The following is a 53,874-nucleotide window of genomic DNA, read 5'->3' as shown; positions in this document are numbered from 1 at the left end:
TGTTTCACCAGGTCGTGGATGCGGGCCATGAAGGCGTGGAAGTGGGCGCGCACCTTCTTCTGTTCGGGCGTGGCCGAGTAAAACAGGTCCATCAGCATGGACTTGCCGCGTCCCGGCGGTCCCCAGATGTAGATGCCCTTGACCTCGGGCGGGCGGCCGAACAGGCCCTTTTTCGACAGGTCCGCCTCCAGCCGCTCCAGCGCGGTCAGCAGGTCCAGCTGCTGCGGATCGGGGGCGATGACGCCCTCTTCGACGCGGATGTCGTAGGCGTTGCGGATGCGAGAAGTCATGGTCAGCGGCATAGCCCCAAGGGGCCGATCAGGGAAGGCGGAGCGGATTCATGCCTTCTGACGCAGGAATTTGGTAAAAACCGGTTGCTTCGCGCCTGCGAAAGACCCAAATGCAGAACCGCTTTTCTCCCCAGCGCCCCTTCTAAGGATATTCTGATCATGGGCTATCGCGTCGCCGTCGTTGGCGCCACCGGCAATGTCGGTCGTGAAATGATGAACATCATCGAGGAACTGAACTTCCCCGTTGAGAAGATGCACGCGATCGCCTCACGAAAATCCAAGGGTGTCGAGGTGGCCTTCGGCGACAAGACGCTGAAGTGCGAGGACCTGGAGCAGTTCGACTTCTCCACCGTCGATGTCGTTCTGATGAGCGCCGGCGGATCGGTGTCGAAGGAATGGTCGGAAAAGATCGGCAAGGCCGGTCCCATCGTCATCGACAACTCCTCGGCCTTCCGCATGGACCCCGACGTGCCGCTGATCGTGCCGGAAGTGAACCCGGATGCGGTCAAGCTGGCGCGCAAGAAGAACATCGTGGCCAACCCCAACTGCTCGACCGCGCAACTGGTCGTGGCGCTGAAGCCCCTGCATGACGCGGCCAAGGCCAAGCGCGTCGTGGTCTCGACCTATCAATCCGTGTCGGGCGCCGGCAAGGAAGGCATGGACGAACTGTGGAACCAGACCAAGGCCATCTACGGCCTGGGCGACGCCACGCCGAAGAAGTTCCCCAAGCAGATCGCCTTCAACGTCATTCCCTACATCGGGTCGTTCAACGACGACGGCTACACCGATGAAGAAGCCAAGATGTGGAACGAGACGCACAAGATGATCGACCCGTCGATCAAGCTGACCGTGACCTGCGTCCGCGTGCCGGTCTTCGTCGGCCACTCTGAGGCCGTGACGGTCGAGTTCGATCGCCCGATCGAGCCGGACGAGGCCCGCGAGATCCTGCGCGAGGCGCCGGGCGTCCTGGTCATCGATAAGCTGGAGCACGACGGCTACATCACCCCGGTCGACGCCGCCGGCGAGCACGCCGTCTATGTCAGCCGCATCCGCAAGGACCCGACCGTCGAGAACGGCCTGTCCTTCTGGGTCGTCTCCGACAACCTGCGCAAGGGCGCGGCCCTGAACGCCGTCCAGATCGCCCAGCTGCTGGACGAAACCGGCGTCATCACCCCGTCGAGCGGCTATCGCAGCCTGACGGTTTAAGTAAGGGGCCCCTAACGTCCCACGCGCGGCGTGGGCGGCTTGAGGGCCTTTGTGTTCCTTCTGAAACCTCCGTCGTGCCTTGGCGCGGCGGAGGTCGAAAGGTCCGCCGTGACCGCGTCCCCCTCAGCCAACTCGTCCGAAGCCCGCGCCGCCCTGATGGCGGGGGTGGGCTGCTATCTGCTGTGGGGCTTCATCCCCCTGGTCTTCCAGCAGATGGCGCACCAAGGCGCCGACGCCTGGGAGATCATGGGCCACCGCGCCGTCTGGGGCGTGATCTGGGCTCTGCTGCTGGTGCTGATCGCGCGCCAGTGGACGCAGGTTGTCGCCGTCTTCCGCCAGCCCAGGGTGCTGGGCTGGCTGGCCCTGTCGGCGGTGCTGATCGCCACCAACTGGACCACCTATGTCGTGGCGGTGAACAACGGGCGGACGCTGGACGCCTCGCTCGGCTACTACCTCAACCCTCTGCTCAACATGGCCGCCGGCGCCTGGTTGTTCCGTGAACGGATCGACCGTTTCGGCGCCGCCGCCATCGGTTTGGCCGCCGTCGGCGTGGTGCTGCAGACCCTGGCCCTGGGCCACGCCCCCTGGGTGTCCCTGTTGCTGGCCTTCAGTTTCGCCGGTTACGGCATCATCAGGAAGCGCGTCTCGGTCGAGGCCCAGACCGGCCTCTTCATGGAGTGCCTGCTGCTGGCCGCCCCTGGCCTGGCCTGGGTGATCTTCATCGAGGTGACGGGGCAGGGCCACTTCACCGCCTCGCCGGCCGCCACCTTCTGGCTGCTGTTCGCTGGACCCGCGACCGTCATCCCGCTCGCCCTCTTCGCCTGGGCCGCGCGGCGGATGCCCCTGTCCAGCATGGGCTTCCTGCAGTTTCTGGCCCCGACCATCGTCTTCTTCATCGGCATGGTTCAGGGCGAAGCCCTAGGCGCTTTGCGCATCGCCTCCTTCGCCTTCATCTGGCTGGGCGCCGCCGTCTTCGCCGTGGGGGCGGTGGTGAAGGTGCGCCGGGCCAGCCGCACCGCCGAGACCATCGTCGCCCCGGAACCGGGTCTGTTGGACGACCCGGCCGAGGACCGCATGGCGGCCCTGGATCAGGAAGCGCGCGCCCCGCGTTGAGATTGGCGGCCGTTCCAGCCTAGAAGGATTGATGATCCGCGCTCACTCACTCGCCGCCTTCATCTTGTCCATCGCCCTGGCGACCGGAACGTCCGCCTGCGCCCAGAGCATCGGGATGCCGGGAGGGGGCGACGAAGTCATCCGCACGGCGCGCAGCGAGGCGCCCGCGCCGCTCGCCCCGCCGGTCGTCGTGCCGACCACGGCCGAGACCTTCGACGCCGTCAGCAACACCCTGGACGCCGCGGCCGAGGCCTGGTCGTCGGGCGACGTCGAGGCGGTGATGGCCACCTATGTTCAGGACGAGCCCCTGCTGGTCTTCCTCGGCGATACGCCGTTGAAGGGGCCGGACAGCGTACGCGCCGCGCTCGAAGCCCGCGCCGCCCAGCCCGGCGGCCTGGGTCAGATGACCTATGAATGGTTCGAAACCCTCCAGTTCGACGTCAACACCACCGTGGTCTCGGGCCGCGTGGTGATGCGCCGCGAAGGCCAGACCCATCGCGGCCTGTTCACCCGCGTCCTGCGCCGCACCGAGGACGGCTGGCGCATCGTCCACGACCAGCTGGCCTGGGGCGCGGACGCCTGATCGACGCTTAAAGCGCGGCGTACAGCGCCTCGACCAGCCGCAGGGCGCGCGGATCGCCGATCAGGTGCGGCGACTGGCGGGTCATGACATAGGCCGCTGAAACCCCCGTCGCCGGATCGGCGAAGGCCATCGACCCGCCCCAGCCGCAATGGCCCACGGCCTCCGGGTTGGGTCCAAAGACGTTCAGACCCGTGTTTCGGGTGAAGCCCGCCGCCCAACTCATGACGTAGGGCAGGACCTTGTCCTGGCCGTGGATGCGCTCGCGCGTGGCCGCGGCCAGGGTCCGTTCCGACAGGACGAGCAGGTTGTCCAGCGCCCCGCTGGTGGCGACGATCGACATCATCCGCGCCAGGTCTTTCGCCGTACCGTGCAGGTTGGCCGAGGGGATTTCCGCCATCCGCCACTCGGTCGAGCCGCGCCCGCCCGGCGCCGAGCCCCGATCGAGGAAGGCGGCCTTCTTGATCGGGTCGATGGGGCCGAGGTCCGGGGCGGCGGCGGGCTTGCGCAACTGGGCCACGCGGCCGTGCTCGCTCTCGGGCAGGCCGATCCACAGGTCCAGGTCGAAGGGTTGGGCGAAATCTTCGCGCAGGGCCGTGCCCATGCTGCGCCCGTCAACGAGGCGGAACAACTCGCCCGCCAGATAGCCGATGGTGATCGGATGATAGCCTGACGCGGTGCCGGGCTCCCACAGGGGCGTCTGGGCGGCCAGGCGGTCCAGCACGGCCTGACGGTCGAACCAGATCTCGGGCTCGACCCCGCCGTCGAAGCCGGGCAGGCCGGACTGGTGGCTCATCAACTGACCGACAGTCAGATGGTCCTTGCCCGCCGAGCCAAAGGCCGGCCAGTGGTCGGCCACCCGGTCCTCGTAGGACAGCAGGCCCTTGTCGACGCAGCGCGCGATCATCAGGGCCATGACCGCCTTGCCGGTCGAGAAGACCGGAACCAGCGTCTTCTCGGTGAAGGGCGTGCGCCCCGCCACATCCGCCGACCCGGCCCAGAGGTCCACGGCCACCTCGCCGTCGATGGTGACGGAAAAGCGCGCGGCCAGTTCGTTCAGCCCCTCGGGGGCGTCCACGAAGTTGGCGGCGAAGGCGTCCTTCACCGCGCCGAAGCGCGCGGGGCAGAGGCCGTGAATCTCGGGCAGGTCGGTCATGCGGACGGTCTAGCGCGTCAGGCCGTCGGGGTCACGGCTTGCGCGCCGACGCCGAGGCCTGACGCGCCGCCTCGAACTCGTCGCCCGGCTTCCATGCCGGCCAGTCGCGCGAGTTGGCCAGGGCCGAGCCGACTTCGTACAGCAGTTGAACATCGGCCGCGGCGGCGTCCATCTTCCACTCGGGCGTCCATTCGTCCGTAGGCTGATGATAGCGGTTGGCCACATAGTCCCGACTGGCGGCGTTGTGGCCGGTGAAGCCGGCGGCGGCGAACAGGGCCGGCACGCCCTTGCGCGCCAGGGGGAAGTGGTCGGAGCGATAGAAGGCCCCGGCCTGGGGCGCCGGATCGGGGATCAGGCGGCGCCCTTCGCGCCCGGCGAAGACGGCCAGCCGGTCGTCCAGATCGTTCTTGCCCGCGCCGATGACGACGATGTTCGGGTCGATCTCCGTGCCCGGCAGCAGGCTGTCCATATTGATGTTGGCGACCGTCGTCTCCAGCGGCCAGACCGGGTTGGCGGCGTAGTATTCGGCCCCCAGCAGGCCCGTTTCCTCGGCAGCCCAGCTCACGAAGACGGTCGAACGCTCGGGGCGCGGCCCCCCGGCGAACAGGCGGGCCAACTCCAGCACGGCGGCGACGCCCGTCGCATTGTCCACGGCGCCGTTATAGATGTCGTCGCCGTTCTTCGGCGTGGCGCGGCCATAGGCGTCCCAGTGGGCCCCGAACATGACCGTCTCGTCCGGATGGGTCGTGCCCGGCAGGCGGGCCAGGACGTTTCGGGTCTGGACGCGGTCGGCCACCTGACCGAAGTCGATGGACATGGTCACGCCGTCCAGCGCCACCGGCTGGAAGTCGGGCGTCCGCGCCTGGGCCTTCAGCGCGGCGAAGTCGAGCCCGGCGTCCTGGAACAGCTGTTCGGCCACGGCGCCCTGGATCCAGCCTTGGGCGGCGACGCGTTCCTTGTCCGGGTCGGCGCGGACGATGTCGAACTTGGGCGCGGTCGAGGAGTTCTGCAGCGTCGACCAGGGATAGCCTGCGCCCGGCGTGTCATGGATGACCAGGACCCCCGCCGCCCCGTGCGCCGCCGCCACCTGGAACTTGTAGGTCCAGCGGCCATAGAAGGTCATGGCCTGATTATCGAACTTGCCGGCCACCGGATGGCCTTCCGGCGCGCCGAAGTCGGGGTCGTTGACCAGGACCAGCATGATCTTGCCGCGCAGATCGACGCCCTTGTAGTCGTCCCAGCCGCGCTCGGGCGCATCGACGCCATAGCCAACGAAGACCAGGGGCGCGTCGGTGAGGGTGATATGGCTGACCGGCCGGTCAGACGAGACGATGACGTCGGTGGCGCGTTGCAGGGCCGTGGTCTGGCCGTTTGCGCTCACGCTGATGGCCGCCGGGCCATCCTGCTTGGTGCGGCTGACCTGGGCCACCTGGACCCAGGACCCGCCAGGGCCGCCGGGCTCCAGGCCCAAGGCCTGAAACTGAGCCGACAGCCATGCGATGGTCTTGTCCTCGCCGGGCGTGACCGGGGCGCGGCCTTCGAATTCGTCCGAGGCCAGAACCCGCGTCGCCTCGCTGAGCCGCACGGGATCGACGCGGCCGAGCGGCGAGGCGGGCGCTGTCTGAGCGAAGGCCGAGGTCGAGGTCATCAGGACGGCGATCAGGCCGAAGGCGGCGGAACGGGACATCGGCATCAGGCGCACTCGTACGACAGCAAAGGGAGGGCCACAGGCTGCGCCCTCGCCGTCTCGCTGTCGACCCCCGCCCTTGGTCGATCAGCGTGACTTCAGCCAGTCCGTCACGCCCTTGGCCGCCACGACGCCGGAGGCGAAGGAGGCTTGCAGCAGATAGCCGCCGGTCGGCGCCTCCCAGTCCAGCATCTCGCCGGCGACGAAGACGCCTGGACGGGCTTTCAGCATCAGGCGGTCGTCCACGCCCTCCAGCATCACGCCGCCGGCCGAGGAGATGGCGCGGCTCAGGCCCTGCGTCCCGGTCAGGGTCAGGCTGACGCCCTTGATGCGCGCAGCCAGCGGACCGGGCTCGCTCGGCAGGGGGCCGGCCTCGCGCAGCAGGGCGATGGCGACGGGATCGAGGTGGACGATCTTCCTCAGCCAGTTGGACAGGCTGTCCTTGCCGCGCGGCCTCAGCAGCTTCTGGGTCAGGGCCTGTCGGCTGATGTCGGGACGCAGGTCCAGCGTCAGCTCGGTCTTGCCGTCGCGCTCAATGGCTTCGCGCAGGCCCGCCGAAAGGGCGTAGACGCCGCCGCCTTCTATGCCATAGGCGGCGATCATGGCCTCGCCGCGCACCGTGCGCCCGGCATGGCTTAGGGCCACGCCCTTTACCGGCTGGCCGGCGAAACGCTCGCGCAGCAGCGGCGACCAGGCCACGTCAAAGCCGACGTTGGAGGGCTGGAAGGGTGCGACGGTCACGCCCGCCTCCTCCAGTCCGGGAACCCAGGCGGCGTCGGAACCCAGCCGGGCCCAACTGGCCCCGCCCAGCGCCAGCACCACGGCGTCGGGGCGCTCCAACCGCTCGCCTTCGGGAGTGTCGAAGCTCAGGACCCCATTCTCAGAATTGGCCTCCCAGCCGGTCCAGTGCGAGCGGACGCGAACCTCCACGCCCAACCCCTCCAGCCGCGCCAGCCAGGCGCGCAACAGGGGCGAGGCCTTCATCGCCCTGGGGAAGACCCGGCCCGAGGAGCCCACGAAGGTCTCCTGCCCCAGCCCTTCGGCCCAGGCGGTCAGGTCGGCGGGGGAAAAGGCGGCCAGCCAGCCGCCTATCCGCGCCCGCGCCGGGGCGTCGTAGCGGTCGAGGAAGGACGCCGACGGCTCTGAATGGGTCAGGTTCAGCCCGCCGCGTCCGGCCATCAGGAACTTGCGCGCCACCGAGGGCATCCGTTCGTGCACGACGACGCGAAGGCCGGCCTGGGCCAGGCGTTCAGCGGCCATCAGCCCGGCGGGGCCGGCGCCGATCACGGCGACGATCGGAGGTGTGAAGGAAGGCGCATCGGTCATCACACCTTCCTAGACCGGAACGTCCGCGAACGGCATACGCTCTGTCCTCATGAGCGTCGCCTTCACCCGAGAAGAAGATCTGGAAGCCACGGCCGCCGACCTGGTGGACCGCCCGATCTCGCCCCATCCCAACCATGTCACGCCCGAGGGTCTGGCCATGATCGAGGCTGAGCTGGCCTCGGCGCGGGCGGCCTACTCAGGGGCGCAGGTCAAGGGGGCGATCGAGGCCGACCGCACCGCCATGGCGCGGGCCACGCGCGACCTGCGCTACTGGTCGGCGCGGCGGGCCTCGGCCCAGTTGCTGGAGACGACGCCGGACGGGCGGGTGCGCTTTGGCGGCGCCGTCACCATCGAGCGCGAGGACGGCCGCACCCAGACCTGGCGCATCGTCGGCGAGGACGAGGCCGATCCCGCCAAGGGCTCGGTCAGCCACGTCTCCCCCCTGGCCCGCGCCCTGATGGGCAAGCGCGAGGGGGATGAGGCGACGGTCGCGGGCCAGTCGGTCGAAATCGTCGCCGTCGACTAGGGCGGCGGCGGCCTAGAAGCCGCCGGTCCCCTTCTCTTTCGCCACCGGCTGGAAGTCGCGCACGAAGCGTTCCAGCAGGCGCACGCTGAAGCCGGCGGAGCCCGCCGGCTTGACGTCGTTGGCGCCGCCATAGGCCATGTTGGCGATGTCCAGATGGGCCCAGGGCGTCTCGGGGCGGGCGAAATAGCCGATGAAGTGAGCGCCCGTGCCCGCGCCCGCGCCGCCTTCGCCGGAGTTCTTGATGTCGGCGATGGTCGAGCTGGTGGCCCCGACGTAGGAAGGGTGCAACGGCAGGCGCCACAGGCGCTCGCCGGTCGCGTCGCCTGCGACCCGAAGTTGGTCAGCCAGGGCGTCGTGACGGCTGAACAGACCCGCATAGTCGTTGCCCAGCGCCCCGCCGACCGAGCCGGTCAGGGTGGCCACGTCGACGATGGCGGCCGGGTTGAGCCGGGTGTCGGCCCAGACCACGGCATCAGCCAGCACCAGACGGCCCTCGGCGTCGGTGGAGATGACCTCGATGGTCTTGCCGTTCATGGCGGTCAGGACGTCGCCGGGCCGGATGGCGTTCCCGTCGGGCATGTTCTCGGCCAAAGCCGCGACGGCGGCCACATCGACCGGCGCGCCCGCCTTTGCCAGGGCCAGGACGGCGCCGACGACGCTGGCGGCGCCCGACATGTCCATCTTCATATTGCCCATGTTGGCGCCGGGCTTGATCGATATGCCGCCGGAATCGAAGGTTATGCCCTTGCCCAGCAGGGCGACGGGACCGGCGTCAGGCGCGCCCTGGCCCTTGTAGCGCACGACCAGCAGGCGCGGCGGGCGCGTCGAGCCCTGACCGACGCCGAGCAGCGAGCCCATGCCGAGACGCTGCATGGCGGGCACGTCCAGCACCTCGATCTCGACGCCGGGGACACCGGCGAAGGCGGTGCGGGCGCGTTCGACGAAGCTCTCGGGATAGATGACGTTGGCGGGTTCGTTGGAGATGTCGCGGGTCCAGGCCATGGCTTCGACCAGGGCCGCGCCGCGATGCCAGGCGGTCTGGGCGCCCGAGGCGTCGTCCGCGACCAGGGTGATCCCGCCGGGCGCGGCGGCGTCGCGGCCGGTGGTGCGGTGCAGGTCGGAGCGGTACTGGCCGAGGCCGAGGCCGGTCGCCAGTTCGGCGGCGCTGTCGGCGGTCAGGCCGGCGGTCATGACGGTCATCGCGCCCGGCTGGGCGATCAGGGCGCGGCCGACAACGGTTCCGGCGGTCTGGACCTCGGCGGTCTTGGCGTCGGCGGGCAGGGCCACGACCAGGATGCGGTCCCAGCCGCCGACGCCGTGCAGGCTGAGGGTCTGGCGGGCCTTGTAGTCGAAGCGGGCGGCGGTCAGGGCGGCCGAGACGGCGTCGCGCACAGCGGGCGTCAGGGCGGCGCCGCGCGTGGCCAGATCGCCCTCGGCGCTGAGCGGCAAAACCAGGGCGCCCGAGGGTTGGCCGGGCGCGGCGGCGAAGGTCACGGCGCGCTGCACGGCGGGGGCGGCGCGCGGCGTCAGGGCTGCGGGCGCTTCAACAGCGGCGGCGCGGCGCGATTGCGCCTCGGCGGGCACGGCGACGGTCAGGCTGACGGCCGCCAAAGCGGCGGCAGCGGCGAAGGTCGAAAAATTGGCGGTGCGGCGCATCGGTCGGAGCCCCCTCGGTGTCGATGAAGGGGCTCTTATGGCCAGGGTCGCCGGAGCGGCGCAAACCGTTCCGGCGACGGAGCGGCTGTCCGCGACGCCGTGTCGCGGCGCGGACAAGGGCTCAGCAGGCTGCGCGGCGAGGACGCAGCGTCGGCGCGGGCTTGGCGGCGAGCTGGGTCGCTGCAGACTTGCGGGCCTCCAGCAGGGCGCCGATCCATCCCCACGCGGGTTCCTTATGAATGCGGTACATTTCTTCCATCGGTCGTCCTCCTTTCATGTGTCCAGAATATGCGGTTGACGGACGAGGTTTACAAACGAGACAAAGGCCTCATGCATAAGGCTTGCTTATGACTGACGTCCTTTCCCGCATTCCCGTCGACGCCCTGAGGGTGTTCGAGACCGCTGCGCGCCTGCTCAGCTTCACCCGCGCCGCCGAGGCCCTGGGCATGAGCCAGGCGGCGGTCAGCTGGCGCATCCGCGACCTGGAACAAAGACTGGACCGGCCCCTGTTCGTGCGCGGCACGCGGCAGGTGTCGCTGACGCCGGAGGGGGAACGACTGGCCACGGCGGCGATCGAGGCCATGACCCTGTTGCGGCGCGCCGTCGCCGACGTCGTAGAGGCCGATCAGGGCGTGCTGGCCATCACGACGCTGCAGACCCTGGCGACCCAGTGGCTGGCGACGCGGCTGGGCTCGTTCCAGCTGGACAATCCCGATCTGGCGGTGCGGGTGGACACCAGCCCGGCCCTGTCCATGCTGGGCGCCGATGGGCTGGATGTGGCCTTGCGCTTCGGTTCGGGCCAGTGGGCCGGGCTGGAGAGCCGCTTCCTGATGCCCGCCGTCTTCACCCCCCTGTGCACCCCGGCCATGCGCGACCGGCTGGACCTGAAGACCCCCGCCGACCTGAAGCGGGCCCATCTGGTCGGCGAGCCCGGCGAATGGGCCGCCTGGTTCGCCGCCGCCGCGGTTTCGCCCGCCGATACGGCCCCGCCGCCGCGCCTGACCGCTGACAATCAGGCGATGGAGGTGGCGGCGGCGCTTGGCGATCAGGGCGTGGCCCTGGGCTCGCCCATCCTCTACGCGCGCGAGATCGAGCGCGGCTTGCTGGTTCGCCCCTTCGACCAGACCGTCGCCTTGGCCGAGGGCTACTGGATCTGCTACCCGCCCGCCCGTCGCCTGACCCCCAAGATCGCCCGCTTCCGCGACTGGCTGCTGGACACGGCGCGGTCCGACCCGGCGGTGGTCGAGGGCGCAAGGCTGGCGGGACGGGAAGTGGGGGAAGTGGGTGCGTAGCCCTCAGAACTGAATGGAAAAGCGCACGCCGTTCGCTACACGAGTGATCCTTCGTGTTTGAGAAGGTAGAATTCGTCACTGCCTACGGGTCGCTCTGGGTTCACGAGCCACAGGTTTTGGTTCCGCAAGAGCACGCCGTCCTGGCCCAGTCTGCTGAGTTGCGGAGACATACTTGTCCGCTCAATGCGCTGCCCAAATTTTTCAAAAATAGCCTGTAAAATCTGCTGGGCGGTGAGGGCTTCTCCCGCCTCATACAGGACAGTGAACGCCATCTGCTTCAGCGTGCCTGGCGCGCGACGTTGCCGAGAGTATGAGGCCTGAATCTCGTCGAACAGATCGCCAGCGGTCAACGCCTCTATCGCTGCAACGACGCGACTGAGTTTGCTTTGAAGCGTAGCGATCTCGGACTCCAAGCTAGCCTTTTGTGCCTTCAGAGCCTTGAGAGGCTGATCCATCTTCACCTCCATTTGAGCCTCGAGAGTTGCTCAATTTGGTTAAGGAATCCATAAGAATCGGATTCTGGACTCGAAAAGACTTGCTTTGAGACTTCAGTGGGCCCAATATGCAAAAGACCCGCCCCCATTGGGGACGGGTCTCACCCATGGCTGGGTGGCAGAGCGGTTTATTGCAGCGGCCTAAGAAGCCGTCCAACCCTGTTGCAGCAGGGTTGCGTGGGTTCGAACCCCACCCCAGCCGCCACTTTCGCAGCGCCAACCGGGGGTTTCCTTGGTTGGCGCTAGTGAATCATTATCCGGACTCTGTGTCCAGCAGGAACAGACGAACCCGGTTCGTCACGAAAAAGGGCGGGACCTTTCGATCCCGCCCTTCTGTCTTCTTGGGGTTGGTCAGCCTGGACTTAGAAGTCCATGCCGCCCATGCCGCCCATGCCGCCCATGTCGGGGGCGCCGCCGACGCCGCCCTTCTTGGGCGCGTCAGCGATGGCGGCTTCCGTCGTGATCATGATGCCGGCGACCGAGGCGGCCGACTTCAGAGCCGAACGGACGACCTTGGCCGGGTCGATCACGCCCATCTGGACGAGGTCGCCGTACTCTTCGGTCTGGGCGTTGAAGCCGAACGAAGCGTCGGTCGAATCCATGACCTTGCCGACCACGATCGAGCCTTCGACGCCCGAGTTTTCCGAGATCTGACGGATCGGAGCCTGCAGGGCGCGACGGACGATGGCGATGCCGGCGTTCTGATCGGCGTTGGAGCCCTTCAGGTCGGCCAGCTTCTTGGAGGCTTGCAGCAGGGCCACGCCGCCGCCCGGGACGATGCCTTCATCGGCAGCGGCGCGGGTTGCGTTCAGGGCGTCGTCGACGCGGTCCTTCTTTTCCTTCACTTCGACTTCGGTCGAACCGCCGACGCGCAGGACGGCGACGCCGCCGGCCAGCTTGGCCAGACGCTCTTGCAGCTTCTCGCGGTCGTAGTCCGAGGTGGTGTCCTCGATCTGACGCTTGATCTGGGCCACGCGAGCCTCGATGCCGTCCTTCTCGCCCGAACCTTCGACGATGGTGGTGTCGTCCTTGGTGATCTGGACCTTCTTGGCCTTGCCGAGCATGTCGAGCGTGACGGTCTCAAGCTTGATGCCGAGGTCTTCCGAGATGACCTGGCCGCCCGTCAGGATGGCGATGTCTTCCAGCATGGCCTTGCGGCGGTCGCCGAAGCCCGGAGCCTTGACGGCGGCGACGCGCAGGCCGCCGCGCAGCTTGTTGACCACCAGGGTGGCCAGGGCTTCGCCTTCGATGTCCTCGGCGATGATCAGCAGGGGACGGCCCGACTGAACCACGGCTTCCAGCACCGGCAGCATGGGCTGCAGCGAGGTCAGCTTCTTCTCGTGGAGCAGGATGAGAGGCTCTTCGAGGGCGACCTCCATCTTGTCGGCGTTGGTGATGAAGTAGGGCGACAGGTAGCCGCGGTCGAACTGCATGCCTTCGACGATGTCGACGGTGGTTTCAGCGGTCTTGGCTTCCTCGACCGTGATGACGCCTTCGTTGCCGACCTTGGCCATGGCCTGGGCGATCAGGGCGCCGATTTCTTCATCGCCGTTGGCCGAGATGGTGCCGACCTGGGCGATTTCGGAGTTGTTGGCGACAGGCTTGGAGATCGACTTGACCTCGTCCAGGGCCACGGCGACGGCCTGGTCGATGCCGCGCTTCAGGTCCATCGGGTTCATGCCGGCGGCGACGGCCTTCAGGCCCTCTTGCACGATGGCCTGAGCCAGGACGGTGGCGGTGGTGGTGCCGTCGCCCGCGTTGTCGTTCGCCTTGGAGGCGACTTCGCGGATCATCTGGGCGCCCATGTTCTCGAAGGCGTCTTCCAGCTCGATTTCCTTGGCGACCGAGACGCCGTCCTTGGTCGAGCGCGGGGCGCCGAAGGACTTCTGGATCACAACGTTGCGGCCCTTCGGACCCAGGGTCACCTTGACGGCGTCAGCCAGGACGTTGACGCCCTTCAGCATCTTGTCGCGGGCGTCGGTGTTGAATTTTACGATCTTAGCAGCCATGAGCCTGCTCCTATCTGAATGTTTTTATTGAAGGATTTCTACGACAGAAGGGGTGGCGATTAGGCCAGCACGCCCAGGATGTCGGATTCCTTCATGATGATCAGGTCGTCGCCTTCGATCTTCACTTCCGTGCCCGACCACTTGCCGAACAGGATGCGGTCGCCAACAGCGACGTCCAGGGCGACGAACTCGCCGTCTTCGTCACGAACGCCCTTGCCGACGGCGATCACTTCGCCTTCTTGCGGCTTTTCCTTGGCCGTGTCGGGGATGATGATCCCGCCCTTGGTGGTGGTAGCTTCTTCAACGCGCTTGACCAGCACGCGATCGCCGAGCGGACGAAACGCCATCGGACTTCTCCCTCTTAAACCCCCAAGCGGGGCGTTCTGAAATGGTGGGCGGCTCTCTCGCGGCCGCCGCTTTGGCAGCCGACCGTCAAGAGTGCTAACGCATCGGGCAAGTAGGAGGGCGGCTTCGGGGCGTCAAGGCGAGTGCGGCGAAACAGCGCCCGTATTTCGATCTGTTGACTCCAAGAACTTTAAATTACAAAGTTCATTGTCTTCGTGAAACGCAAGGGGCCGCGCCGGCTCCGGTCACGAGGGGAGGAGAGAAAAATGCAAGCGGTTCAAAAGGCGGCCCTGGCCGCAGCCCTGTCGTCCCTGGTGCTGGCGGGAGCCGGTTCGGCCCTGGCCGGGGATGTCGTCATCACCGTCACCGGCGTTCAGGCGCGCGGCGGCGACCTGCTGGTCGGGCTGCAGACCTCGGCCCAGTTCCTGAAGCAGGCGGGCGACCATGGCGAGATCATCAAGGCGCCCGCCGACGGAACCAAGGTCGTGACCCTGAAGGACGTGCCGCCGGGCGACTATTCCGTCTCGGTCCTGCATGACATGAACGGCGATCAGCAGATGGCCCTGTCGAACGGCATGCCTGCAGAGGGCTGGGCCATGTTCCGCGGCGAGACCCTGAGGGCCGCGCCGACCTTTGATCAGGTCAAGTTCACCGTGCCGGCGAGCGGCGACGCCCGCGTGAGCGTGGCCATGCAGTATCCCGCCGGGCGCTGAGGCGGACGGACGATGCGGCTCCTGGCGCGTGGCCGGGAGCCGGTTTCGGAGGGGCGCAAGATGACTGGAAAATGAACAAGCCTCCATGGGGTCGTTCAGCGGGGAGCTCCTAAAAGGGAGACAACGGATCAACCGACTTTCGAAAGGAGCCCCGCCATGAAGACCATTTCCAAGATCGGCGTCGGCGCCATTGCTCTGACGATGCTGGCGACCACCCCCGCCGCCGCCCAGTCCTATCGTGACCGCGATCGCGACAACACCGGCCGCGACGCCGTGCTGGGCGCCGTCGTCGGCGGCGTCGCCGGGGCCATCATCGGTCAGGGCGACGGTCGCTACATCGCCGGCGGCGCCCTGGCCGGCGCCGGTCTGGGCGCCGTGGCTTCGGACAGCGACCGCGACGGCTGCAACTATTACCGCGGCGGCCGCTGCTACCGGAACCAGGGCCACTGGGAGCGGGACCACGGCATCAACAGCCGCGACGGCTACTACAACGGTCGCTATGAGCGGAGCGACGGCCGCTACTACCGCGACGGCCGCTACTGGCGGAACCACGGCGAGTGGCGCAGCCACCAGAACCGCCGAGACCGCGACTACCGCTACGACCGCCGTTGGTAGGTCCGGGCGCTGAACGAATGAAGGCCCGGCGGCGACGCCGGGTCTTTTTCGTGTCCGCCCTCAGCGGATTCCGATGTTCAGGGTGTAGTCGGCGTGCTCGCCGCGTCGGGCGGCGCTGCGCATCAGATAGACCCGCACGACATAGTCACCGTTCGCCGGAAGAGCGCCGGAGAAGGCGTTGCCAGAGGTCGACCCCACGAAGATGGCCGTGTCCGCTCCTTTTGGCGTCACGTTGAAATAGGCTGCGGTGCTGCTGGTCCGCATGCTGATGTCCAGCGTCTGCCCCTGACGCGCGTTCAGCACATAGTCGACCAGGTCATAGCCGTGAATGCTGCCGTGCAGGACGGTCGACGAGGCGCCGCGCGCGAACTGGACCCGCTCGGTCCGGCTGTGGTCCTGGGCGACGGCGGGCAGGGCCAGGGTCGTCGTCAGGGCCGTCGCCAGGGCGACGGCGAGGGCGGCGGACTTGAACATGAGGGTCTCCGGGGCTCCGCCCGTGGAACGGCACGGCCGGGACAAGGTTCCGATGCTTTACTCGAAGCTGTCGTGAGAGCGCCGCGATGGGGGAAAGAGCCGCCCCATGACGGTGACGAAGAAGGCGATCGACCAGCCCAGAAGAATGGCGCCGTTCACCCCCTCGATCGCTCCCAGCAGCTTCCAGTCGGCGGAGATGGAGCTGTCGCCATAGCCGATGGAGCCATAGCTGATGGTCGAGAAATAGACCGCTTCGCGCAGGTCCGGCACCGCGCCGAGCAGGTGGAAGAGGAAGGCGTAGGACCAGATCTCCAGCCCATGGATGAGGAAAAGACCCATGACCAGGCCGAAGGTCAGCCAGGCGCCGCGTCGCGACAGGGGGTTGACGCGCACGGCGCCTCTGGCGCGCGCGTCGGCCGCAGCGACCATGCGGCCGAGCGACAAGAGACCCAGGCCATGGATGCCGACGGTCAGCAGGACCATGACCGTCGCGACCAGCAGTTCCAGCGCCATGTTCATTGTCCGCGCGTCCCGCTCCCTACGCCTCACGAATGCTGGCGGCGTCCCTCGGCCGCGTCAACCGGGGGGCGGTCATCTTGGAGAACGGCGCTCGTCCATGGTAAAGGCTCCGGCCGTCCGTGGCGGACGGCGCCTGTTTGCCTGTGTCGAATTCGCATCCCGTCACTCGATCAGCAGAGACATTCCATGGCCAGAACCCCCGTCGCCGTGCTCGCCGCCGCCGCCCTTCTGACGGCTTCCGTTCCTGTTTCCGCCCAGACGCCGCCTGATCTGCGCGACCTCGTCGCGGCCCGCGCCGGTCAGGCCGAGGGCGAGGTGCAGAGGCGCGGCTATACGTTCGTCCGCACCCAGGAAGGCGCCGACACCAAGTGGAGCTACTGGCGGCGGGGCAATGACTGCGTTCAGATCACCACCACGGACGGGCGCTACGCCTCAATCGACCGGATGGACCGCAATCTGTGCGACGGCGGCGGATCGCGCGACAGCGGCGGCAACGCCGCGGCGGCGGTGCTGGCGGGGGCTGCGGTGATCGGTCTGGCGGCGGCCCTGGCCCACCACAACCGCAACCATGACAATCGCGACGACAGCCACGACAACGACTACTCGCGCGGCTATCAGGACGCCCTTTACGGCGCGACCTACGACCGTAACGACAGCGAGGCCTACCACGACGGCTATCTGGCCGGGGAGGCCGAACGCAGCAATCGGCGGGCGTCCAACAGCGATCACGTCCGCCGCGCGCCCTGGGCGGCGCAGCAGGCCTGCTCGGCCCGCGCCGACGACTATCAGAACCGGCCGCGCGGCAGCTCGACGCCGATCAGCGTGCGCGATATCGGCGGCGGCAACTGGCAGATGGTGATGGGGACGGGCCCCTATCGTTCGGTCTGCGTCGTCAGCGGCGACGGCCGTGTGCGCAGCATCGATCCCTACTGAGGCTCAGGCCGCCGCGCGCCGATCCCGGCGCGCGGCGCCGATCAGGCCCAGGTGGGTGATCCCAAAGCTTTCCGGCGACTTGAGGCCGTAGCCGAGGGCGCGGTCTAAGCCGACGTGGGCCAGCCAGATCAGGGCGAGGGCGATCGGCAGTCCTGCGCCGGTCAGCCCGCCCGCCGCCGCCAGCAGCAGCGGCCCGATCAGGCTGTGGGCGAGGTTGTAGGCCCAGGCGCCCAGACGCGGGCCGGCCAGATAGCCGAAGAAGGACAGGTCGGGCGTCAGGAAGAGGACGGCGAACAGCAGCCAGCCCTCGCCGAACCGTGCATAGGCCAGCACCGAGACGACCAGCAGGGCCAGACCTTCCAGCCTCTGCCAGAGCGGCGCGACGACGGTCACTTCAGCAGCCGGGTGAGCAGGGCCGCTGTCGAGGGGTCGAGGTCGGCTGACGGCGCGCCCGCCGCTACGTCCTTCAGGACCGCCCTGGCCAGCACCTTGCCCAATTCGACCCCCCATTGATCGAAGCTGTTGATGTCCCAGATCACGCCCTCGACGAAGGTCTTGTGCTCATAAAGGGCGATCAGGGCGCCCAGGGTCTGGGGCGTCAGGCGGTCCATGAGGATGGCGGTCGAGGGCCGGTTGCCGGGGAAGGTCTTGTGCGGGGCCAGGCGGTCGGCTTCGGCCTCCGAAGCGCCCGAGCCGATCAGTTCGGCATGGGCCTGGGCCTCGGTCTTGCCCTGCATCAGGGCCTGACCCTGGGCGAGGGCGTTGGCCCATAGCGGGGCCTCCGAGGTCGTTCCGTCCGTCGAGGCGACGATGATGAACTCGGCTGGCACCACCTGGGGCCCCTGATGGATCTGCTGGAAGAAGGCGTGCTGGCCGTTGGTGCCGGGCTCGCCGAAGACGACGGGGCAGGTCTGGCGGCCGATCGGGGCGCCGTCGCGGCGCACCCGCTTGCCGTTCGATTCCATCTCCAGCTGCTGCAGGAAGGCCGGCAGGCGGCGCAGGCCGTGGGCGTAGGGGGCCACGGTGCGCGAGGGCCGGTGCAGGCCGTCGACATTGTAGATCTGGGCCAAGGCCATCAGGACGGGCGCGTTGGCCTCCAGCGGCGCCTCAAGGAAGTGCCGGTCCAGTGCGGCGGCGCCGTCGAGGAAGCCCTGGAAGACCTCCCAGCCCAGGCCGATGACGCACGACAGGCTGACCGCCGACCACAGGGAGTAGCGCCCGCCGACCCAGTCGCGGAAGGCGAAGGTGCGGCCGCAGCCGAAGGCGGCGGCGCGCTCCGGCGCGGCGGTGACGCCGATGAAGTGCCGCTCCATGCCGTCAGCGGGCAGGGCGGCGGCCAGCCAGGCCTTGGCGGCCTCGGCGTTGGCCAGGGTTTCCTGGGTGGTGAAGGTCTTGGAGACGACGACGACCAGGGTGGTTTCCGGGTCAAGGCCGGTGAGGGCCTCGGCCATGTCGCGCGGATCGATGTTGGCGACGAAGCGGATGTCGATGGCGGGGGCGAGCGGACGCAGGGCGTCCCAGATCAGGCGCGGCCCCAGGTCCGACCCGCCGATCCCGATATGGACCACGGTCTTGAATGGCCGACCGCTGGCGCCCGTCTCGATGCTGGACCGGACGGCGTGGGCGTAGTCGCGCATCTGAGCGCGCACAGCATCGACCTCGGCCGAGACCGTCTCGCCAAGGGCCTGGAAGGCCGCCCCGACGGGCGCGCGCAGGGCGGGATGCAGGACCGCCCGGCCTTCGGTGGCGTTGACGGCCTCGCCGCCGAACAGGGCGCCGCGGCGGCCTTCGACGTCGGCGGCGCGGGCCAGGGCCAGGGCCGCCTCGAAACCGCTGCGGGTCCAGCTCTGCTTGGACAGGTCCAGATGCAGGCCGGCGGCGTCGAGCGTCAGGCGCGTCAGGCGGTCCGGATCGGCGGCGAACTGATCGCTGATGCGGGCGTCGGCGTCGCGGCGGGCGATGGCCTCCAACTCGATCCAGGCGGCGTGCGGCATACTCGTCTCCCCCGTTGACGTCGGCCAGCAACCGGCACGACGCTTGCAACCCTTCGTTTATGGCTCAGGCCTAGAAGAGTTCAATCAACGGTCGGGTCAACTTGGATTTCCAATTGGTCTTTCTCGGCCGTCGGAGAAAAAGGGATGCCCCATGTCCTGCGGAATCATTCTCGCCGCCGCCCTGATGCTCAGCGATCCCGCGGTCGCCGAAGCCACCGCCCAGCCGCCGGTCGCCGCCGATGCGCCCGTCTCGGTCGCGCATGAGCCCCTGTTCGCCGACCTGGTGGCGCGCTCGGGTTCGCTGAAGGCCATCGTCGACGGCTGGATCGCCTCGGGCGAGGCCGACCGTGACGGCTTCTTCGGCGGCGCCGCCTTCACCGGCTTCAAGGCGCAGACGACCGATCTGGCCGCCCGCGACATGCAGGGGCATCTGGTGCTCAAGGAACGCGGCACCGACAACGATCTGAAATGCATCCTGCGCGGCATTTCCGAAGACATGCCCAAGAAGGTCGCCGCCGTCGAAGCCGCCCCCAACGCCGCCGAGCGCAAGGTCGCGCTGGAGGAACTGGCCTATCTGCTGAACGACAACGTCGAGGTCATCACCTCGCCGCCTCGCCCGGCGGCGTAGCCGCCCGGCGAGGTTTTCATTTGGGGCTATCGCCCTTCGGGCTACTTGAGCCCCGTTTTGAAATCCCGCTCCGCAGAGCGGTTTGGGGCCTGATTAGCCTCCCTCAGCTCTCGACCGTCTCCGGGTATTTGATCGCGCAGCCGTAGGGTTGGGCGAAGGCGGTCTGGACGGGGCGGCCGGCCTTGGCGTCGGTCAGGGCGGCGCGGACGAAGTTGTTCGCGCCTTCAAGGTCCTCGACCTTGTTGGTGGGCCGGTCGTCGATGCCGCCGACGTAGATCAGTCGCCCTTCGGGATCGATGATGCGCATATCGGGCGTGGTCTTGGCGTCATAGCGCTTGCCGACCTCGCCGGTCGGATCCAGCAGCAGGTGGGTGAAGGCGGCCTGGTGTTTGGCCTTCCAGGCCTTCGCCTCCTCGCCCTCGACGAAGCCCTGGGTTCCCGGCGCCGAGGAGATGATGGTCAGCCAGACCACGCCATCGGCGGTCGCCTCGCGCTGCAGGGCCTGCATGGCGCCGCTGTAGTGCTTCTTCACGAACGGACAGCCCTCGTTGGTCCATTCCAGCACCACGGTCTTGCCCTTGAAGTCGGCCAGCGAGCGCTGGACGCCCTTGGCATCGACCAGGGTGAAGGCCGGGGCCATGTCTCCCGGCCCGGCGACGGCGGCGGCCTCGGTCGCGGCGGCCTTGTCGGGCGCGGCGGCGGGTTGCTGCTGGCAGGCGGCGAGCAGGAGAAGCGAGGCGGAAGCGACGGTCAGCATGCGGATCATCGGGTGGTCTCCTTCGGTGGATGTCAGTGGGCGGCGGATTTCAGGGCGTCGACGACGGTCCCTTCGGTCAGCAGTTGAGGCAGGACGCGGGGCTGGGCGCGACCCGGCGCATACACCAGGTACAGTGGAACGCCGGAGCGCCCATGACGCTGCAACTCGGCGGTGATGGCGTCGTCGCGGCGGGTCCAGTCGCCGACCAGATAGACGGCGTTCGTCGCCTGCATCGCCTCGGCGGTGCGGGACGAGGACAGGGCCGCGCCCTCGTTGATCTTGCAGGTGACGCACCAGTCGGCGGTGAAGTTGACCAGGGCGGGACGGCCTTCGGCCAGGGCCGCCTGCACGGCCTGTTCGGACCAGGGCTGCGAGGCCAGATGGGTCGAGGAGGCCGCGGGTTCGCTCGAAGCGGGCGCGGCGCGGGCGGCCAGGACGGCGAGGCCCAGCGCCGCGATCAACGAGAGGGCGGCGGCGACCGCTGCGAGGCGGCCCTTGCCGTCAGAGGCCTGCGACCGCCCGTAGAGCCACAGGGCCAGGGCCAGCATCAGGCCCGCGCCGAACAGCAGAGCCAGGGCGTCGGCGGTCTGGCGGCCATAGACCCAGGCCAGCCACAGGGCGGCGCCGTACATGGGGAAGGCCAGCAGGTTGCGTAGCGTCTCCATCCACGGACCTGGCCTGGGCAGGCGCGACAGAAGACGCGGCGACAGGCTGATCAGGACATAGGGCAGGGCCAGGCCGAGGCCGAGCATCAGGAAGACCGCCAGGGCCATGGGCCAGGGCATCAGCAGGGCGGCGCCGAGGGCGAAGGCCATGAAGGGCGCGGTGCAGGGGGCGGCCACGACCACGGCCAGAACCCCGGTGAAGAAGGCCCCCGCAGCGCCCGGCAGACGGGACAGCGGGCCCTGCCCGGCGCCTTGCAGACCGCCGCCCACGTGGAAGACGCCCGACAGGTTCAGCGCCACCGCCAGCATCAGCAGCGACAGGGCCGCGACCACGCCGGGCGACTGCAGCTGGAAACCCCAGCCCAGGGCCTGACCGCCCGCGCGCAGGGCCAGAAGCGCTCCGGCCAGAACGAGGAAGGTCGCCAGCACGCCCGCCAGGAAGGCCAGGCCGTCGCGGCGGGCCTCGGCGGGCTCATGCGCCGAGCGGCTGAGCGCCGCCGCCTTCATCGCCAGGATGGGGAAGACGCAGGGCATGAGGTTGAGGATCAGCCCGCCCAGCAGGGCGAAGAGGGCGGCCTGAAGGAAGGCGAGCGGCGTCGTGGACGAGGCGGCGGGCTTTTGCGCCGTCTCCCCGTCGCCGATCACGCCCTCGCCCGCGGCGCCGGGCAGGGCCGGGCCTTGATCCGCCGAAATCTCCCAGGCGCCGAGATCGGTCGACAGGACCCCGGCCAGCGGGGCTTTCAGGCCGTTGGCGGTCAGGCCGCGTCCGGGAGCGAGGGCCAGGGTCACGCCCTGCGGCCCGCGCTGGCCGGTCTGGGCGGCGGCGTGGTCGATCACGCCGCCCTCGAAGGGGAAGAAATAGGCCCATTTGGGCGCGGCGCCCGTCAGCGGTCCGCCGGTGGCGCTGAGAGTCAGTCGGCCGTCGGCGAAGGCTGCGCGGGCTTCAATCCCGGCGGGGCGGGGGGCCGAGGCGACCACGGCCTGGATCGCCTGACCATAGCGCGGGTCCAGCGGGGCGGCGCCGTCGCGCACCGGCAGATTGAGGGCCAGGTCGAGGTCCTCGGGCACGCACATTTGGTCGCTGCAGACGTAGAAGTGGGCGGTGACGCGCAAGGACAGGGTCTGGCGGGGTTGCGCCGAGGCAGGGACCTGAAGCGGAACGGGCAGGAGGACCGCGTCCGAATAGCCGTAGTTCATCAGGCTCTGCAGCCGCTGGCGCTCGGGCAGGGGCCACAGGATGTCGCCGGGGACGAAGCCGTCAGGCAGGCTCCAGCTCAGCGTCGTCGGGCCGCCGGAATCGCCCTGGTTGCGCCAGTAGGTGTGCCAGCCGGGCTTGATCTTCTGACGCACGGCGACGATCGCCGTCGAGCCGGGCGTGGCCCAGGCGCTCATGGGGACCAGTTCGGCCTCGATCCGCTCGGTGCGCTGCGGCCCGGCGGCGACCGGAGCGGCGCCCGCCTTCAGCGCCTGATCCAGGGCGGAGGGCGCCGCCGAAGCCGAGGCGGCGAAGGTCAGCCAGACGAGAAGGGCGACGAGAAGACGCAAGGGGCGGCACCGGGCGACGAAGGACAGGCGCCGACCTTAAACGCCCAGCCGCCCGACAGCCACCGCCCCGTATCGTCGCAGGCGGGACGCGCTGACGCAGCCCGTGGAAAGCCCCTCGCGTCAGGAAGGCCTAGCGCCGGGGCTGGGCCTCGATCACCACTTCGGTGCGGCGGCGCAGGGGGTCGTTGACGCCGTTGATCACGGCGCCCTCGGCCCCGGCGGCGGCGACCTCGAAGGCGGGGGCCGGCAGGCCCGCGGCCGCCAGGGCCTCGGCCACGGACCGGGCGCGGCGCTCTGACAGGGACTGGTTGACGGCGGCGGTGCCGCTACGGGCGTCCGCCAGGCCCAGAACCTGGACCCTGGTGACGTCGCAGCCCTGGAGCTGGGTGGCGGTGAGGCTGATGGCCTCGCGCGCGGCGGTGGTCAGGCGGGCCTGATCCTGATCGAAATAGACCTCGAACCGCCTGGCGGCGCAGGCGGCGGGGTCGCTGACCAGATCGCTGCGCTTCTTGTAGGCGCCGGGGGTCGAGCAGCCGGTCAGCAGGGCCAGGATCAGGCCGCTCGCGGCGACGGCGGGTAGGATGGGTTTCATCGGTCAGCCCTTCGACAGAACGCCCAGCCCCGGGCGCGCAAGACTACGAAAGCAGAAAGGGCGGCCCGCCTTCGCGGACCGCCCCTGAAACCTGACCCGAAAAATCTTCGGGCGCCAGTGTCGTCTTAGTAGCGACGCTGGCCATTCTCCCAGTAGCACTCGGTCTGGCGGTTATCATAGCAGTAGTAATAACGGCCCTGGTTGTCGCGATAGCGCTGCTGGTTGTTGCGGTCCTGGTTGGAGCCGCGGATGGCGCCTGCGGCGCCGCCTGCGAGAGCGCCGATGGCGGCGCCGGTCGCGGCGTTGCCGCCGCCGACATTGTTGCCGATGATGGCGCCGGCCACCGCACCGATGCCGGCGCCGACTGCGCCCTGGCGCACGGTTTCGTTACTGCCGCCGTAATACGGGTCACTGGCGCAGGCGGTGACCAGAAGGCCGGCGCCGGCGATGGCGATGATCGCCTTGTTCATGGATCTGTCCTTCGTCCGAGGGGGCTCCCCTGAGGCTGACAGAACGCGGGGAAAACGCGGCGGTTCCGGGGCAGGGGCGACAAGCTTCACATTATTTTGTTCGGCAGGGCGGCCAGACGGAACCGGTGCGGGAAATCGGGCGTTCGCCGCCCATGACCGATGCTTCCGGGCCTGCCGCCTCTCCCGACACGCACCGCCGCGCCCTGCACGCCTCCATTCGCAGAGTGGCCATCGTGGTCAATCCCCTGTCCGGCGGGGTCGGGCCTCAGGCCGCCGCCGAGGCCGAGGCCATTCTGTCTCTCTATGACTGCGAGCCGACAGTGACGACGCTGGAAGGGCCGCGGATCGTCGATCAGATCTCCGAAGCCCTGGACGCCAAGCCGGACGTTCTGTTCGTTCTCGCCGGCGACGGCACGGCGCGGTCGGTGGCGGCGCGGGCGGGCATGCAGGGGCCGCTGATCGCCCCCCTGCCTGGCGGCACCATGAACATGCTGCCCAAGGCCCTGTACGGCACGGCGGACTGGAAGGCGGCCCTGCGCAAGGCGCTGGACGAGGGCGAGCCCATGGTCGTCTCGGGCGGAGTGGTGGAGGGCGAAGCCTTCTACTGCGCGGCCATCCTAGGCTCTCCGGCCCTTTGGGCGCCCGCGCGCGAGGCCATGCGCACCGGCAAGCTGAAACTGGCCTGGATGTACGGGCGGCGAGCGTTGAAGCGGGCCTTCACCGGTCGTCTTCGATACAGTCTGGATGGAAGCGACAAGCGTCGGGCCGAGGCCCTGGTGCTGATCAGTCCGCTCATCTCCAAGGCCATGGTCAAGTGCGACGGGCTGGAGGCGGCGGCCATGAACCCGTCGGATGCGGCCCAGGCCTTCCGTCTGGCGGCCCACGCCCTGTTTGACGACTGGCGTCACGATCCGAATGTGACGACCCAACCTGCGCGCTGGATCGGGGTCTCGGCGCGCTCGAAGATTCCGGCGGTGATCGACGGCGAGCCCATGCTGCTGGGCCGGGAGGCCGCCGTCACCTTCCAGCCGCGCGCCTTCCGGGCCCTGGCGCCGCGTCCGCCGGCGGGCGAGGACAGCGTCTGATGGGGCGGGTGCTCCAGTTCTCGGACGTGCATTTCGGTTGCGAGCATGTTCACGCCGTGGCCGCCGCGCTCGATTACGCCCATGCGACGCCCCACGATCTGGTGCTGATCACCGGCGACATCACCCAGCGCGGCTTGCCGGCCGAGTTCGAGGCGGCGGGCGAATGGATTCGCGCCATGCCCCAGCCGGTCTTCGTCACCGTGGGCAATCACGACGTGCCCTATTGGGACGTGATGGCGCGGCTGTTCTGGCCGTGGCGAGCGTTCGAGCAGGCGACCGGCCATCCGGCCCATGATCACGAGTTCAAGCGCCCCGACCTGATGGTGCGCGGCGTGACCACGGCGCGCGGCTGGCAGGCCCGGCCCAACTGGTCCAAGGGCGTCATCGACCTGGAGCAGACGCGCCGGGCGGCGGAGGCCCTGCGCCACGCGCCGATCGGGGCGCTGCGGATCCTCGCCTGCCACCATCCTCTGATCGAGATGATCGGCGCTCCGATGACCGGTGAGGTCAAGCGCGGCGACAAGGCGGCGCTGATCTTCGCCGAGGCGGGGGTGGACCTGATCGCCACGGGCCATGTCCATGTGCCGTTCGCTCTCGGCATCGATCTGTCGGATCGCTGTTCCTACGCCATCGGCTGCGGGACCCTGTCGCATCGCGAGCGTGGAGCGCCGCCCAGCTTCAACCGGATCGAATGGGATGCGAAGGAGATCGTGGTCACGGCGGTGGTCTGGACGGGCCAGAGGCTCGAAGACCATCAGACCTGGCGTCTGCCGCGCCGTCAGGACACGCGTCGGGCCGAGACCGCGCCCGATCCGGCCGCGCCCGGCGAGATGGAAGCCGCCGCCACCTGATCTGCGGGCAAAAAAGACCCCGGGATCACCGGGGTCTCTTCTATTCAAGACTGAAAGCGTTGCGTCAGACGCGCGGCCCGCGCCCGCGCATGCCGCCCATGACCAGCGAGACCACGAACAGGATCACGGCGATGATGGCGATGAACTTGGCGATTTCGAAAGACATGCCCGAGATGCCGCCGAAGCCGAGAACGGCTGCGATCAAGGCGATGATAAAGAATATGATGGCCCAACGAAGCATGGACGGTCCTCCGGAACATTGTTGACGAAGCGAAAACCACCGACCTCTCTGTGCCGATCGTTCCACCTGACGATAACAACGCTCCGAAGACTTAGCCGTTCCGTCGTTTATCGACGGCGCTGGCGGCTCTTTTCAGTAAAGGCCGCAGCGACCATGGTAGCGAGCGCCGGATTGCGCAGGAAGATGAACCCGCCAGCCAGGGCTGCGGCGGCGCCGAGGATGGGACGCTCCTGGAACAGATGGAAGGCGCGCATGCCCAGGCTTTCGGGCTCCTGTTCCTCTTCCTCGTCCTCGCCGTGGGCGCGACGGACGAAGACCAAGGCGACCGCCAGGGCGACGAGCGCGAACAGGGCCGAGGTGATGGCCGCCGCCGCTAGGGGCACGACCACCAGAGCCAGCAGATAATAGACCGTGGCCCCCAGGGCGACCATGGCCACGAAGCCTGCGCCGGCCGCGATGAAGGTCGCGACCGCGCGATTGACCAGCCCCCGCCCGAACATCAGCGGCGACGACCGGCGATGAGCAGGCCCAGGACGAAGCCGACGCCCAGGGCGATGGCGGTGGACTGCACCGGCCGTTCTTGGACCCGTTCGACGACATAGCGCTGGGCTTCCTCGAAGCGTTCGGCGGCGTCGTCGTAATATTCACGGCCGCGCACGCGGGCGTCATCGTAGTAGCCGCGGGCCTTTTCGCGCAGTTCCTCGCCCTGTTCGCGCAGGCGGGCCTCGGCGGCGGCGGCCTTTTCCTTCAGGCGCTGCGTTTCCTCGCGCGCGCCGGTCTTCAGATCCTCCTTGAGGGTCTTCAGGTCGTTCTTGATGTCTTCCCGAGCCTTGGTCGTGGCCATGATGCGCGCTCCGCTGGGTTGTAAGCTTGACGATTAAATAGAGAACCCCCGCCCCGAACGCCACACCGACGACCAAGGTTCCTGCAAAGGTGCAAGCCAAGGCCGTCGCGCAACCGCCATCTGGCGTCGCGCTTCTGGCGTCCGGTGGGGCATCGTCCTAGAACAACGTCATGACCCAATGGCTGTTCCCGCCCGCGCCTGCGCCGTCCCTGCCCATCGTCGATGAGGTCCGTCGTTTCCCCGTTCGCCGCATCCTCTGCGTGGGGCAGAACTACGCCGCCCATGCCCGCGAAATGGGGGCGGACCCGAGCAAGCCGGCGCCCTTCTTCTTCGCCAAGCCGGCCGACGCCCTGGTCGTGGACGGAGCCGATCCCGCCTATCCATCGGCGACCGCCAACCTGCATCACGAGGTCGAACTGGTTGTCGCGATTGGTGAGGGCGGAGCCATCGCCGGCTGGGCCGTCGGCGTCGATCTGACGCGGCGCGACCTGCAGGCCGAGGCCAAGGCCAAGGGGCGGCCTTGGGAGGCAGGCAAGGCCTTCGACCAGTCGGCGCCTTGCGGCGCCCTGACGCTGGGCGCCCTGCCGGGCGCCGACGCGGTCATCGAACTGAAGGTCAACGGCGAGACGCGCCAGTCGGGCCGCCTGTCGGACATGATCTGGGACCCGGCGGGCATCCTGGCCAAGGCTTCCGAGTTGTGGGCGTTGCAACCGGGCGACCTGATCTTCACCGGCACGCCCGAGGGGGTCGGGCCTCTGGTTCGTGGCGACCGGGTCGAGGCGTGCATCGACGGCCTGGCCCCGCTCAGCTTCACGGTGAAGTCATGATCCTGCACGGCTACTGGCGCTCGGGCACCAGCTATCGCACCCGCATCGCCCTCAACCTCAAGGGGCTGGCCTATGAGACGGCGCCGGTCGATCTGCGCACGGGGGCACAGAAGTCGGACGCCTATCTGGCGCTGAACCCGCAAGGGTTGGTGCCGGCGCTGGAGACCGACGACGGCCTGGTCCTGACCCAGAGCCCGGCCATTCTGGAATGGCTGGAGGAGACGCATCCGACCCCCGCCCTGCTGCCGTCGAACGCCGCCGACCGCGCGGCGGTGCGCGCCATGGCCGCCCTGATCGGCTGCGACATCCACCCGCTGAACAATCTGCGGGTGCTGAAGGCGGTGCGCGACCTCGGCGCCGATCAGGCCGGCGTCGACGCCTGGGCCGGGCGCTGGATCCTCGACGGTTTTAAGGCGCTGGAGGCGATGGTGGGGCGCCACGGCGAGGGCTGGTGCTTCGGCGACGCCCCGACCTTGGTCGACTGCTACCTGATCCCGCAAATTTATTCGGCGCGGCGGTTCAATGCCGATCTGACGGCCTTCCCGCGTCTGCGGGAGATCGAAATGCGGGCGGACCAGCATCCGGCCTTCGTCGCGGCGCATCCTGATAAGCAGCCGGATGCGGATTAAGCCTGTTCGTTCACCAACAGCCTTGATTTCAGTCAATCTCCCTTAAGCTTTGGCGCTGAAGATCGGCGTGTGAGATTCGCTGTCCCGCCCTCTCCCGCCGACCGGCTCGCCATCGCTGTGGTGACTGAGCCCGAACGGTCGCGCCCGCTGCCCCCTGGTCAGCGGGAGGACGCCATGCGCCATCTGCTGCAGACGGCGGGCGACGCAGGCGTCGGTCTGGTGGCGACCCGGCCCGAGGGCGACGTCGAGCGTCTGCTGGGTCAGGCTTGGCCCTTCCCCTCGCCCTTCCGCGTCACCGTGCGCACCGTGCCCCTGGCCGACGGTCTGGACCGGGTCGAGGCCCGCGCCCGTCGCTCGCTGGAGCGCATGGGTCTGCCGCGCGGCGACGCCGTCCTGGTGCAGAACGCCGCCGATCTGGCCGGGGCCGAGGGGCGCGCCCTGTGGGCTCGCTTGACGGCGCTCAAGGAGCGCGGCGTCTTCCGCAAGATCGGCTTCGTCGCGACGGTCGAGGACGGCCCGGCGCTTCTGGCTCGTCGCTTCCAGCCCGACGTGGTGCAGGTCGCCTGCAATATCCTGGATCAACGCGCCGCGCGCGGCGGGGTCATCGAGGATCTGGCCGGCCAGGGCGTCGAGGTGCATCTGGCCTCGGTCTTCGCGCAAGGGTTGCTGTTCGCCAACCGTGAGAGCCTGCCGCCCGAACTGGCCGCGCACGGCATGGCCCTGTCGCGCACGCGTCGGCGTCTGGCCGAGGCGCGGGTCGATCCGATGCAGGCGGCCCTGGCCTATGCCCTGAACCTGCCCGGCGTGGCCTCGGTCATCGCCAGCGTGGCCTCGGCGGCCGAACTGCGCGCGATCGTCGCCGCCTCGCACGCGGCCAAGCCCGACATCGACTGGGACGCCCTGGCCCTGGACGAGGCCCCCGCCGCCGTCGCCTCACGCCTGCGCCTGCACGTCAGCAACGCCGCCTGATCCACAGCTGCGGCGTTTTCAGCGTCGTCCTGTGCATGACCCGCGCCGATCCTGCTTGAGGCTAAGGGTGCGATCCGTCACCTTGCGCGGCGTATGAACGCGCCCCTGTCCCATCCCCCGCAAGCCGATCTGAAGCCCGACGCCGGAACGACGCCGGTCATGGCGCAATTTCTGGCGGCCAAGGCCGATCAGCCGGACGCCATCCTCTTCTTCCGCATGGGCGACTTTTACGAGCTGTTCTTTGACGACGCGGTCAAGGCGGCGGCGGCCCTGGGCATCACCCTGACCAAGCGCGGCAAGCATCAGGGCGAGGACATTCCCATGGCCGGGGTGCCGGTCCACGCGCTGGACGGCTATATGGCGCGGCTGATCCGCATGGGCTTCAAGGTCGCCATCTGCGAGCAGCTGGAAGCCCCCGCCGAGGCCAAGAAGCGCGGCCACAAGGCGGTGGTGCATCGCGGCGTGGTGCGGGTGGTGACGCCCGGCACCCTGACCGAGGACAGCCTGCTGGACGCGCGCGGGGCCAACCGGCTGGCGGCGGTGGCGGTGCGCAAGGGCCGCGCCGCCGTGGCCGTGGTCGAGTTGTCGGCCGGGGCGGTGGACAGCGTGGCCTGCGACCTGAGCGATCTGGGCGCGGCGCTGGCGGCGTTTCGACCATCCGAAGTGCTGGTTCCCGACCGCCTGTTCTCGGACGAGGGCTTGAAGGGGGCGCTGGACGGTTCCGGCGGGGTGGTTCAGGCCATGCCGCAGGCCCTGGCCGAGCCCGTGGGTGCGCGCGACCGGGTGCAGCGGCTCTACGGCGTTTCGGCCCTGGACGGCTTTGGCGCCTTCGAGGAGGCCGAGGTTTCGGCCCTGGGCCTGATCGCCGCCTATCTGGAAACCACCCAGGCCGGCAAAATCCCGGCCCTGGCCCCGCCGCGCCGCTCGGGCGAGAGCGGCTTCCTGGCCATCGACCCGGCGACGCGATTGAGCCTCGAGATCGACCGCACCCAGAGGGGCGAGCGCGACGGCAGCCTGTTGCATTGCATCGACCGCAGCGTCACCTCGGGCGGGGCGCGCGCTCTCGCTGAGCGCATCTCGCGGCCCCTGCGCGATCCGGCGGCGATCAACGCCGGACTGGACGCGGTGGAGTGGCTGCTGGAGCGGCGCGACCTGCGGCGCGATCTAAGGGACGGCCTGCGGTCCTCGGCCGACGTGGCGCGGGCCACCTCGCGTCTGGCGCTCGGGCGCGGCGGGCCGCGCGATCTGGCGGCCATCCGCTCGGGCCTGACGACGGCGCAAGCTTTGGCCGGACTGTTCGCGGCCTCGGCGAATGATCCTCTGACGGGACCGCCCGCGCGGGTGCTGGCCTGTCTCGACCGGCTGACGCTGGACGGGGAGCTGTCGCACCTGCTGGCCGATCTGGGCGACGGCCTGATCGAGGAGCCGCCGCATCTGGCGCGCGACGGCGGTTTCGTGAACCCCGGCCACCGGCCTGAACTGGACGCCGCCCGCACCCTGCGCGACGACAGCCGCCGCGTGGTCGCGGACCTTGAGGCCCGCGCCGTGGCCGAGAGCGGGGTGGCCTTCAAGGTGCGCCACAACGCCGTGCTGGGCTATTTCCTCGAGGCCTCGGCCAAGGCGGCGGAAAACCTGCTGCGGGCCGGACCCGACAGTCCCTTCATCCACCGTCAGACCCTGGCCAATCAGGTCCGCTTCACCACGGTCGAACTGTCGGAGCTGGACGCGAAAATCAGCCAGGCCGGGCACCGCGCCCTGGCCATGGAGGGCGAGACCTTCGAGGGCTGGCGGCGCGAGGTCGCGCGGCTGGCCGGACCGCTGCAGGGCGTGGCCGAGGCCCTGGCCGAACTGGACGCCCACGCGGCCCTGGCCGAATGGGCCGAGGAGGTCGGTGCCGTCCGCCCGGTGGTGGACGCCAGCCTGTGCTTCGACGTCGAGGCTGGGCGCCACCCGGTGGTCGAGGCGGCGGTGACGGCCCAGGGCGACCCCTACACCCCGAACAACTGCCGACTGGCGGGCGACGGCGCCGGGGCCTCGCGCCTGTCGATCGTGACCGGCCCGAACATGGCCGGTAAGTCGACCTTCCTGCGCCAGAACGCCCTGCTGGTGGTGCTGGCCCAGGCCGGGGCCTTCGTGCCCGCGCGCGCCATGCGCCTCGGCGTCGTCGACCGGTTGTTCAGTCGTGTGGGGGCTGGGGACGATCTGGCGCGCGGCCGCTCCACCTTCATGATGGAGATGGTCGAGACCGCCGCCATCCTGACCCAGGCGACGCCGCACAGCTTCGTGGTGCTGGACGAGATCGGGCGCGGCACCGCCACTTACGACGGTCTGGCCATCGCCTGGGCCACGGCCGAGGCCCTGCACGAGACCAATCGCGCCCGCACCCTGTTCGCCACCCACTATCACGAGCTGGCGCGGCTGGAGGAACGGCTGGACCACGTCTGCAACCTGTCGATGAAGGCGCGCGAGTGGAACGGCGACCTGGTCTTCCTGCACGAGGCGGCGCCCGGCGCGGCGGACCGTTCCTACGGCGTGCAGGTGGCCAGGCTGGCGGGCGTCCCGACCGCCGTGGTCGGGCGTGCCCGCGAGGTGCTGGAACGGCTGGAGAGCGAGAAGTCGGCGTCGGCCCGTCTGGACGACCTGCCCCTGTTCGCCGCCGTGGCCGAGCCGGCGCCGGTCCCCCACAGTTCGGCCCTGGATGACGCCATGGCCGGCATCGATCCCGATGAGCTGACCCCGCGCGAGGCCTTGGAGGCGCTTTATCGGCTGAAGGGTCTGTCGCGGCCGTGACTCCTTCGGCGGCCCTGGACGCGCGTCTGGTCGAGGCCGTCTCGGCGCCCGATGCGCGCGCCGCCGTCACCGCCGTTCTGCGCGAAAGTTTCGCCATCGACCGCGCCCGCGTCGCCCGGCGGCTGGAAGGCGGGATCGACGGGGCGGAAGCGGCGCGCCTCTACGCCGCCGCCGCCGATACGATGCTGACCAGTCTGTGGCGGGTGGCGACCGAGGTGCTGCATCCGGCGCCGCAGGATCGCCTCAGCCTGTTGGCGGTCGGCGGCTACGGGCGCGGCGTCCTGGCGCCCTTTTCCGATCTCGACCTGCTGTTCCTGCGGCCCGGCCAGACGGCCAGCGCCCGCGCCGAGGCGGTGATCGAGTTCGTCCACTATGTCCTGTGGGACCTGGGGTTGAAGGTCGGCTCAGCCTCGCGTTCCATAGGCGAGACCCTGGATCTGGCCCGCAGCGACATGACGGTGCGCACCACGCTTCTGGAGGCGCGGGTTCTGGTCGGCGACGTCGCGCTAGGCGAGAACCTGCTGCGGAGGTTCCGCGCCGAGGTCGCCAAGGCGGATCCCCGCCCCTTCATCGCCGCCAAGATGGAGGAGCGCGACGCCCGCCTTCAGAAGACCGGAGCTGTGCGTTACCGCGTCGAGCCCAATATTAAGGACGGCAAGGGCGGGCTTCGCGACCTGAACACCCTGTTCTGGATCGCCCGCTCGCTGGCGCCCGACAGCGAGCGGGGGCAGGCGGCGCTGGAGGGCCTGCTGACCGCGCGCGAGCTGCGCAGCTTCCGCGAGGCCATCGGCTTCCTGTGGAGCGTGCGAATCCATCTGCATCTGGCGGCGGTCCGGGCCGAGGAGAAGCTGACCTTCGACTTCCAGCCCGAGATCGCCCGGCGCATGGGCTGGCGCGGGCGCGGCGACGAACTGGCCGTCGAGCGCTTCATGCGCCGCTATTTCCAGGTAGCGCGCGAGGTCGGGGCCCTGACCCGCGCCGTCTCGGCCCAGCTGGAGGCGCGCCAGCAGAAGAAGGCGCAGGGCCTGGCGCGCGGCCTGTCGCGGCTGATCCCCCGGCGGCGGGCCAGGCTGGCCTTCGATGGTCTGGCCATCGAGGGCGGGCGGCTGACGGTGACGGGGGGCTCGGTCTTCGCCCATGATCCGGTGCGGCTGCTGCTGTTGTTCGTCGAGGCCGACCGGCTGGATCTGGACCTGCACCCCGACGCCTTCGCCGCCGTGATCCGCGCCCTGTCGCTGGTGACGCCGGCGCTGCGACGCGATCCGCGCGCGGCCGAGGCCTTCCTGACGGTGCTGGCGCATGGGCAGCGGCCCTATCGCGTCCTGTCGATCATGAACGAGACCGGCCTCTTGGGCCGCTTCCTGCCCGAATGGGGGCGGATCGTCGGCCAGACCCAGTTCAACATGTATCACGCCTATACGGTGGACGAGCACACGCTTCAGGCCGTGGGGATCATCAACGATATCGCCCGCGGCAAGCTGGAGACGGATCATCCGGCCTCGACCGCCATCATCCATCGCATCGCCGACATCGAGGTGCTGATGCTGGCCATGCTGCTGCATGACGTGGGCAAGGGCGGCGACCGGGGGCAGCTGGAGGACGGGGCCATCGCCGCGCGCCGCGCCTGCGAGCGGCTGGGCGTCGATACGCGCCGGATCGAGCTGGTGGTCTGGCTGGTGCGCCATCATCTGCTGATGAGCGACTACGCCCAGAAGCGCGACGTGTCAGACCCCTCGACGGTGCGGGCGTTTGCGGAGGCGGTGGGCGACCCGGAGCGCCTGCGGATGCTGATGGTCCTGACCGTGGCCGACATTCGCGCCGTGGGGCCGGGCGTGTGGAACGGCTGGAAGGGGCAACTCATGCGCGCCCTGTTCGAGGCGACCGAAGCCCTGTTCCGGGGCGACGCCGTGACCCGGGAGGACCCGCTGGTTGATCACCCGGCCCTAGTCGAGCGAGCGCGGCGCGAGGGCGCGGCGGTCGAGGCCCTGCCTGCCGAGGGGCCGCTGGAATCCACCGCCCGGGTGGCGGTGGCGGCGCTGGACCGACCCGGCCTGTTCGCCGACCTGGCCGCGACCCTGGCCATGGCCGGGGCCGACGTGGTCGGGGCGCGCCTGGCCACCGCCGAGGACGGCACGGCGCTGGACGTGTTCGAGCTTCAGGACGGGGCGGGCGAGGCCTATGGCCGGCGTGAGCCGCGCCGGCTGGCCATCCTGGTCAAGGCGCTGGAACGGGCGGCGCAGAAGGGGGCGCGGACCTCGGCGGTCGAGACGCCCCGCGTCAGCGCCCGCCGCGCCGTCTTCGATGTGCGGCCGGTCGTGCGCATCGACATGGAGGCCGGGACCAGCGCCGTGGTGGTCGAGGTCTCGGGCGCCGACCGGCCCGGTCTGCTGGCCGATCTGGCGCGGACCATTTCGGCGCATGGCTACTCGACCCGTTCGGCCCATGTGGCCAGCTTCGGCGAGCGGGCGGTGGACGGATTCTACATCACCGACGCGGAAGGGGCGAAGCCGACCGATACGACGCGACTGGCGGCCTTGCGGGCCGGGCTGCTGGAGGTTCTGGATCGGGCGCCGAAGGGACCGGCGGGGCGCCGTATCGTGCCGGTGCGGGCCAGCGTGCGCGACGTCTCCGATCTGGAAGGCGAGATCGGACGCAAGCCCGTATCCAGCGGGGCAAGGGCGCGCTAAGGCGTTTGTCGGGCGAGCATAGAGACCAGCCGTGAACGACAAGACCGATCCCATCGAACCGGCCGCGCCGATCTCGGCCGCCAACGCCACGGTGGAGCCTGTCGTTCAGCCGCTGGCCGCCTCGACGACGGTGAAGGGCGACGCGCCCAAAGGGGGGGGCGTCATGCGTTCCTCGGCCATATTCAGCGCCATGACCCTGCTCAGCCGTCTGGCCGGGTTCGCCCGCGACGTGGTGATCTCGGCGGCGCTGGGCGCCTCGGCGGGACCGGCGGCCGACGCCTACAACACCGCCCTGAACTTCCCCAACCTGTTCCGGCGCATCTTCGCCGAAGGGGCCTTCGCCGCCGCCTTCGTGCCCGCCTACGCCAAGACGCTGAAGACCGAGGGCGAGGCCACAGCCGATCAGGTCGCCACCGACGCCCTGGCCGCCGTCGCCGCCGTCACCGTGGTCCTGACCATTCTCGCCCAGCTGACGATGCCGTGGCTGATGACGGTCATCAATATCGGCTTCCTCGATGATCCGGCGCGCTTCAAGCTGGCGGTGATCCTGACCCAGATCACCATGCCCTACCTGCCCTGCATGGCGATCGCCTCCCTGTTGTCGGGGGTGCTGAACGCGCGCGGGCGCTTCATCGTCTCGGGCGCCTATCCCATCCTGCTGAACCTGATCATGCTGGCCGCCGTCATCCCGGCTCAGGGCGACCAGGTGGGCGCCGCCTACGCCGCCTCATGGGGCGTGGCCGTGGCGGGCGTGGCCCAGGCCGGCCTGTGCTGGTGGGCGGCGAGGAAGGCCGGGGCCAATATCCGCCTGACCCTGCCGAAGCTGACCCCGGCTGTGAAGGCCATCATCATCACCGCCATACCCGCCGCCATCGGCAACAGCGCGACCCAGATCAACGTCTTCATCTCGGGCAACCTGTCCAGCTTCGTCGCCGGCGGACGGACCTGGCTGGCCACGGCGGACCGCCTGTATCAGTTGCCGCTCGGCCTGGTCGGGGTGGCCATCGGCATCGCCCTCTTGCCGCGTCTGTCGGCGGCGGTGGCGTCGCAGGATCACGCCCAGCAGCAGGCCTCGATGGACGAGGCCCTGGCCCTGTCCATGGCCCTGACCCTGCCGGCGGCGGCGGCCCTGATGGCCATGCCCTATTTCCTGATCGACGCCCTGTTCACGCGCGGCGCCTTCCTGCAGGTCGACGCCGTCAACACGGCCCAGGCCCTGTTCCAGTTCGGTTGGGGCGTGCCGGCCTTCGTCCTGATCCGCATCCTGGCCCCGGCCTTCTTCGCGCGCGGCGACACGCGTCGGCCCATGGCCTTCGCCCTGGTTTCGGTGGCGGTCAACGCCGCCCTGGCCATCGGCCTGTTCAACCTGGGCATGGGCATTTCCGGCATCGCGGCGGCGGTCAGCGCGGCGGCCTGGACCAACGCCCTGCTGCTCGGCGCGACCCTGTGGCGGCGCGGACATTACCGGCCGAGCCCGGCGGCGGCCTCGCGTCTGGCGCGCATCCTGCTGGCCAGCATCGGCCTGGGCCTGGTCGTCGGCCTCGCCTCCTGGGCGCGGCCGATGCTGCAGGCGCCCGTGGAGGCCCTGCTGGGCGCCATCGGGTCAAACCACGGCGCCAAGGAGCTGACCCTGCTGCTCGTCGTGGCGGCGGGCGGTCTGACCTATGTCGTCCTGGCCTTCGCCACCCGCGCGATCACCGTCGCCGAGATCAAGGGCCTGATCCGCAAGGCGCGCTAGTCGAGGTGAGGAACCTCAGCGCGGTTGGGACGAGCGTTTCCCTGCGCCTGGCCACGAGGGGCGAGCGACGAGGCTCGATCCTTCGCGCACGATGAGGTCCTCTTCAACGCCTGTTGTCGACAGCAGCTCGAGCGCCCGCTCAGTCTGGCCTTCTCCTCCGACCTCGGTTGCGACCACGAAGACGCGAACCCACGACGCATCGGGAAGAAGGTTGAAACGACCTTCGGCGCGACCGTCGTGCAAGGCGAGATCGATGCGTCTGGAAGGGAAGTCGGGGTTGGGTCGATCAGATCGAAGCACCACGACGGCGCTTGCGAGCGTCGAACTGGAGGTCCGGGCTTGAATTTCGGCGGCGGCCGGGCCGCGCGAAATTTCCAGCATGAGGGCAGGGGGGACGCCCCCCTGCCAGACTGAGGCTCGTTTGTAGAGCGTCAGGCAAATCTGTTCACTTGGCTGTGACGGCCAGACGAGCTGGGTGTCCGTGCCGTAGGCCATCAGGGGGGCCGTCCGCCGCGACGAGGCGACAGGCACCGTGTGCGGCCAATAGGCGGCGCCGAGCCCGCCGCCCATCATCGGTCGATTGTTGATGTCCTGCATCAGACTCCAGTCGCAGGGGCCGTCGCTGTAGGCGACCGAGAGTTGCACCAGATAGGGCTTCTCAGGCGCGGGCGGTCGCGTCGTGCAGCCGCTGGCGAAGGCGGCTGCGAGGATCAGTGCGGCGCGGGCGTGAGCATGTTTCATGGAACGACGCTATTTGGATGTGTCGCGGCGGGTCAACCGCAAGGCCCCAAGCTTCCTCACGCCTTGCCCTTCGCTTCACGAACCGATAAGCGCGAAGGCATGGCTCATTCGGGACACATCTTCGTCGCCCGGCGATGGCGCGGCTGACTGTTCACCGCACGACCTCGCGCGCCTGCGCGCGCCGAATCCAGCCTTTTGAAGTCCCGAGAATATTTCCATGACTGATCAGACCCCGGCCCCCTACACCGGTCCGCGCCGCATCCTGTCCGGCATCCAGGCCTCCGGCGCCCTGCACCTGGGCAACTACCTGGGGGCGCTGAAACGCTTCACCGAGTTGCAGGACACGGGCGCGCCCCTGTTTGTCTTCGTCGCTGACATGCACGCCATCACCGTCTGGCAGGAGCCCGAGAAGCTGGCGGCCCAGACGCGCGAGATCGCGGCGGCCTATCTGGCCTCGGGCCTGGACCCGGCCAAGGCGGTCATCTTCCCGCAATCGGCGGTGCCGGCCCACGCCGAGCTGGCCTGGATCTTCAACTGCGTCGCCCGCCTCGGCTGGCTGGACCGGATGACCCAGTTCAAGGAGAAGTCGGGCAAGCACAAGGAGCGCTCCAGCGTCGGCCTCTACACCTATCCGGTGCTGCAGGCGGCGGACATCCTGCTCTACAAGGCGACCGAGGTGCCGGTCGGCGAGGATCAGAAACAGCATCTGGAGCTGACCCGCGACATCGCCGCCAAGTTCAACAACGACTTCGGCGTCCCGGGCTTCTTCCCGCAGCCGGAGCCGCTGATCCAGGGCCCGGCGACGCGGGTCATGAGCCTGCGTGACGGCGCAGCCAAGATGTCCAAGTCCGATCCGTCGGACCTGAGCCGCATCAACCTGACCGACGACGCGGACACCATCGCCGCCAAGATCAAGAAGGCCAAGTCGGACATGGATGTCCTGCCGGACACGGTCGAGGGTCTGGATGGGCGGCCTGAGGCGAAGAACCTGGTGGCCATCTACGCCGCCCTGTCGGACACGACGCGCGAGGCCGTTCTGGCCGAGTTCGGCGGTCAGGGCTTCGGCGCCTTCAAGCCCAAGCTGGCCGAACTGGCGGTTACGTCGATGGCCCCGGTGACCGCCGAGATGCGCCGCTTGATGGATGACCCGGCCGAGATCGACCGCGCCCTGGCCGTCGGCGCCGAACGCGCTCGCGAAGTGGCTCAGCCGGTGGTGGACGAGGTCAAGAAGATCGTCGGCTTCTGGCAGGGCTGATCGGCCGTTTTCGGACGTGACGGCCCTGTCGCGGGTTTCGCGACGGGGTCTTCGCGCCTAGATCACCGGTCATGACCCATCCTCTCGATCGCGCCGTCTTCAACGCCCTGACGACCCGCCTGTCGCGTTTCACGACGGCGGATTCCGGGCTGGACGCGGTACGTCTTGATCCCGAGGTCGGCGTCTTTCTGGCGGCGGCGGACGACAGCGCGGCCAGCCGCGAGGCGCTGGGCGTTCTGGCCCGGCGCTACCCCGGCGCGGGACTGGTCGAGCGCGAGGACGGATCGATGGCCGGGGTCCTGCCCGAAGGCGTGCCGGTTGCCGCCCAGGTCGCCCTGGTGCAGATGACGGCGACGGCCCTGACCCCGGCGGGATCGGCCGCGCAACTGGACGATGTGATCGAAGAACTGGGTGAGGCCGACGCCCCGGCCATGCTGGCGCTGGCGACCCTGACGCGGCCCGGCCCTTTCCGCTCGCGCACCCGCGAACTCGGCCCCTTCGTCGGGATCAAACAGGATGGTCAACTGGTCGCCATGGCCGGGCGGCGGCTGCGCGTCGACGGCTTCACCGAGCTGAGCGGGGTCTGCACCCATCCCGATCATCGCGGCAAGGGCTACGCCGCCGCCCTGTCGCGCGTGGTGGTAGGCGAGATTCTGGCGACGGGCGAAGAGGCCTTCCTGCACGCCTTCGCCGATCACGAAGCGACGATCGCCTTCTATCGGGGACTGGGTTTCCAGACGCGGGCGCGCATGATCTATACCTCGTTGGGCGAGGCCTAGAGGAGACGTGACATGAGCGGACACGGCGCGACGGTGGAATGGACGCGAGGCGATCAGGCCTTCGTCGACAAGCGATACAGCCGCGCCCATGTCTGGCGCTTCGACGGCGGGGCCGTGGTGCCCGGCTCCTCGTCGCCGGCGGGCGTGCCGGTCCCGATGTCGGACCCCGCGGGGGTGGACCCGGAGGAGGCCATGATCGCCTCCCTGTCCAGCTGCCACATGCTGTGGTTCCTGGCCTTCGCCGCCAACGCTCGTCTGACGGTCGACCGCTATGTGGACGACGCTACGGGCGAGCTGGACAAGAATGAAGCGGGCAAGTCCTATCTGGCGCGTGTCGCCCTGAACCCTGTGACGACCTTCACCGGTCGCCAGCCGGATCAGGCCGAACTGGACGCCTTGCACCACGCTGCGCACGAGCATTGCGACATGGCCCATTCGGTGCGGTCCGAGATCACGGTCACCGGCCGCATCGGCTGAGACTCAGGCGTCCGGCGCCACGTCCTTGAGGAAGGCGGTGAAGCGGCGCAGGGCCTCGAGCGTCAGCTCGGGGTGATGGCGCATGGGGCCGTTGCTGGTCGGTTCGTCGAAGGCGTGAGTGCCGTCGGCGACCCAGCTTTCGACCTCGGAGCCGCAGTCGCGGATCATGGCGTTGACCCGCTCAGCGTTCGACACCGTGGTCAGGTGGTCGCGTTTGGCCGTCATGGCCAGGACGCGCGGACAGTGCCGCCACGGCTTCATCTTGTTGAAGGCCCAGGCCCCGACATAGGGATAGGCCAGCCAGACCGCCTTGATCCCCGACAGGTCGGCGGCGCCAGGATTGGCCACGCCCATGCGGCCCGGTTGCGGGTCCTCGCTCATCATCTCCATGATCGACCAGCCGCCATGGCTCCAGCCGGCCAGCGACAGCATGGCGGGATCGACGTCGGGGCGCTGTGAGACGCCCTTGATGGCGGCCAGGAGGTCCCCCGCCCGCTCATAGCCGCGCAGCACCAGTCCGGTGCAGACCGTGGTCAGGGTGAAGGCCCGGTTCCAGCCGCGCGGGCCGTAGGAATCGACGATGAAGGCGCGCCAGCCCGCCGCCTTGGCCGCCTCGGCGTAGCGCGGCAGGTGGTCCCGCAGACCGCCGCAGCCGTGGAACAGCAGCACCGCCGGACGCGGCAGGTCGTCGTTGGGACCGACCACGGTCGTATGCGGTTCCAGCATGGCCCAGCGGGCGTCGAGCGTATCCATCGGCCCAGCTTAGAGGTTCGCGATTTCGAGGAAAGGGGTCTTGCGGTTTCGATATATCGATTTATCTGTGTGTCAGTTCGATATATCTAAATGAAAGAAGCGAGAACCATATGAGAAGATCCAGAGGGATCGAGAAAGCAGGTCATGGCTTTGGACGCGGCCGTCACGGCGGCCACGGAACGGGTCACGGGCACGGCTTCGGCCGGGGCGGTCACGGCCGCCACATGCGGCCTGAAGGCATGGGCGGCGAAGGCCGGATGCGCGGCGGACGCCATGGGCGACGCGGCGGGGGCGGACGCATGTTCGAGCACGGCGCTCTGCGCTGGGTGCTGCTGTCGATGATCGCCGGCAAGCCCAGCCACGGCTATGAGCTGATCAAGGAGATCGAAAGCCGCATGGGCGGGACCTACGCCCCCAGCCCCGGCGTCATCTACCCCAGCCTGGCCCTGCTGGAGGACATGGGCGCCGTCAGCGTGGCCGCCGAGGGCGGCAAGAAGCGCTACGCCGTCACCGACGAGGGCCGCCGTCTGCTGGACGAGAACGCCGAGGCCCTGGCCCACATCGAGATGAAGATGAAGGCTCTGCGGGGACGCCCCGACCGGCCGGCCCGCATCGCCCAGGCCATCGAGGCCCTGCGCAACGCCACCCATCTGCGCCTGACCCAGGAGCCGCCGCTGACCGAGGCTCAGGTCGAGGCCATCGCCGACCTGCTGGAGGCCGCCGCCGAAAAGGTGCGCCAGGCATGACCGAGACCCATCTGCGCCAGCCGCGCCGGGTGCGGCACGAGCTGAAGTTCCGCCGCGCCCGCGTCGAGGCGGTCGAACAGCTGACGCCTATGCTGAAGCGCATCGTCCTGACCGGCGAGGAACTGGAGGGCTTCTTCAGCCCCGGCTTCGACGACCATGTGAAGATCTTTCCGACGCCGCGCGGTCAGCCGGTGGTCCTGCCGACCGCAGGGCCGGACGGACCGGTGTTTCCCGATCCCAAGCCCGTGGCGCGCGACTACACCCCGCGCGCCTTTGACGCCGCGAACCGGCGGCTGACCATCGACTTTGCGGTCGGTCACGGTGGTCCGGCCACGGCCTGGGCGGAGGACGCCCGGGTCGGGGACGAACTGGGTCTGGGCGGGCCGCGCGGCTCCTTCCTGATCCCGACCAGTTTTTCGCAGCACCTGCTGGTCGGCGACGAGGCGGCTGTTCCGGCCATCGCCCGGCGGCTGGAGGAACTGCCCGCCGGGGCGCGGGCGGTCGCCTGCATCGAGGTCAATGACGCGGTGGGCGAACTGCAGCTAGCCAGCGCCGCCGAAGTCGAGATCGTCTGGGTGCACCGCAAGGGCGGGCCGCGCGGTCGAGCCGAGGCTCTGACGGCGGCGGCGGTCGCCGCGGCGCAGCGGATCGATCCGGCCGACGCTTATGTCTGGGTCGCCTGCGAATCCTCGGTCGCGCGGTCGATGCGTTCGGCCCTGCTGGCGGCCCGACCGTTCAATCCGAAGTGGATGAAGGTCGCCGGCTACTGGCGCCTGGGCCGCGCCGGCTCGCACGAGGTGATCGAGGACTGAGCCAAGCCTCAGACGTAGAAAGGGCGCTGCCGACGACCGGCAGCGCCCTTCTTCTTGCGCTCATGTAGCGGGCCGCCGCGCGGCTCGCGTTAGCGCCCTTTTTGTTTAGTGCCGGAAGACGCGCACGCCGGTGAAGGCCATGGCGATGCCGCGTTCGTCGGCGGCGGCGATGACTTCTTCGTCGCGGATCGAACCGCCCGGCTGGATCACCGCCGTGGCCCCGGCGGCGACGGCTTCCAGCAGGCCGTCGGCGAAGGGGAAGAAGGCTTCGGAGGCGCAGGCCGAACCCTCGGCCAGGGAGTGGGCCAGACCCTTGGCCTCGCCCGCTTCCTTGGCGCGGATGGCGGCGATGCGGGCGCTGTCGCGGCGGTTCATCTGGCCGGCGCCGATGCCCGCCGTCTGGCCGTCCTTGGCGTAGACGATGGCGTTGGACTTGACGTGCTTGGCCACGGTGAAGGCGAACAGCATGTCCTGGATCTCGGTCGGCGTCGGCTGGCGGCGCGTGACGATCTTCAGGTCCGAGGGCTTGATCAGCGAGCGGTCGCGTGACTGGACCAGGAAGCCGCCGGCGACCGAGCGGAAGACCTCGCCCGCGCCGTGCGGGTCGGGCAGGCCGTCGGTGATGAGCAGGCGCAGGTTCTTCTTGGCGGCGAAGACAGCCTTGGCCTCGTCGTCGGCGCCCGGCGCGATGACGACCTCGGTGAAGATGCCGGTGATGGCGCGCGCGTCTTCACCGTTCAGCGGGCGGTTGACGGCGATGACGCCGCCGAAGGCCGAGACGGCGTCGCATTCCAGCGCGCGGGCGTAGGCTTCCGACAGATCCTTGCCGACGGCCACGCCGCAGGGGTTGGCGTGCTTGACGATGACGCAGGCGGGGGCCTCGAACTCGGCCACCAGCTCATAGGCGGCGTCGGCGTCGGCGATGTTGTTGTAGCCCAGCTCCTTGCCTTGCACCTGCTCGGCATAGGCCACGCCCGGACGCTTCTCGCCGGTGCGGTAGAAGGCGCCGGTCTGGTGCGGGTTCTCGCCGTAGCGCAGGGTCTGGGCCAGCGAACCGGCGATCGACTTGCGGGCCGGGGCGGCGTCGTTCAGCTGGCCGGCGAACCAGGACGAGACGGCGGCGTCATAGGCGGCGGTGCGGGCGAAGGCGCGGGCGGCCAGCTGCTTGCGCAGGTTGAGCGTGGTCGAGCCGTCGGCCTTCAGGGCCTCGACGATCAGGTTGATGCTCTCGGCATCGACGGCGACGGCGACATGGCCGTGGTTCTTGGAGCCTGAGCGGATCATGGCCGGGCCGCCGATGTCGATGTTCTCGATGGCCGCTTCAAAGCCGCCACCCTGCTCGACCGTCTTTTCGAAGGGATAGAGGTCGATCCAGACGATATCGATGGCGCCGATCTCATGCTCGGTCATGGCGGCGGCGTGGGCCGGGGCGTTGCGCACGCCCAGCAGGCCGCCGTGCACCACGGGGTGCAGGGTCTTGACCCGGCCGTCCATCATTTCCGGGAAGCCGGTCAGATCGGCCACGTCCTTGACCGGCAGGCCGAAGCCCGCGATCGCCGCCTTGGTGCCGCCGGTCGAGACCAGTTCGACGCCGAGGCCGGCCAGGGTGCGCGCCGCGTCTTCCAGCCCCGCCTTGTCCGACAGGGAGATCAGGGCGCGGACAGGTTTGATCGCGTCCGGGGCGGGCGGAAAGTCGGGAGCGGCGGGCATGGGCGGCGTCCGTTAACAGCTGGGGCGGGGAGATGGCGGGCGCTCTAGCACCATCGGGCGGCGGCGTCAGCCCTTGGGTCAATCACTCCGTCATCCTCGGGCTTGACCCGAGGATCGAGTTGTCCGCCGCTCGACGTTCCATGAACGAGCGCCGCCCCTTCATCGCCATCTATATCCTGGCCAGCCGACCGCTGGGCGTCCTCTACGTCGGCATGACGTCGAACCTCTACGAACGTATCCGTCAGCATAGGGACGACCGTGTCGAAGGCTTCGCCCAGCGCTACGGCTGCAAGACCCTGGTCTGGTACGAGCCGCACGGCTTCGTCACCGAGGCGATCCGGCGCGAGAAGGCGCTGAAGGCTTGGAACCGCACGTGGAAGCTGGAGCTGATCGAGAAGACCAACCCGGAGTGGCATGACCTCTATCCCAGTCTGTTCGGACTGGCGCCCGATCCTCGGGTCAAGCCCGAGGATGACGGAGGGGGAGGTGGAAGCGTCGGGGCCTTTCTGAAGCGCCTCGACGAACCTTAGTGCGGGTCGCCCGCCGCGCCGGCCGGGCTCAGCTTCCAGCGGATCTTGGTGTCGGCGTCGGTGCGGGCGGAGCCGCGGACGACGATCTGCAGGGAGCGTCGGGTCAGGCCCTCGTCGACGTGGACGGCGGGCTCGATGGCCACGTCGGGGCCGTCGCTGCGGAACCACCAGCCGCGTCCCGAATGGCCGCGCAGCAGGATGGAGCGGCGGTCGCGGGCCAGCGAGGCCTGGACGCCGGGTTCCAGCTGGAAGCGCAGGGCGTAGGGGGCGGCGATGGCGCGAACCGCGTCGGGACGGCCTTCCGGCGCGTGCAGGCGCTCCTCGGCGCGCAGTTCATCGAGGCGCTGATCCAGATAGAGGCGGCGCTGATGCATCAGGCCGTAGAGCGGCATCCAGCCGTCGTGCTCGACCTCGAGCCAGACGGCGCCATCCCCCTCTCGATGATCGCGGGTGACGTGCAGGGCCGGGCCGATCAGGCGGGGGCCCAGCAGCTCGGCCTTCCAGCCGGACAGGGGCTCGCCCAAGGGCTGTTCGCCCAGCGTCAGCGTCGAGGCGCCCGGCGTCAGGCGCAGGGCCTGACGGTCCAGGGCGCGCGGGGTCCAGCCGGCCGAGGTGAACAGGCGGTCGCGACCGCAGACGACTTCCAGGGCGGCGGGCTGGCCGCAGGCGGCGGCAGACCAGGCGCCGCGCGCCGGGGCGTCGACGTCGACCATGACGGTCAGCAGGGGGCTGGAGATGCGCACCAATCCGCCGACCGCGCCGCTGGGCGGGGGGGCGGGGGTATCGTCGTGGGCGCGGGCGGCGGCGACGCGTTCGGGCGTCGAGGGGCCGCCGCCCTGGAAGGCGGCCAGTCGGCCGTCGGGCAGGGCCAGGACGCGAAGACTGGTGGTCAGGCGCGAAATGGCGGCGGCCACCGGCTCGGGCGTCGGCTCGGACAACTGGGCCAGGGCGTCGTCCAGGGTCAGCAGGTCGAGCAGCAGCTCCAGACCCATTTCCGGGGCGCGGGCGGCGTGACAGCCGTCGGCGGCGACGGTGGCGTCCAGGGCGGCGGGCAGGCGCTTCAGGGCGGTGCGGCGCACATTGGCCCCGGCCTTGCCCGCCAGGGCGCACCCGGCGACAGCGGCGGCGGTCAGGCGCTCGGCCCGGCCCATCAGGCCGCCGGGCGGACGCAGCAACTGACGCGCCTGACGCGCCAGGATGTCGGTCAGGCGCAGGCGCTCGACCTCGGTCGCCACCCCGGCCAGCCGCCGCCCGGCGCAGGCCAGATGATAGGTGCGGCGCGCCAGAATGTCGGGGTCCCACGAGAAGGGCGACCAGCGGCTGAAGATGTCGTCCCAGGCGAGCGTCAGCGCCAGGGCCTCGCGCAGACCGCGATCGCCGTGGGTCAGCATCTCGGGCATCCAGGCGAAGGCGTGCAACTCGACGGCGAAGGCGCGGCTGGGGGTGGGGCGGTTCCACAGGTCGGCGGGGCCCTCGGCGTCGAGGCTGAGCCCGGCCAGGGTGAAGCGGCCCGACAGCAGCGGGCGCGGGGCCTCTTCGCGCAGCGGGCGGAAGTCGCGGGGGCTGACGGCGAAGCCGTCGGCGCGGGCGCCTTTCAGCGTCACCGTATAGCCGGGCAGGCCGTAGAGCTCGATCCACAGCTGACGCGCGGCCAGTTGTCCGGCGACGGCGGCCCACAGGGCGGGGTCGGCCTTGGACCCGCCGGCGGCGCGCACCGGGGTGCGGATCGGCGCGCCCTTGAGGCCGGGGATGTGGCCCTCGGTCAGGCCGCCTTCCGTTTCGCGCGGGGCGAAGGGGCCGAGGGGGCTCACGCGGCGGCGGCCTTCAGGGCCTGGATGTTGGCGGCGTAGGCGTCCGGCCCACCCTTGAAGACGAAGGAGCCGGCGACCAGGGCGTCGGCCCCGGCGGACAGGCAGGCCCCGGCGTTGGCGGCGACCACGCCGCCGTCGACCTGCAGGTGGGCCTTCGATCCCGCGCGGTCGAGGATGGCGCGGGCGCGTTCGATCTTCTTCAGCGAGGACTCGATGAACTTCTGACCGCCGAAGCCGGGATTGACCGACATGATCAGCACCAGATCGACCAGGTCGACAGCCTCTTCCAGCACGCTCAGCGGCGTGGCCGGGTTGAAGACCAGGCCGGCCTTGGCGCCCAGCTGGCGGATCTGGCCCAGCGTCCGGTGCACGTGCGGACCGCTTTCGGGGTGGACGCTCATGATGTCGGCGCCGGCCGCGCGATAGGCCTCCAGCCAGTTGTCGACCGGGGCCACCATCAGGTGGACGTCAAACGGCAGGCTGGTGTGGGGGCGCAGGGCCTTCACCACGTCCGGGCCGATGGTCAGGTTGGGCACGAAGTGGCCGTCCATGACATCGACGTGGATCCAGTCGGCCCCGGCGGCTTCCAGGGCGCGGACCTCTTCGCCCAGCTTGGCGAAGTCGCTGGCGAGGATGGAGGGGCAGATCAGCGGGGCGCTTGCGGCGGCGGTCTGGGTCATGGTTCTGCGACTTACGGCCATGCGGCGCGGGGGGCAAGCCGGGCCGCTGACGCAGGGATGGGACACGCGGACGGCGACGGGTGTTCATTGGCGCTTCGCCAACGGTCGGCGGTGGTCGTTGGCGAAGGCGCGGCGGTCGAGCACGCAAGGCCGCTGGCGAGGTTCGGCGGGGCAAGGGAGGAAGGCGGCGACATCCTCATCTACTCAAGGACGCCCGCCATGATCCGCTCTCTCACCGTCGCCGCTGTTCTGGCCTTTGCTTCTCCCGCCCTGGCGCAGGACCCCGACAACCGCCTGACCCTGACCTTCGAGACGGGCGCCGAAACCGGCGCGGTCCTGGTCGCCCTCTATGACAGCGAGGCCGCCTATGAGGGCGGACAGCCGGCGCGCGTGGCCCAGGTCGATGTGGCGGCGGGCCAGAGCGAGGCCGTGTTCGACCTGCCTGCCGGGACCTATGGCGTGAAGGCCGTCCACGACGTCAACGGCAACGGCAAGATGGACGTCAATCCGTTCGGCATGCCCAGCGAGCCCTTCGCTTTCTCCAACAACGCCGTGGGCAACATGGGTCCGGCCAAGTGGGACCGCGCCCGCTTCGAGGTCTCCGGCGCCACGGCCCAGACCATCCGCATCCGCTAAGCCCTGTTTGTTCGACGAGACCGCCATGACCCCGACCCGCCGCACCCTGTTCATGGGCGCCGCCGCGCTTTCCGGCGCCTTGGCCGCCGCCCGCGTCCTGACCCCTGACCGCGCCTATGCCGCGCAGGCCATGGCGGCGACCGCCGACTGGTCGCTGGCCACCGCCGACGTCGAGGGCGACGTGGCCCCGCGCGCCCTGCGGCTGGTGCATGGCCGGGCGCCGGCCGGGCTGTCGGGCAGCCTCTATCGCAACGGGCCGGCCAAGTTCCGTCGGCCGGGCGGTTCGTCCCAGCACTGGTTCGACGGCGACGGCCTGATCCGCCGCTGGCGGGTGCAGGATGGTCAGGCGACGCTGGCCGCCCGCTTCGCCGACACGCCCAAGCGGCGTCAGGAGGCCGAGGTCGGGGCCATGCTGATGCCCGGCTTCGGCACGGTGGCCGACCCGCGCGCCCGGATCGGCTCGGCCGACGACGCCAGTCCGGCCAACACCTCGGTGCACAAGGTCGGCGGCAGGCTGTGGGCCCTGTGGGAGGCGGGCTCGCCCCTGGCCATGGACCCCGAGACCCTGGCGACCGAGGAATTCGTGACCCTGCGTCCGGACCTGAAGAACATGCCCTTCCTCGCCCATCCGCGCATCGAGCCGGACGGTCGTATCTGGAACCTGGGGGTGAGCGGACGTCAGGCCATGGTCTGGCGTCTGGCGGCGAACGGCGCGCTGGAGGCGGCCGAGCTCATCGCCCTGCCGCGCGCCAGCTATATCCACGACTTCAGCGCCACGGCCAGGCATCTGGTCATCGTGTTGCAGCCCTGGGTCCATTCGCGCAATGTCATGCCCGTCTCGGCCGCCTTCGAGTGGACGCCGCAGGCCGGGACCCAGATTCTGGTGATCGACAAGGCCGACCTGACGCAGCGCCGGATCTATGAGCTGCCGCCCTTCGGCTTCTTCCACGCGGGCGACGCCTGGGAGGAGGCGGACGGCACGATCCGCCTCGACCTGTGCGCCCACAAGGACATGAATTTCGCCGCGCGCGGCGCCCATGAGGTGCTGAACGGCGTGCCCCTGGGCCACGACCCGGCCGAGCTGGCCATGGTGGTGCTGGAGCCGGGTGGGCGCGGGCGGCTGGAGCGGACCGGCGTGGTCGGCGAGTTCCCGCGCAGCGATCCGCGTCGCGCCGGGCTGGCCCGCCGTTTCAGCCTGCACACCACGGGCGAACGCGCCGACCGGCCCCTGGCCTCGGCGCTGGCTGTCACCGACTGGACGTCTGGCCGCACACGGTCGTTCGACTTCGGCCCCGGCCATGTGACCGACGAGATGGTCTATGTGCCCAAGCCCGGCGGCGTGCACGAGGCCGACGCCTGGCTGGTCGGCCCGACCATCAACCTGAAGGCCGGGGTCAGCGAACTGCACGTCCTGGACCTGATGCACGTCGAGGATGGCCCTGTCGCCACCTGGCGCGCCGACGTGGCTCTGCCGGCGGCGTTCCACGGGAACTGGGTTTGAGGGGGCGAGGCAACCCGCAGGCCAAAGTCCGCTAACGACCCGTTGCGGACATTCAGGGGTTGATTGATTATCGGCGAATGAACGCCCTCTTGCCTCTGGTCTTGCTCCTTGCCGCCTCCGCCCAACCGGATCGCTCGCAAAGCTATCTCGTTTCTATCGTGGACGTTCCTCTACAGGCAGGCGAGAGCATTGAAAGTTTCGCCCTCTCCACTCAGGGGGTGTCGTATCAAGCCATCTGCAAGCTGCCCGAAGGATGGACGATTAAGGCTGGGAGCAGCATCAGAGGAGATGGGGTGCTGGAAGGCGAAGGCAGCAATGGCGTGACCTGGCTCCCCCGACGCAGTCCTCCCGAACTTGAGGCCATTGCCGCAGTAACGCTGGATATCGAATCTGCTCCGAATTCATTCAGCGGTTCCGCGACGATTGCCGGGATCGATGGAGAGCGCGAAGTCACTCTCACGGGCAAAAACGTTCGTTTAACAGCCGCCAGTGGATGTCGCGAGCGGAGCGTCCGCTAACTAGCGGACTGTCAGCGGAAGCTACCACCACCCCGCTTCGCGCAGCGCCTTGGCGTAGCGGCGGCTGACGGGGGCGGTGAGGTCGCCGCCGGGGGCGCCGTCCAGGGTCAGGGCGGCGCGGCCGTCGCCGCGGGCGACGGCGGCGACGGCGTCTTTCGCCACCCACCAGCTGCGATGGGTCTGGGCACCTTCCAGACCTTCCAGTTCAGTCAGGGCGTCGGACAGGCGCATCAGGATCAGGTCTGAGCCCCGCTCGGTGTGCAGGCGCAGATAGTGGTCCTCGGCCTGGACCGCGATCAGGCGGGCGCCGCGCAGCCTGGGCGGCAGGCGCTCCAGAAAGCGGGCGGGCGCGGCGCCGGGAGCGCTGGCGTGGGTCTCGACCGGGCGCTCGCGGCCGAGAAAGACGTTCAGGGCGCTGAGGACGGCGGTGATCAGCAGCACCGCCGGCAGGAAGTTGAGCAGCACCCCGGTCGACAGCAGGCGCTGGTAGAAGAAGAGGCCGGTCGCGGCCCAGACGCCCACGGTCAAGGGGCCGGTGATGACCGCCGTCAGGATCGCCGCCGTCGTCCACGGTCGGGCGTCGGGGTCGATGAAACGCGTGACCAGGGCGCCGCAGACGTGGCCCCAGAGGCCGCCCAGCACCAGCATGGCGATCCAGTAGATCAGCCGCTGGCCCAGCGGGGTTCCGCCGGAGCCGAAGGCGCCGCTGAACGCCAGGAAGGCGCCGGCCACCACGGCGACGATCAGGCCGCGCAGGACGTCGCGCGCCTTGCCTTGGAGCAGGTTGGCAAGCGGCATCAGGCGGACGACTTGGGATCGCAGACGGCGCGGAAGCCGGCGGCGGCGAAACGCACCATGTAGTCGCAGGCGCTGTCCAGATCGCCGGACTTGCACAGGCCGCCGGACAGGCGGTCCAGACGCCCGGTCTCGCCCAGGGTCAGGGTCAGGGCGCCCGACAGGTTGTGATAGGCCCAGTAGAGGTCGGTCTCCTCGGCCTCGGGCAGGAGGCGCTTGACCAGTTCCAGCAGGCGGCGAATGGCCGGGTCGAAATAGCGGGCCATGGTCTCGCCGCCGAAGGCCGGGTTGGCATTGGTCTGGGCCACCAGGGCGGCGTAGTGTTTCCACCCTGGCCCGCCCTTGAGCGACCACTGGAACGGCGGGCGCAGGAAGGCCTCGAACAGGCCCTCCAGGGTCATGGCGTCTCCCGCGGCCTCGGCGTAGCGGTCGACGGCGGCGACGCGCTCGTTGTTCCAGACCTCGGCGCGACGGATGAAAACGGCGTCGAACAGCTCCTTCTTGGCCCCGAAGTAGTAGTGGACCAGGGCCGTATCCACGCCCGCCTCGCGCGCCACCTCGCGGATGGTGACGCCATAGAAGCCGTGCTTGGAGAACAGGTCCTCGGCGGCGTTCAAGATGGCGTCGCGGGTCTCGCCGGCGGCGGCGGTCTTGGTCTTCTTGGGGCGACCGCGTCGCGCCGGGGCGGCGGTGACGGGCGGAAGGGCCGGGGCGAGGTCGTCGTCGGATTTCATGCGCGCAAGCTAGTCGTGGTTCGACCTTCAGTGCAACGGCGCCACAGGGGCGGCGGATTTGCGGCGGTCTTCAGCGTGGCCGTTTGACAGACCAGTGAAAGATCGGCACCTTCCATGAAAATCATTGAACGCTGAATAAAAGCGTCGATTGGGCTGGAAACAGGGATTGGGATGCAAATGAACAGACTCGTGAAGACCGTCTTGCTGGCGGGCGCCGCCTGGGGCGCGCTCTCGGCCACGGCCGTGGCGCAGCAAGCCTCGACCGAGACCCAGGTCTCCAGCATCGACGACGTCGTCGTCACCGCGCGCCGTCGCGAGGAAACCCTGAAGGACGTGCCGGTCTCGGTCTCGGCCCTGGGCGCCGAGCGTCTGGAAGAAACCGGCGCGACCGACATCACCGCCCTGCAGCAGCAGACCCCGAACGCCACGGTTCAGGTTGCGCGCGGCTCGAACTCGACCCTGATCTCCTTCATCCGCGGCATCGGCCAGCAGGACCCGCTGTGGGGCTTCGAGCCCGGCGTCGGCCTCTATGTCGACGACGTCTATGTGGCCCGTCCCCAGGGCGCGGTGCTGGACATCTTCGACATCCAGCGCATCGAGGTGCTGCGCGGCCCGCAAGGCTCGCTGTACGGCCGCAACACCGTTGGCGGCGCCATCAAGTACGTCACCTCGCGTCTGGACCCGGATTCGCCGGAACTGACCCTGCGCGGCGCCTACGGCAGCTACAACCAGGTCGACCTGCTGGCTCAGGGCTCCATGCCCGTCACCGACAAGCTGCGCATCGGCGGCGCCATCGCCAGTTATAACCGCGACGGCTACGGCGAGAACCTGAACACGGGCGCCGAGCACTATGACAAGGACGTTCTGGCCGGTCGCGTCAGCGTCGAATTCCAGCCCAATGACAACGCCTTCTTCCGCCTGGCCTATGACCGGGTCGAGGACAAGTCGAACCCCCGTCACGGCCACCGCGAAGTCGCCGGCGTCGGCCCGGGCGCGGGCGTCCCCGACAGCGTCTATGACACCTACGCCGGCCTCGGCGACCGGAACAAGGTGACGACCGAAGGCGTGTCGCTGACCGCCCAGGTCGATCTCAATGATGTCTGGTCGTTCAAGTCGATCACCGCCTATCGCACCGGCGACACCGACACCCTGATCGACTTCGACAATACGCCGGCGCCGACGCTGGACGTTCCGGCCGTCTATGGCGACCGTCAGTTCACCCAGGAATTCCAGGCCCTGTTCAGCACCGACCGGATCCAGGGCGTCGCCGGCCTCTTCTATCTGGACGGCACCGCCTCGGGCGCCTTCGACACCATCGCCCAGAACTTCGGCATCGTCATCGGCACGGCCGGCTATGTCGAGACGACCAGCATCGCCTTGTTCACCGATGTGAACCTGGACCTGACGGATCGCCTGCACCTGGGTCTGGGCGCCCGCTACACGATGGACGACAAGACGGGCCACGTCTTCCGCGCCAACTATCTGGGCGCGACCCGCAGTCCGCTGCTGGGCGGCACGGCGCGCAACCCCATCCTGCTGCGCACCGACTACACGCGCTCGAACACCTTCGACCAGTTCACGCCCAAGGCCTCGCTGTCCTATGACTTCTCGGACCGCCTGACCGGCTACGCCTCCTATTCGAAGGGCTTCAAGTCGGGCGGCTTCGACATGCGCGGCGACGCCATCCTGACGCCGAACACGGTCAACGGCTATCAGCCGGAGACGGTCGACTCCTACGAAATCGGCCTGAAGGGCTCGGCCTTCGACCGTCGCCTGAGCTTCGCCTCGGCCATCTTCTACAACGAGTATCAGGACCAGCAGGTCACCACCCAGGTTCCGGCCGTGGGCGGCATCGCCAGCTTCGTCGACAACGTCGGCTCGTCCAAGTTCTTCGGCGCCGAAGTGGAGGGCTCGCTGGTCCTGATGGACAGCCTGACGGCCAACTTCGCCGTGGGCTACCTCGACTCCAAGTTCGAGGAGTTCCTGCGCTACAATCTGACGACGCAGAAGTACGAGGACATCTCGAGCCTGGTGGTCCTGCAGAACGCGCCGAAGTGGACGGGCTATCTGGGCCTGACCTGGCGCGGCGACGTGGCGGGCGGCTCGCTGGCCGTGACCCCGTCGGTCAGCTACCGCGACGACTACAGCCAGTTCGAGTTCCCCAACCCTGTGCTGGATCAGGACGCCTTCGCCCTGGTGGACCTGTCGGTGGTCTGGACGGATCCGAGCCGCACCTGGACCGTCGGCGTCTACGGCAAGAACCTGACGGACGAGGAGTATCGCGTCGGCGGCTACAACTTCGCCGGCGCCGCCTACAACAACTCGCTGATCGGCTACTACGGCCCGCCGCGCACGGTCACGGCTTCGTTGCAGTACAAGTTCTGATCGGGAAGCTTCTCCTGAACGCCTGATCATCTGATCGCGGGCGGCGGTTCCGACGAGAGCCGCCGCCCTTTTTCTTTTGGCGTCCTCGAACGAGGCCGCTACCGTCCGCTTGAATAGAAGAAGCCCGAGGGGGGCACGCCATGACCACGTCCGAGGCCGCAGCGCCCAAGGAGGCCGTCGAGAAGGCGGTCTCTCCCGGCTATCGCTATTATGTGCTGGGGATCCTGATCCTCATCTACATGCTGAACTTCCTCGATCGGCAGATCATCGGCATCCTGGCGGCGCCGCTGAAGGCCGAGTTCGGGCTGTCGGACAGCCAGTTCGGCCTGCTGGGCGGGCTGGCTTTCGCCCTGCTCTATTCGACCCTGGCCATTCCGATCGCCTGGCTGGCCGACCGGTTCAGCCGCGTCTGGATCATGACCGCCGCCCTGACCGTCTGGTCGGGCTTCACCGCTCTGTGCGGCGTGGCGGGCAGTTTCGGCCAGCTGTTCCTGTGCCGCATGGGGGTGGGCATAGGCGAGGCGGGCGGGGTGGCCCCGGCCTATTCGCTGATCGCCGACTACTTCCCCAAGTCGCAGCGGGCGCGGGCGCTCGCCGCCTACGCTTTCGGCATTCCGCTGGGCATGGCGGCGGGCACCCTGGTGGGCGGCCTGCTGGCGGCGACCTATGGCTGGCGGACGGCCTTCATCGTCGTGGGTGTTCTGGGCGTCCTGGTTGCGCCGATCCTGCGCCTGACGGTCAAGGACCCCAAGCGTGGGGGGCTGG

General features: G+C 69.3%; 55 protein-coding genes and 1 tRNA gene (2 of these 56 cut by a window edge). 29 read left to right on the top strand and 27 right to left on the bottom strand.

Annotated features, from left to right (window positions below; translation table 11 throughout):
* Positions 1 to 290: the 5' portion of a cell division protein ZapE gene (zapE, locus tag RTY13_RS04970; protein WP_312781566.1), read on the bottom strand. Its footprint begins 844 nt before the window's first position; the window shows 290 of its 1,134 coding nt (coding positions 1–290); its start codon is at positions 288 to 290; its stop codon lies off the left edge, out of view.
* Positions 291 to 449: 159 nt separating this feature from the next.
* On the opposite strand from zapE, the gene RTY13_RS04965 reads away from it, so the two are divergent.
* The 3 genes from RTY13_RS04965 (at position 450) to RTY13_RS04955 (ending at position 3,192) form a co-directional block, all read left to right on the top strand.
* The gene (locus RTY13_RS04965) at positions 450 to 1,496 is read left to right on the top strand and encodes an aspartate-semialdehyde dehydrogenase (RefSeq protein ID WP_312781564.1); all 1,047 of its coding nucleotides are present in this window, start codon (positions 450 to 452) and stop codon (positions 1,494 to 1,496) included.
* A 108-nt stretch (positions 1,497 to 1,604) separates the two neighbouring features.
* The gene (rarD, locus tag RTY13_RS04960) at positions 1,605 to 2,609 is read left to right on the top strand and encodes an EamA family transporter RarD (protein ID WP_312781562.1); all 1,005 of its coding nucleotides are present in this window, start codon (positions 1,605 to 1,607) and stop codon (positions 2,607 to 2,609) included.
* Between the two features lie 31 nt (positions 2,610 to 2,640).
* The gene (locus tag RTY13_RS04955) at positions 2,641 to 3,192 is read left to right on the top strand and encodes a nuclear transport factor 2 family protein (RefSeq protein WP_312781560.1); all 552 of its coding nucleotides are present in this window, start codon (positions 2,641 to 2,643) and stop codon (positions 3,190 to 3,192) included.
* Between the two features lie 7 nt (positions 3,193 to 3,199).
* Here RTY13_RS04955 and RTY13_RS04950 read toward each other — a convergent pair whose 3' ends face one another.
* From RTY13_RS04950 to RTY13_RS04940, 3 genes are all read right to left on the bottom strand, one after another.
* A complete protein-coding gene (locus tag RTY13_RS04950) occupies positions 3,200 to 4,345 on the bottom strand; it encodes a serine hydrolase domain-containing protein (RefSeq protein WP_312781558.1) in 1,146 nt (381 codons plus the stop codon).
* A gap of 31 nt (positions 4,346 to 4,376) precedes the next feature.
* On the bottom strand, positions 4,377 to 6,038 hold the full coding sequence (locus RTY13_RS04945; protein WP_312781556.1) for a M28 family peptidase: 1,662 nt from the start codon (positions 6,036 to 6,038) through the stop codon (positions 4,377 to 4,379).
* A gap of 81 nt (positions 6,039 to 6,119) precedes the next feature.
* Entirely contained in the window at positions 6,120 to 7,358 is a 1,239-nt protein-coding gene (locus RTY13_RS04940) for a TIGR03862 family flavoprotein (protein ID WP_312781554.1), read from the bottom strand.
* A gap of 49 nt (positions 7,359 to 7,407) precedes the next feature.
* Here RTY13_RS04940 and greA point away from each other — a divergent pair, with 49 nt between their 5' ends.
* Positions 7,408 to 7,884: a transcription elongation factor GreA gene (greA, locus tag RTY13_RS04935; RefSeq protein WP_312781553.1), complete on the top strand. Its 477-nt coding sequence runs from the start codon at positions 7,408 to 7,410 to the stop codon at positions 7,882 to 7,884.
* A gap of 12 nt (positions 7,885 to 7,896) precedes the next feature.
* Here the strand turns inward: greA and RTY13_RS04930 are convergent, their stop codons facing one another.
* Positions 7,897 to 9,540: a leucyl aminopeptidase gene (locus tag RTY13_RS04930; protein ID WP_312781551.1), complete on the bottom strand. Its 1,644-nt coding sequence runs from the start codon at positions 9,538 to 9,540 to the stop codon at positions 7,897 to 7,899.
* Positions 9,541 to 9,661: 121 nt separating this feature from the next.
* Positions 9,662 to 9,790 (bottom strand): hypothetical protein, encoded by a 129-nt coding sequence (locus RTY13_RS04925; protein ID WP_312781549.1) that lies wholly within the window; start codon positions 9,788 to 9,790, stop codon positions 9,662 to 9,664.
* A 97-nt stretch (positions 9,791 to 9,887) separates the two neighbouring features.
* Between RTY13_RS04925 and RTY13_RS04920 the strand changes: the two genes are divergently transcribed.
* Positions 9,888 to 10,832: a LysR substrate-binding domain-containing protein gene (locus tag RTY13_RS04920; protein WP_312781547.1), complete on the top strand. Its 945-nt coding sequence runs from the start codon at positions 9,888 to 9,890 to the stop codon at positions 10,830 to 10,832.
* Positions 10,833 to 10,867: 35 nt separating this feature from the next.
* Here RTY13_RS04920 and RTY13_RS04915 read toward each other — a convergent pair whose 3' ends face one another.
* A complete protein-coding gene (locus RTY13_RS04915; RefSeq protein WP_312781545.1) occupies positions 10,868 to 11,287 on the bottom strand; it encodes a hypothetical protein in 420 nt (139 codons plus the stop codon).
* 148 nt (positions 11,288 to 11,435) lie between these two features.
* On the opposite strand from RTY13_RS04915, the gene RTY13_RS04910 reads away from it, so the two are divergent.
* Positions 11,436 to 11,531, top strand: a tRNA-Leu gene (locus tag RTY13_RS04910).
* A 157-nt stretch (positions 11,532 to 11,688) separates the two neighbouring features.
* Here the strand turns inward: RTY13_RS04910 and groL are convergent.
* Positions 11,689 to 13,335: a chaperonin GroEL gene (gene groL, locus RTY13_RS04905; protein ID WP_312781543.1), complete on the bottom strand. Its 1,647-nt coding sequence runs from the start codon at positions 13,333 to 13,335 to the stop codon at positions 11,689 to 11,691.
* 59 nt (positions 13,336 to 13,394) lie between these two features.
* On the bottom strand, positions 13,395 to 13,682 hold the full coding sequence (groES, locus tag RTY13_RS04900; RefSeq protein ID WP_105562826.1) for a co-chaperone GroES: 288 nt from the start codon (positions 13,680 to 13,682) through the stop codon (positions 13,395 to 13,397).
* Positions 13,683 to 13,946: 264 nt separating this feature from the next.
* On the opposite strand from groES, the gene RTY13_RS04895 reads away from it, so the two are divergent.
* Both RTY13_RS04895 and RTY13_RS04890 read left to right on the top strand, forming a co-directional pair.
* On the top strand, positions 13,947 to 14,393 hold the full coding sequence (locus RTY13_RS04895; RefSeq protein ID WP_312781539.1) for a DUF2141 domain-containing protein: 447 nt from the start codon (positions 13,947 to 13,949) through the stop codon (positions 14,391 to 14,393).
* Between the two features lie 156 nt (positions 14,394 to 14,549).
* Positions 14,550 to 15,008, top strand: a complete 459-nt coding sequence (locus tag RTY13_RS04890) for a hypothetical protein (protein WP_312781537.1) — start codon at positions 14,550 to 14,552, stop codon at positions 15,006 to 15,008.
* 60 nt (positions 15,009 to 15,068) lie between these two features.
* Here RTY13_RS04890 and RTY13_RS04885 read toward each other — a convergent pair whose 3' ends face one another.
* A complete protein-coding gene (locus RTY13_RS04885; protein WP_312781535.1) occupies positions 15,069 to 15,482 on the bottom strand; it encodes a hypothetical protein in 414 nt (137 codons plus the stop codon).
* A 57-nt stretch (positions 15,483 to 15,539) separates the two neighbouring features.
* Positions 15,540 to 15,995, bottom strand: a complete 456-nt coding sequence (locus RTY13_RS04880; protein ID WP_312781533.1) for an ion channel — start codon at positions 15,993 to 15,995, stop codon at positions 15,540 to 15,542.
* Between the two features lie 192 nt (positions 15,996 to 16,187).
* Between RTY13_RS04880 and RTY13_RS04875 the strand changes: the two genes are divergently transcribed.
* Positions 16,188 to 16,934 carry a hypothetical protein gene (locus tag RTY13_RS04875; protein WP_312781531.1) on the top strand — a complete coding sequence of 249 codons (747 nt, stop codon included), beginning with the start codon at positions 16,188 to 16,190 and terminating at the stop codon, positions 16,932 to 16,934.
* A gap of 3 nt (positions 16,935 to 16,937) precedes the next feature.
* Here RTY13_RS04875 and RTY13_RS04870 read toward each other — a convergent pair whose 3' ends face one another.
* Both RTY13_RS04870 and pgi read right to left on the bottom strand, forming a co-directional pair.
* Positions 16,938 to 17,327 (bottom strand): DUF4260 domain-containing protein, encoded by a 390-nt coding sequence (locus RTY13_RS04870; RefSeq protein ID WP_312781529.1) that lies wholly within the window; start codon positions 17,325 to 17,327, stop codon positions 16,938 to 16,940.
* Positions 17,324 to 18,928 (bottom strand): glucose-6-phosphate isomerase, encoded by a 1,605-nt coding sequence (gene pgi / locus RTY13_RS04865; protein WP_312781528.1) that lies wholly within the window; start codon positions 18,926 to 18,928, stop codon positions 17,324 to 17,326. Before pgi ends, RTY13_RS04870 begins: the two co-directional genes overlap by 4 nt.
* Positions 18,929 to 19,079: 151 nt before the next feature.
* Here pgi and RTY13_RS04860 point away from each other — a divergent pair, with 151 nt between their 5' ends.
* Positions 19,080 to 19,556 (top strand): hypothetical protein, encoded by a 477-nt coding sequence (locus RTY13_RS04860; protein WP_312781527.1) that lies wholly within the window; start codon positions 19,080 to 19,082, stop codon positions 19,554 to 19,556.
* 103 nt (positions 19,557 to 19,659) lie between these two features.
* On the opposite strand, the gene RTY13_RS04855 is transcribed toward RTY13_RS04860, so the two are convergent.
* The 4 genes from RTY13_RS04855 to RTY13_RS04840 all read right to left on the bottom strand — a co-directional run bounded on the left by RTY13_RS04855 (position 19,660) and on the right by RTY13_RS04840 (position 23,585).
* Entirely contained in the window at positions 19,660 to 20,322 is a 663-nt protein-coding gene (locus RTY13_RS04855) for a thioredoxin family protein (RefSeq protein ID WP_312781526.1), read from the bottom strand.
* A 23-nt stretch (positions 20,323 to 20,345) separates the two neighbouring features.
* Positions 20,346 to 22,523 (bottom strand): protein-disulfide reductase DsbD domain-containing protein, encoded by a 2,178-nt coding sequence (locus tag RTY13_RS04850; protein WP_312781525.1) that lies wholly within the window; start codon positions 22,521 to 22,523, stop codon positions 20,346 to 20,348.
* Positions 22,524 to 22,653: 130 nt separating this feature from the next.
* The gene (locus RTY13_RS04845) at positions 22,654 to 23,115 is read right to left on the bottom strand and encodes an OmpA family protein (protein WP_312781523.1); all 462 of its coding nucleotides are present in this window, start codon (positions 23,113 to 23,115) and stop codon (positions 22,654 to 22,656) included.
* Between the two features lie 125 nt (positions 23,116 to 23,240).
* The gene (locus RTY13_RS04840) at positions 23,241 to 23,585 is read right to left on the bottom strand and encodes a YMGG-like glycine zipper-containing protein (RefSeq protein WP_312781522.1); all 345 of its coding nucleotides are present in this window, start codon (positions 23,583 to 23,585) and stop codon (positions 23,241 to 23,243) included.
* A gap of 152 nt (positions 23,586 to 23,737) precedes the next feature.
* Here RTY13_RS04840 and RTY13_RS04835 point away from each other — a divergent pair, with 152 nt between their 5' ends.
* Together RTY13_RS04835 and RTY13_RS04830 are read left to right on the top strand one after the other, a co-directional pair.
* Positions 23,738 to 24,670, top strand: coding sequence for a diacylglycerol kinase family protein (locus RTY13_RS04835; protein WP_312781520.1), 933 nt, complete (start codon positions 23,738 to 23,740; stop codon positions 24,668 to 24,670).
* Positions 24,670 to 25,521, top strand: a complete 852-nt coding sequence (locus RTY13_RS04830; RefSeq protein WP_312781518.1) for a metallophosphoesterase — start codon at positions 24,670 to 24,672, stop codon at positions 25,519 to 25,521. The genes RTY13_RS04835 and RTY13_RS04830 overlap by 1 nt, the downstream gene beginning before the upstream one ends.
* Positions 25,522 to 25,585: 64 nt before the next feature.
* On the opposite strand, the gene RTY13_RS04825 is transcribed toward RTY13_RS04830, so the two are convergent.
* From RTY13_RS04825 to RTY13_RS04815, 3 genes are all read right to left on the bottom strand, one after another.
* A complete protein-coding gene (locus RTY13_RS04825) occupies positions 25,586 to 25,762 on the bottom strand; it encodes a DUF1328 domain-containing protein (RefSeq protein WP_312781516.1) in 177 nt (58 codons plus the stop codon).
* A gap of 107 nt (positions 25,763 to 25,869) precedes the next feature.
* The gene (locus RTY13_RS04820; protein WP_312781515.1) at positions 25,870 to 26,262 is read right to left on the bottom strand and encodes a hypothetical protein; all 393 of its coding nucleotides are present in this window, start codon (positions 26,260 to 26,262) and stop codon (positions 25,870 to 25,872) included.
* A complete protein-coding gene (locus RTY13_RS04815; RefSeq protein WP_312781514.1) occupies positions 26,262 to 26,606 on the bottom strand; it encodes a glycine zipper domain-containing protein in 345 nt (114 codons plus the stop codon). Before RTY13_RS04815 ends, RTY13_RS04820 begins: the two co-directional genes overlap by 1 nt.
* A gap of 170 nt (positions 26,607 to 26,776) precedes the next feature.
* Here RTY13_RS04815 and RTY13_RS04810 point away from each other — a divergent pair, with 170 nt between their 5' ends.
* The 6 genes from RTY13_RS04810 (at position 26,777) to murJ (ending at position 36,246) form a co-directional block, all read left to right on the top strand.
* A complete protein-coding gene (locus tag RTY13_RS04810) occupies positions 26,777 to 27,433 on the top strand; it encodes a fumarylacetoacetate hydrolase family protein (RefSeq protein ID WP_312781513.1) in 657 nt (218 codons plus the stop codon).
* Positions 27,430 to 28,062, top strand: coding sequence for a maleylacetoacetate isomerase (gene maiA / locus RTY13_RS04805; RefSeq protein ID WP_312781512.1), 633 nt, complete (start codon positions 27,430 to 27,432; stop codon positions 28,060 to 28,062). The genes RTY13_RS04810 and maiA overlap by 4 nt, the downstream gene beginning before the upstream one ends.
* Positions 28,063 to 28,131: 69 nt before the next feature.
* On the top strand, positions 28,132 to 29,031 hold the full coding sequence (locus RTY13_RS04800; protein WP_312781511.1) for an aldo/keto reductase: 900 nt from the start codon (positions 28,132 to 28,134) through the stop codon (positions 29,029 to 29,031).
* Positions 29,032 to 29,124: 93 nt separating this feature from the next.
* Complete coding sequence (gene mutS / locus RTY13_RS04795; protein ID WP_312781510.1) at positions 29,125 to 31,821, top strand: DNA mismatch repair protein MutS; 2,697 nt, start codon at positions 29,125 to 29,127, stop codon at positions 31,819 to 31,821.
* Positions 31,818 to 34,508, top strand: a complete 2,691-nt coding sequence (gene glnD / locus RTY13_RS04790) for a [protein-PII] uridylyltransferase (protein WP_312781509.1) — start codon at positions 31,818 to 31,820, stop codon at positions 34,506 to 34,508. The genes mutS and glnD overlap by 4 nt, the downstream gene beginning before the upstream one ends.
* A 31-nt stretch (positions 34,509 to 34,539) precedes the next feature.
* Complete coding sequence (murJ, locus tag RTY13_RS04785; RefSeq protein WP_312781507.1) at positions 34,540 to 36,246, top strand: murein biosynthesis integral membrane protein MurJ; 1,707 nt, start codon at positions 34,540 to 34,542, stop codon at positions 36,244 to 36,246.
* Positions 36,247 to 36,261: 15 nt separating this feature from the next.
* Here murJ and RTY13_RS04780 read toward each other — a convergent pair whose 3' ends face one another.
* Complete coding sequence (locus RTY13_RS04780; protein WP_312781506.1) at positions 36,262 to 36,891, bottom strand: hypothetical protein; 630 nt, start codon at positions 36,889 to 36,891, stop codon at positions 36,262 to 36,264.
* 313 nt (positions 36,892 to 37,204) lie between these two features.
* Between RTY13_RS04780 and trpS the strand changes: the two genes are divergently transcribed.
* From trpS to RTY13_RS04765, 3 genes are all read left to right on the top strand, one after another.
* Complete coding sequence (gene trpS / locus RTY13_RS04775; protein WP_312781505.1) at positions 37,205 to 38,242, top strand: tryptophan--tRNA ligase; 1,038 nt, start codon at positions 37,205 to 37,207, stop codon at positions 38,240 to 38,242.
* A 71-nt stretch (positions 38,243 to 38,313) separates the two neighbouring features.
* Positions 38,314 to 39,021 (top strand): GNAT family N-acetyltransferase, encoded by a 708-nt coding sequence (locus tag RTY13_RS04770; protein ID WP_312781504.1) that lies wholly within the window; start codon positions 38,314 to 38,316, stop codon positions 39,019 to 39,021.
* A 12-nt stretch (positions 39,022 to 39,033) separates the two neighbouring features.
* Positions 39,034 to 39,498 (top strand): OsmC family protein, encoded by a 465-nt coding sequence (locus RTY13_RS04765; protein ID WP_312781503.1) that lies wholly within the window; start codon positions 39,034 to 39,036, stop codon positions 39,496 to 39,498.
* Between the two features lie 3 nt (positions 39,499 to 39,501).
* Here the strand turns inward: RTY13_RS04765 and RTY13_RS04760 are convergent, their stop codons facing one another.
* On the bottom strand, positions 39,502 to 40,251 hold the full coding sequence (locus tag RTY13_RS04760) for a dienelactone hydrolase family protein (RefSeq protein ID WP_312781501.1): 750 nt from the start codon (positions 40,249 to 40,251) through the stop codon (positions 39,502 to 39,504).
* 110 nt (positions 40,252 to 40,361) lie between these two features.
* Between RTY13_RS04760 and RTY13_RS04755 the strand changes: the two genes are divergently transcribed.
* Positions 40,362 to 40,997: a PadR family transcriptional regulator gene (locus RTY13_RS04755; protein ID WP_312781500.1), complete on the top strand. Its 636-nt coding sequence runs from the start codon at positions 40,362 to 40,364 to the stop codon at positions 40,995 to 40,997.
* On the top strand, positions 40,994 to 41,809 hold the full coding sequence (locus RTY13_RS04750; RefSeq protein WP_312781499.1) for a siderophore-interacting protein: 816 nt from the start codon (positions 40,994 to 40,996) through the stop codon (positions 41,807 to 41,809). The genes RTY13_RS04755 and RTY13_RS04750 overlap by 4 nt, the downstream gene beginning before the upstream one ends.
* Before the next feature lie 105 nt (positions 41,810 to 41,914).
* Here RTY13_RS04750 and purH read toward each other — a convergent pair whose 3' ends face one another.
* On the bottom strand, positions 41,915 to 43,519 hold the full coding sequence (purH, locus tag RTY13_RS04745; protein WP_312781498.1) for a bifunctional phosphoribosylaminoimidazolecarboxamide formyltransferase/IMP cyclohydrolase: 1,605 nt from the start codon (positions 43,517 to 43,519) through the stop codon (positions 41,915 to 41,917).
* 140 nt (positions 43,520 to 43,659) lie between these two features.
* Here purH and RTY13_RS04740 point away from each other — a divergent pair, with 140 nt between their 5' ends.
* Positions 43,660 to 44,049: a GIY-YIG nuclease family protein gene (locus RTY13_RS04740; protein ID WP_312781496.1), complete on the top strand. Its 390-nt coding sequence runs from the start codon at positions 43,660 to 43,662 to the stop codon at positions 44,047 to 44,049.
* Here the strand turns inward: RTY13_RS04740 and RTY13_RS04735 are convergent.
* Together RTY13_RS04735 and rpe are read right to left on the bottom strand one after the other, a co-directional pair.
* On the bottom strand, positions 44,046 to 45,860 hold the full coding sequence (locus RTY13_RS04735) for a heparinase II/III family protein (RefSeq protein WP_312781495.1): 1,815 nt from the start codon (positions 45,858 to 45,860) through the stop codon (positions 44,046 to 44,048). The genes RTY13_RS04740 and RTY13_RS04735 overlap by 4 nt on opposite strands.
* Positions 45,857 to 46,540, bottom strand: coding sequence for a ribulose-phosphate 3-epimerase (gene rpe, locus RTY13_RS04730; RefSeq protein WP_296176853.1), 684 nt, complete (start codon positions 46,538 to 46,540; stop codon positions 45,857 to 45,859). The genes RTY13_RS04735 and rpe overlap by 4 nt, the downstream gene beginning before the upstream one ends.
* A 219-nt stretch (positions 46,541 to 46,759) precedes the next feature.
* On the opposite strand from rpe, the gene RTY13_RS04725 reads away from it, so the two are divergent.
* The 3 genes from RTY13_RS04725 to RTY13_RS04715 all read left to right on the top strand — a co-directional run bounded on the left by RTY13_RS04725 (position 46,760) and on the right by RTY13_RS04715 (position 49,195).
* The gene (locus tag RTY13_RS04725; RefSeq protein ID WP_312781491.1) at positions 46,760 to 47,176 is read left to right on the top strand and encodes a DUF2141 domain-containing protein; all 417 of its coding nucleotides are present in this window, start codon (positions 46,760 to 46,762) and stop codon (positions 47,174 to 47,176) included.
* A 25-nt stretch (positions 47,177 to 47,201) separates the two neighbouring features.
* Positions 47,202 to 48,677 (top strand): carotenoid oxygenase family protein, encoded by a 1,476-nt coding sequence (locus tag RTY13_RS04720; RefSeq protein ID WP_312781490.1) that lies wholly within the window; start codon positions 47,202 to 47,204, stop codon positions 48,675 to 48,677.
* A 77-nt stretch (positions 48,678 to 48,754) separates the two neighbouring features.
* Entirely contained in the window at positions 48,755 to 49,195 is a 441-nt protein-coding gene (locus RTY13_RS04715; protein ID WP_312781488.1) for a hypothetical protein, read from the top strand.
* Positions 49,196 to 49,216: 21 nt separating this feature from the next.
* On the opposite strand, the gene RTY13_RS04710 is transcribed toward RTY13_RS04715, so the two are convergent.
* Both RTY13_RS04710 and RTY13_RS04705 read right to left on the bottom strand, forming a co-directional pair.
* Positions 49,217 to 49,993 carry a LytTR family DNA-binding domain-containing protein gene (locus RTY13_RS04710; RefSeq protein WP_312781486.1) on the bottom strand — a complete coding sequence of 259 codons (777 nt, stop codon included), beginning with the start codon at positions 49,991 to 49,993 and terminating at the stop codon, positions 49,217 to 49,219.
* Positions 49,993 to 50,724 carry a TetR/AcrR family transcriptional regulator gene (locus RTY13_RS04705; RefSeq protein ID WP_312781484.1) on the bottom strand — a complete coding sequence of 244 codons (732 nt, stop codon included), beginning with the start codon at positions 50,722 to 50,724 and terminating at the stop codon, positions 49,993 to 49,995. Before RTY13_RS04705 ends, RTY13_RS04710 begins: the two co-directional genes overlap by 1 nt.
* A gap of 177 nt (positions 50,725 to 50,901) precedes the next feature.
* On the opposite strand from RTY13_RS04705, the gene RTY13_RS04700 reads away from it, so the two are divergent.
* Entirely contained in the window at positions 50,902 to 53,109 is a 2,208-nt protein-coding gene (locus RTY13_RS04700) for a TonB-dependent receptor (RefSeq protein WP_312781482.1), read from the top strand.
* A 140-nt stretch (positions 53,110 to 53,249) separates the two neighbouring features.
* Positions 53,250 to 53,874: the 5' end (the start) of an MFS transporter gene (locus RTY13_RS04695; RefSeq protein ID WP_312781480.1), read on the top strand. It continues 743 nt past the right edge of the window; the window shows 625 of its 1,368 coding nt (coding positions 1–625); the start codon lies at positions 53,250 to 53,252; its stop codon lies off the right edge, out of view.

The sequence above is a fragment of the Brevundimonas sp. genome (assembly GCF_032055285.1).
Lineage (GTDB): Bacteria > Pseudomonadota > Alphaproteobacteria > Caulobacterales > Caulobacteraceae > Brevundimonas.
Note: the sequence above shows the minus strand (reverse complement) of the source record. Positions and strands in the feature narration are given on the sequence as shown.

What these genes read in the sequence shown, in the direction of transcription:
- RTY13_RS04965 (WP_312781564.1), top strand. Translation starts at nt 450, where the DNA reads ATGGGCTATCGCGTCGCCGTCGTTGGCGCCACCGGCAATGTCGGTCGT.
- RTY13_RS04955 (WP_312781560.1), top strand. Translation starts at nt 2,641, where the DNA reads ATGATCCGCGCTCACTCACTCGCCGCCTTCATCTTGTCCATCGCCCTG.
- RTY13_RS04950 (WP_312781558.1), bottom strand. Translation starts at nt 4,345, where the DNA reads ATGACCGACCTGCCCGAGATTCACGGCCTCTGCCCCGCGCGCTTCGGC.
- RTY13_RS04945 (WP_312781556.1), bottom strand. Translation starts at nt 6,038, where the DNA reads ATGCCGATGTCCCGTTCCGCCGCCTTCGGCCTGATCGCCGTCCTGATG.
- RTY13_RS04940 (WP_312781554.1), bottom strand. Translation starts at nt 7,358, where the DNA reads ATGACCGATGCGCCTTCCTTCACACCTCCGATCGTCGCCGTGATCGGC.
- greA (WP_312781553.1), top strand. Translation starts at nt 7,408, where the DNA reads ATGAGCGTCGCCTTCACCCGAGAAGAAGATCTGGAAGCCACGGCCGCC.
- RTY13_RS04930 (WP_312781551.1), bottom strand. Translation starts at nt 9,540, where the DNA reads ATGCGCCGCACCGCCAATTTTTCGACCTTCGCCGCTGCCGCCGCTTTG.
- RTY13_RS04925 (WP_312781549.1), bottom strand. Translation starts at nt 9,790, where the DNA reads ATGTACCGCATTCATAAGGAACCCGCGTGGGGATGGATCGGCGCCCTG.
- RTY13_RS04920 (WP_312781547.1), top strand. Translation starts at nt 9,888, where the DNA reads ATGACTGACGTCCTTTCCCGCATTCCCGTCGACGCCCTGAGGGTGTTC.
- RTY13_RS04915 (WP_312781545.1), bottom strand. Translation starts at nt 11,287, where the DNA reads ATGGATCAGCCTCTCAAGGCTCTGAAGGCACAAAAGGCTAGCTTGGAG.
- groL (WP_312781543.1), bottom strand. Translation starts at nt 13,335, where the DNA reads ATGGCTGCTAAGATCGTAAAATTCAACACCGACGCCCGCGACAAGATG.
- groES (WP_105562826.1), bottom strand. Translation starts at nt 13,682, where the DNA reads ATGGCGTTTCGTCCGCTCGGCGATCGCGTGCTGGTCAAGCGCGTTGAA.
- RTY13_RS04895 (WP_312781539.1), top strand. Translation starts at nt 13,947, where the DNA reads ATGCAAGCGGTTCAAAAGGCGGCCCTGGCCGCAGCCCTGTCGTCCCTG.
- RTY13_RS04890 (WP_312781537.1), top strand. Translation starts at nt 14,550, where the DNA reads ATGAAGACCATTTCCAAGATCGGCGTCGGCGCCATTGCTCTGACGATG.
- RTY13_RS04885 (WP_312781535.1), bottom strand. Translation starts at nt 15,482, where the DNA reads ATGTTCAAGTCCGCCGCCCTCGCCGTCGCCCTGGCGACGGCCCTGACG.
- RTY13_RS04880 (WP_312781533.1), bottom strand. Translation starts at nt 15,995, where the DNA reads ATGGCGCTGGAACTGCTGGTCGCGACGGTCATGGTCCTGCTGACCGTC.
- RTY13_RS04875 (WP_312781531.1), top strand. Translation starts at nt 16,188, where the DNA reads ATGGCCAGAACCCCCGTCGCCGTGCTCGCCGCCGCCGCCCTTCTGACG.
- pgi (WP_312781528.1), bottom strand. Translation starts at nt 18,928, where the DNA reads ATGCCGCACGCCGCCTGGATCGAGTTGGAGGCCATCGCCCGCCGCGAC.
- RTY13_RS04860 (WP_312781527.1), top strand. Translation starts at nt 19,080, where the DNA reads ATGTCCTGCGGAATCATTCTCGCCGCCGCCCTGATGCTCAGCGATCCC.
- RTY13_RS04855 (WP_312781526.1), bottom strand. Translation starts at nt 20,322, where the DNA reads ATGATCCGCATGCTGACCGTCGCTTCCGCCTCGCTTCTCCTGCTCGCC.
- RTY13_RS04845 (WP_312781523.1), bottom strand. Translation starts at nt 23,115, where the DNA reads ATGAAACCCATCCTACCCGCCGTCGCCGCGAGCGGCCTGATCCTGGCC.
- RTY13_RS04840 (WP_312781522.1), bottom strand. Translation starts at nt 23,585, where the DNA reads ATGAACAAGGCGATCATCGCCATCGCCGGCGCCGGCCTTCTGGTCACC.
- RTY13_RS04835 (WP_312781520.1), top strand. Translation starts at nt 23,738, where the DNA reads ATGACCGATGCTTCCGGGCCTGCCGCCTCTCCCGACACGCACCGCCGC.
- RTY13_RS04830 (WP_312781518.1), top strand. Translation starts at nt 24,670, where the DNA reads ATGGGGCGGGTGCTCCAGTTCTCGGACGTGCATTTCGGTTGCGAGCAT.
- RTY13_RS04825 (WP_312781516.1), bottom strand. Translation starts at nt 25,762, where the DNA reads ATGCTTCGTTGGGCCATCATATTCTTTATCATCGCCTTGATCGCAGCC.
- RTY13_RS04820 (WP_312781515.1), bottom strand. Translation starts at nt 26,262, where the DNA reads ATGTTCGGGCGGGGGCTGGTCAATCGCGCGGTCGCGACCTTCATCGCG.
- RTY13_RS04815 (WP_312781514.1), bottom strand. Translation starts at nt 26,606, where the DNA reads ATGGCCACGACCAAGGCTCGGGAAGACATCAAGAACGACCTGAAGACC.
- RTY13_RS04810 (WP_312781513.1), top strand. Translation starts at nt 26,777, where the DNA reads ATGACCCAATGGCTGTTCCCGCCCGCGCCTGCGCCGTCCCTGCCCATC.
- maiA (WP_312781512.1), top strand. Translation starts at nt 27,430, where the DNA reads ATGATCCTGCACGGCTACTGGCGCTCGGGCACCAGCTATCGCACCCGC.
- mutS (WP_312781510.1), top strand. Translation starts at nt 29,125, where the DNA reads ATGAACGCGCCCCTGTCCCATCCCCCGCAAGCCGATCTGAAGCCCGAC.
- trpS (WP_312781505.1), top strand. Translation starts at nt 37,205, where the DNA reads ATGACTGATCAGACCCCGGCCCCCTACACCGGTCCGCGCCGCATCCTG.
- RTY13_RS04770 (WP_312781504.1), top strand. Translation starts at nt 38,314, where the DNA reads ATGACCCATCCTCTCGATCGCGCCGTCTTCAACGCCCTGACGACCCGC.
- RTY13_RS04765 (WP_312781503.1), top strand. Translation starts at nt 39,034, where the DNA reads ATGAGCGGACACGGCGCGACGGTGGAATGGACGCGAGGCGATCAGGCC.
- RTY13_RS04760 (WP_312781501.1), bottom strand. Translation starts at nt 40,251, where the DNA reads ATGGATACGCTCGACGCCCGCTGGGCCATGCTGGAACCGCATACGACC.
- RTY13_RS04755 (WP_312781500.1), top strand. Translation starts at nt 40,362, where the DNA reads ATGAGAAGATCCAGAGGGATCGAGAAAGCAGGTCATGGCTTTGGACGC.
- RTY13_RS04750 (WP_312781499.1), top strand. Translation starts at nt 40,994, where the DNA reads ATGACCGAGACCCATCTGCGCCAGCCGCGCCGGGTGCGGCACGAGCTG.
- purH (WP_312781498.1), bottom strand. Translation starts at nt 43,519, where the DNA reads ATGCCCGCCGCTCCCGACTTTCCGCCCGCCCCGGACGCGATCAAACCT.
- RTY13_RS04740 (WP_312781496.1), top strand. Translation starts at nt 43,660, where the DNA reads ATGAACGAGCGCCGCCCCTTCATCGCCATCTATATCCTGGCCAGCCGA.
- rpe (WP_296176853.1), bottom strand. Translation starts at nt 46,540, where the DNA reads ATGACCCAGACCGCCGCCGCAAGCGCCCCGCTGATCTGCCCCTCCATC.
- RTY13_RS04725 (WP_312781491.1), top strand. Translation starts at nt 46,760, where the DNA reads ATGATCCGCTCTCTCACCGTCGCCGCTGTTCTGGCCTTTGCTTCTCCC.
- RTY13_RS04720 (WP_312781490.1), top strand. Translation starts at nt 47,202, where the DNA reads ATGACCCCGACCCGCCGCACCCTGTTCATGGGCGCCGCCGCGCTTTCC.
- RTY13_RS04715 (WP_312781488.1), top strand. Translation starts at nt 48,755, where the DNA reads ATGAACGCCCTCTTGCCTCTGGTCTTGCTCCTTGCCGCCTCCGCCCAA.
- RTY13_RS04710 (WP_312781486.1), bottom strand. Translation starts at nt 49,993, where the DNA reads ATGCCGCTTGCCAACCTGCTCCAAGGCAAGGCGCGCGACGTCCTGCGC.
- RTY13_RS04705 (WP_312781484.1), bottom strand. Translation starts at nt 50,724, where the DNA reads ATGAAATCCGACGACGACCTCGCCCCGGCCCTTCCGCCCGTCACCGCC.
- RTY13_RS04700 (WP_312781482.1), top strand. Translation starts at nt 50,902, where the DNA reads ATGAACAGACTCGTGAAGACCGTCTTGCTGGCGGGCGCCGCCTGGGGC.